Origin of the sequence: Rheinheimera sp. (assembly GCF_036782235.1) — a bacterium.
Lineage (GTDB): Bacteria > Pseudomonadota > Gammaproteobacteria > Enterobacterales > Alteromonadaceae > Pararheinheimera.
On sequence record NZ_DAIPZL010000010.1, the window covers coordinates 1 to 57,063 of the forward strand.

Consider the following 57,063-nt stretch of genomic DNA (forward strand, 5'->3'; position numbering starts at 1 on the left):
AGCGCTACCTTGCCAAGGTCGAGGTCACGAGTTCGAATCTCGTTGCCCGCTCCAATTTTCTGTCATCTCTGACAGCTACCCAGTCAAATTTAATTTAAAACCAAGCAATTCATGCTGTGGCTGGTTATTTCCTTTGTTTATGGTTTTAGCTGGGTAGCTTCGCTTGTTATTTCAAAGCGCAACTGCTAATTTCTACGCATGATCAAAACAGGTTAGACCAGTATGGAAGCCAATAACAAACTCAGCCGCCTTGTCACCAAAGTCAGCACTGCGCCGGCGTTTTTACAATCATTTTTATTATCCCAATTGTTCGGACGCGCCGTAAAATTTGCCGGTACCGCCGGTATTCAGATCCAGCAGCTGAATTTTCAGCAAGCGCGTTTAGTGCAGAAAAACCGCCGTAAAGTGCAAAACCATATAGGTTCAGTACATGCCGCTGCTATGGCGTTATTGGGTGAATCCGCCACTGGTTTTCTGGTGGGCATGCATGTGCCGGACGACAGACTGCCACTGTTAAAATCTATGCATCTGGATTATGTCAAAAGAGCCACGGGGCAACTGACGGCCATCGCCAGCCTGACTCCTGAGCAAATTGCGAACATTCGCAATCAGGAAAAAGGCGAAGTAAAAGTGCAGGTGCAGTTGTTGGATGAAGTTGGCGTTGAACCTGTGCTGGCTCAATTTGTCTGGGCCTGGGTTCCGAAAAAACGATCTGCATCAAACTAAGGCGGATTTTCCAAAACACAGAGGTAGCCAAGAACCCGAACCCCTGTTAGAGTTCTGCGGACGCTAAATTCCGGGCTACCGATTTGAATTCCGCACCAGTCTCAATATTACAAAATACTGCTGAACCATATCACAGCAACTTTTTTATCAGACACCCCAGAACTGTTACTGTGCTGGTGTTTTTGTTGCTGTCGGCGCTTGCTGTGGCCATGTTGTGGCAAGAGCGCGCCAAATATATTGAATCACAGCGTTATCAGCTGCTACAAACCCTGACCAATTATGCTTCTGAACTCGAAGGCGTAGTGAACAGTGGGGTTGTGGCGCTCGATTCAATCCGCAGTGAACTGGTATTAAACCCACAAATAGATTTAACCAGCCTGGACGCCCGGGTATCGTTACTGCTGCACAATTACCCGCATTTTCGCCATATTGCTGTGGCGCCTGATTTAGTGATCCGTTATGTCTATCCGTTGCCAGGCAATGAAGCCATTATCGGCGTGGATTATCGCAATATTCCCAATCAGCTTGCTGCTATTGAAAAAACACTGGCGCTGTCCAAGCCGGTAGTGGCGGGGCCGGTAAACTTATTACAGGGTGGTTCGGGTCTGGTGGTGCGGGTGCCGGTGCTACTTAATGATCAGGGGGTCTGGGGCGTCATAGCTGCCATTATGCCGCTGGAGCCGCTGCTGGAGCGGGTGCGGCTGCCCGGTTTACGACAAAATTATTATGTTGCGTTGTCAGGCCGGGACGGCGAAGACAATCCGGGTCAGTTGTTCTGGGGGGATCAGCAGCTGTTGAGCATCGACCAGGTCAAAGTGGATATCAAGTTACCTGTTGGCCGTTGGCAGTTGCATGCGGCTCCCAAAGAGTCTGCCGCCTGGCTGGTGGGTTCTTTGCAGTGGATGACGCCGCTGGCGCTGGCGCTGATAGTGATCCTCTGTTGTGCTTTATTGTTGCTGCTGCGAATGGCACGCGAGCGTGAACATGCCCTTTACACTATTGCCTTTCAGGCTACCTACGACCCGCTGACAAATCTGCCAAACCGTGCAGTTTTTACCGAGCAGTTGTCACGGATGATCAAACAGGCACAAAGCAGCCAAAGCAGTCTGAGTCTGATGTGTATTGACCTGGATGAATTTAAACAAGTCAACGAAAGTCTGGGCCATTTGGTGGGGGATAAATTGCTGCGAGCTGTGGCCGAGCGGTTAAAGCTGTTGGTCACTGAGCAGGATCTGTTGGCGCGCCTTGGCGGTGATGAATTTGTGATTGTCAGTCAGCTGAGCAGCGCACCCGAACAAACCGAGCTGATGGCAGAGCGGCTGGTGCAAGAGCTGGCAAAACCGGTGCAGGTCGGGGAAAAGTCGCTGGCGGTCAGTGCCAGTGTGGGTATTGCCATGTATCCGCATGACGGCATGAGCCACAGCGATCTGCTTAAACATGCCGACCGCGCTATGTATGCCGCCAAACAGCTGGGCCGTAATACCTACCATTTTTACGATGCCGCTATGCAAAAAGAAGCAGACCGTTTTGTGCATCTGCATAACGAAATTATGAACGGTATTGCGCAGCAGCAGTTTTTCCTGGTGTACCAGCCGATTTATTGCCTGAAAAGCCGCAGCTTTAATAAATGTGAAGCACTGGTGCGCTGGCAACATCCGGAGCGCGGGCTGATTTCGCCCCTGGAGTTTATCAGTGTGGCAGAGCGCACCGGCGCTATCCGGCCGTTGGGACAATGGATTCTGCAACAGGCGCTTCGGGATATGCAAAGCTTTAAACAGCAAGGCTTGTCGCTGCAAATGTCCATTAACCGCAGCAGTCAGGAGTTTAACGTGCATCATGTGGCCGATGAATGGCTGCAGATGATCAATGACGCCGGAGTCAACAGTTGCGATCTTATTTTTGAAATTACTGAATCCCTGTTTATGGACAGGATTTCAGTGCAGCAAAACAATATTCTGAAACTACATCAGCAAGGGCTGCAGCTGGCCATCGACGACTTTGGCACAGGGTATTCGGCGCTGAACTATCTGAGCCGTTACCCGGTCAACCTGATTAAGATTGATAAAAGTTTTGTAACTGATGTGGCAGTGGCCGACAAAGCAAGGTCGCTGGCGGCGGTGCTTATCAATATGGCAAAAGTGCTGGATGTGCAGGTGGTGGCGGAAGGGGTTGAAACCCGGGCTCAGCTGGCGGTGCTCAGTGAACTTGGTTGTGATTTTATTCAGGGTTATTTTTTCTCCAAACCACTGCGGGCAGAGGATTTGGTTCGTTTTATTAAAACGCCGTCGTTGCCAGGTTAAGCTGTGCACCCGGAAGGAGGGGGGATGATCCCCGCACCTTGTAAAAGAAACTGTTGCCTGAATGAAGCCGACGTTTGTATGGGCTGTGGCCGCACTTTAACTGAAATTACCGGCTGGCATCAGGCAAGTTCTGAGCAGAAACAACAAATTCTGCAAAAGGCGGCAGAACGCATGCTGGCACAGTCTGAGTTTCCTCTGTTTCAGGCGTCCCGTGGCAAGCCAAGCTGAATAATGCGGATCAGCCGCTGCTGCTGACGGTTTTCTTTTTGGAGTTGCTGCTGTTTTTGCTGTTGCTGGGTCAAAGCCCACTGCAGATGTTCCCGCACCAACGCATCTGGATGTTGTTGCTGTGCAATTAATAAATCCAGAATTTCGTCGCTAAAAGGTGCATTGCCCAGTGCCACCGCCAGATTACGTTGCCAGCGCTGATAGCCAATACGCCGGATGGCTGAACCTTCAGTCATCTTTAAAAAAGTGGTTTCATCCCATAAAAATAAACTGAGCAAACTCTGATCACGCCACTGCGGACGACGCTGAAAATCTGTTTCTTTGCCAAGCGGTGCCTGACGGTTTACCGGGCATACCAGCTGACAATCGTCACAACCGTAAATCCGGTTGCCAATCAATGGGCGTAGCTCTTGCGGGATAGCTTCTTTGAGTTCAATGGTGAGATAACTGATACAACGGCGGGCGTCCACCACATAAGGCGAAACAATAGCACCTGTCGGGCACATGGTGATACAGGCGACACATTGGCCACAGTCCTGTTTAATTGGTTCATCCACAGGTAAGGGTAAGGACACCAGCAGTTCGCCCAAAAAAAACCAGGAACCCGCTTGCGGGTTTAATAACAAACTGTGTTTGCCAATCCAGCCAAGGCCGGCTTTGGCCGCCAATGGCCGCTCCAGCACCGGGGCTGAATCAACAAAAGGCCGGTAGCCATAAGCACCAACGTGCTGCTCGATTTTTTCGCCAAGCTGCTTTAAACGCTGGCGGATTAGTTTGTGGTAATCACGCCCCAGCGCATAACGGCTGATATAGGCTTGGTACGGATCACTCAGATTGGTGGCAAAACCAGCCTCGGCTGGCAGATAGTCCAGCCGCACCGAAATGACCCTTAAAGTGCCGGGTTGCAGTTCAGCCGGCCGTGCTCTTTTCATGCCGTGCTCGGCCATGTAATACATTTCACCGTGCATGCCGGCGTCCAGCCACTGCTGTAACTTGGGCTCTTCCGAAGTTAAGTTGGTGTCACAGATCCCCACCTGCGAAAAACCAAGCTCCAGCGCCCAGCTTTTGATTTGGCTGGTCAGTCTGGCCCAGTCGGTTTGGGAGAACGAGTTGGGATTGGACATTTTATACTCCGCTGCTGCACTTTGCTGCTTTTCCTCGGGCTGCTTTTCCCTTGGGCTGGCTTTGCCTGCAGCAAGGTCGCAGATGTTAACACAAGGGCAGGACTTTGACGCTAATCAGGCAAATCTGTTGGTATTCAAGGTGGTTCTGATCTGATGAATTTGATAGCATAAGCAGCATAGTTTTAAGCGCAGCCTTTTGGGTTGGTTTAAGCACCATAAAAAAGTTTTTTTCATTTAGGGATTGGCATGGCCGACGCGCATTACCAACTGACATTGCACGATGAAACACAAACCGCATTATTAGCAACAAAACTGGCGCAAGCCTGTGCTGGTGGTGGTGTGATTTATTTGCAGGGCGGGTTAGGCGCCGGTAAAACCACCTTTAGCCGCAGTTTGTTACAGGCGCTTGGTCATCAGGGGAATGTTAAAAGTCCAACCTACACCCTGGTTGAACCCTATCAGCTGCCAGCCCTTGAAGCTTATCATTTTGATTTATACCGTTTGCACGACCCGGAAGAGCTGGAATTTATGGGGGTGCGTGATTATTTTGCTGCCGGCAATTTATGTCTGGTGGAGTGGCCTGAGCGTGGCGCTCCTTTATTGCCGGTGCCGGATTTAACCCTGATGCTGGAAGCCACAGACGCTCAGAGCCGTATTGCCCGCTTGACAGCAACTACGGCATTAGGGCAACAGATGCTCAGTGCATTACAAGGAACTACAACATGCTGAGATTGTTGTGGTGCTGCATTCTGAGTCTGATGTTAGTGCCGGCTTTTGCCACCGAAAGAATTGAAAGTGTGCGGATTTGGCCATCACCCGACAGTACCCGTGTGGTGTTTGATCTGACTGGCAAAGCACAATACCGGCTGTTAAGTCAGAATCGGCAAACGGTTGAGCTTGAAATCGCCAATATTCAAAGTCCTTCGTTAGGCAAAATGTCGGGCGAATCTGAGCTGGTTAAAGACATTAAAGTGAAAAGACTACCGGGCAATCGTGGTATTTTGCTGCAGGTGGAACTGAGTAGAGCGGCGCGCGAAAAGGCTTTTACGTTGCCACCTTCTGACCGTTATGGTCACAGACTGGTGCTGGATTTGGCTGATGTGCAGGCCGAACAGGCTGCCGCTGTACCACCCCCACCCAGAAGTCAAAGAGCCGGTGGCCGTGACATTGTGATTGCAATTGACGCAGGCCACGGTGGTCATGATCCAGGTGCTGTGGGCCCTAAAGGCACCTATGAAAAACATGTCACTATGGCAGTGTCAGAAAAACTGCAGGCGCTGATTAACAAAGAACCCGGTTTTAAAGCGGTATTAACCCGTACCTCAGACTATTACATTTACCCCAGCAAAAGGCCGGATCTGGCCCGAAATAAACAAGCCGATTTATTAGTTTCTGTGCATGCTGATGCTGTAACCAACCGAAACGCCCATGGTGCTTCGGTGTGGGTATTATCGCTGCGCCGTGCTACCACTGAAGTAGGCCGGATGCTGGAACAAACCGAACAACACTCCGAACTTCTGGGTGGGGTGGCTGAAGTGATTAAAGACTCGGCCAACGAACGTTATCTGGCGCAGACAGTGCTGGATTTGTCGATGAACCATTCGATGACCACTGGTTTCGAAGTTGCCAAAAGAGTGCTGGCTGAGATGGGCCAGGTGACTCATTTGCATAAAAAAGAGCCGCAGGCGGCCAGTCTAGGTGTGTTAAAAGCGCCGGACATTCCCTCTATTCTGGTGGAAACCGGTTATATCTCCAATCCAACCGAAGAGCAGAAATTAAAATCGGCATCACACCAGCAAAAATTAGCCAATGCAATTTTCCGGGCATTAAAACAACATTTTACTGACACCCCTCCGGCGGACTCCTGGCTGGCACAGCGTCAGGGCGCTGCCCCTGTCAACAGAGCGGCGACACAAAATACAACAAGCAGAGTGGCCAACACCGCTTCTACGCCAGGTACAGCCAGTCAGCAGCCTGTTATGCAGCCAAGGCCTGCACCTGTGATTGCAGGCCCAAGGGTCGCAACTTCTGCTGCCACTGGCCCTTCAGTGCATACGGTCAAACGTGGTGAAACTTTATCTGGCCTCGCCAAGCAATACGGCTTGCCGATGTCGGTGCTGCGTAGTCACAACAAGCTCAAAAGCGACAATATTCAGGTCGGTCAGGTTCTCAGGATCCCTAACTAATGCCCATTCAGGTGTTATCGCCGCAGTTGGCTAACCAAATTGCCGCTGGTGAAGTGGTGGAAAGACCCGCTTCGGTGGTCAAAGAACTGGTGGAAAACAGCCTAGATGCCAGTGCCAGCAGTATCAGCATCGACATTGAAAAAGGTGGCAGTAAGCTTATCCGTATCCGCGACAATGGTTGTGGTATTGCCAAAGACGAGCTGACGCTGGCGCTTTGTCGCCATGCCACCAGCAAAATCAGCGAGCTCTGTGATTTAGAGCAGATTGTCAGCCTCGGCTTTCGGGGGGAAGCGCTGGCCAGTATCAGCTCAGTGTCCCGTCTGACCCTCACTTCCAGACCTGAAACCCAGGACAGTGCCTGGCAAGCCATGGCCGAGGGCCGGGATATGCAGGTGCAATTAAGACCTGCCGCCCATCCTGTCGGGACTTCGATTGAAGTGCTGGATTTATTTTTTAATACACCGGCCAGACGGCGATTTTTACGCTCAGACAAAACTGAGTTCAGCCACATCGACGAGCTGGTAAAACGTCTGGCATTGAGCCGTTTTGATGTCAGCTGGCAGCTTAGCCACAATGGTCAATCGGTCCGTATGCTCAAAGCCGTGACTGATCAGCAGGGGAAAGAAAAACGGCTGGCACAGCTATGTGGCCGCAATTTTATTGAACAGAGTTTGTTTGTTGAAAGTCGCTACGAGCAGATGTATTTGTGGGGCTGGGTGCAACTTCCGCATGCCTGTCAGGCGCAGCCGGCCTGTCAGTACAGTTATGTAAACGGCCGTATGATGCGCGACAAATTGCTCAATCATGCCATCCGTCAGGCTTATGGCGATACGCTGGCGCCCGGTGTACAACCTGCTTTTGTATTGTATCTGGAGCTTGATCCTCTGCAGGTGGATGTCAACGTGCACCCCGCCAAACACGAAGTACGGTTTCATCAGGCGCGCTTGGTGCATGATTTTGTCGTCAGTGCTTTGGCGCAGGTTTGTGATCAGCCGGTGTTATGGCCTGAGATTGCTGAAAAGACTGAGCCTACTCAGGCTTCGCCTTTTCAAGCGGACGCTGAACATGCTTACCATCAGACTTCAGCAGCTGGGCACACGACACCCCGGCCAGCATCAGTTTACAGTGCGCAGCAACACAGGTCAGGCTCAGCCTCAGCCAATGGCCAATCAGGGTATAAAGCTGCAAACCGGTCTTCTGCCATGATGCCCGCAGGCGGCGGTTGGCCTGTCAAAGCTAGTATTTTTCCTCCGGCAGCTCAGGTGGCTGAACAGCCCCAGCCTCAGTCGTTCAGCACAGCTCAGTTTGAAGTGAAAAGGTCCGAGCAGAACCACAGTACATTGCAGAGCAGTACCGTATTGCCCTGGCTGGATGCAGGTCAGGGGTTTGCTGTAACCAACCTGGATGGCAGCTTGTTATTGGTGGATGTGGCGGCAACACTGGCACCGCTTTGGTGCCTGCAACCCCCGCCTTCAGCAGCTCTGTTATTGCCGCTTCGGCTGCAAGTGTCGGCGGCGGAAAAAACACTGTTAATGCAACAGGCGCAAGTGCTGGCGGCTTTAGGTTTTGATTTGTTGCTAAATAATCAGGTGCTGATAGTACGGGCCGTGCCTGGGCTGTTAAAAAGCAGTGATATCAGTCAGTGGTTACCGATATGGTGGCAATCCTGGCCCGTACAGGCTAGCAGCACTGATTTAATTCGGTTATTGCTTGAAATTGGACTAAAGCAGCATTGGTTTTTCTTGCCTGTGTTTTTAAACTATTTTGCAGCGCAGTTGTCTGACCCGACCTGCTGGCGCGCGACAGCGCTGGATATCACTGTCAGCGCAGCTCTATTGAGGTCAGACAAATGACAATGCCGGTAATTTTTTTAATGGGCCCGACAGCATCAGGTAAAACTGCGCTGGCTTTTGATTTAGTGCGAGAACTGAATGCCGAAATTATCAGTGTCGACAGTGCGCTGATTTACCGTGGTATGGATATAGGCACAGCAAAGCCAACTGCACAGGAGCTGGCCATAGCGCCGCACCGGTTGATTGATATACTCGACCCGGCACAGGCCTATTCGGCGGCAGATTTTCGTACCGATGCACTTGCGCATATTGCCGATATCCAGCAACAGGGCAAAGTACCGCTGCTGGTTGGCGGTACCATGTTGTATTTTAAGGCCTTATTGGAAGGTATTTCGCCTTTACCCGAGGCAGACCCCGAAATTCGGGCAGAACTGGAACAAAGAGCAGCTGTTGAAGGCTGGCAAGCTTTGCATCAGCAATTGGCGGAAGTTGATCCGGTGTCGGCAGCGCGTATTCATCCGAATGATCCACAACGGATTAACAGGGCGCTGGAGGTGTATCTGGTCAGTGGTCGCAGCCTGACGGACTGGACAACAGAAAAAGGTGACGCTTTTCCTTATCCGGTGCAACAGTTTGCTATAGCACCAACAGACAGAGCAGTGTTGCATCAGCGCATTGAAATGCGGTTTATGCAAATGCTGGCACAGGGTTTTGAGCAGGAAGTGCAAAAACTTAAACTACGCAATGATTTACATGCAGATTTACCATCAATGCGTTGTGTGGGTTACCGTCAGATGTGGGATTATCTGGACGGGCTAGTGAGTTATGACGAGATGGTGTATCGTGGTGTTGCCGCAACAAGGCAGCTGGCAAAACGGCAATTAACCTGGCTGCGTAGTTGGCAGGAATTAAACTGGCTGAAAAGCGAAGTTAGTCCTGAGGAAAACTTGCAAGCTGTTTTATCTTCGCTACGCTAGATAAGCGAAGAAAAAAATCGTTATTTAACGACTTGAAAATAATATAATAATCCATATATCAAGAATCAGAACTAAGAAAAAGGAAAGCGGCACATGGCAAAGGGCCAATCTTTACAAGACCCATTTTTAAACACCTTACGACGGGAACGTATTCCAGTTTCTATTTATCTGGTGAATGGGATCAAATTACAGGGACAAATTGAGTCTTTTGACCAGTTTGTCATTTTGTTAAAAAACACTGTTAGTCAGATGGTTTACAAACACGCAATTTCTACCGTAGTTCCGGCGCGCGCTGTGAACACCATGGCAAGCCATGGTGCCGGCAGCGGTGATATGGACGAAATAGAATAATACACAGGACTTTTACGCTTGTTTGACCCTGAATCTATGGCTGAGCAAGCGATCCTTGTGCATGTTTATTTTCCGCAAGAAAGCGCTTGTGAAGATCTGCACGAACTACAAATGTTGGTGTCCTCAGCTGGTGTCCACGAGTTGGCGGTGTTTAGTTGCAACCGTTCAACAGTGGACGCGCGTTTATTTGTAGGTACCGGCAAAGCGCAGGAAATTGCGGCTGCAGTTGCGGCTCATGAAGCTTCTGTGGTGATTTTTAATCACAGCTTGTCGCCGGCGCAAACCCGCAATCTGGAACGGCTGTTTCAATGCCGTGTCATCGACCGAACCACCCTTATTCTGGATATTTTTGCGCAGCGTGCCCGCAGTTACGAAGGTAAATTGCAGGTTGAACTGGCGCAGCTCAAACATCTGGCCTCCCGTCTTATCCGTGGTTTTGACAATGAAAGGCAAAAAGGCGGTATCGGCTTAAGGGGCCCGGGTGAAACTCAGCTTGAAACAGATCGGCGTTTGCTGCGCGACCGTATAAGCGCACTGCACCAGAAACTGGAAAAAGTGGGTAAGCAGCGTGAGCAGGGCCGAAAAGCCAGACAAAGAGCTGAAATACCGGTGATTTCGTTAGTGGGTTATACCAACGCTGGTAAATCCACCTTGTTTAACCGGCTGACCAGTGCAGATGTGTATGCAGCGGATCAATTATTTGCCACATTGGATCCAACACTGCGGCAAGTAAAGCTGGCCGATTTTGGGCAGTTGATTTTTGCCGACACAGTCGGGTTTATCCGGCATTTGCCGCACGATCTGGTGGCAGCATTTAAATCAACATTACAGGAAAGCCGCGAGGCCGATTTACAGTTGCATGTGGTGGATTTGGCAGACCCGAGAATGGCCGACAATATTCATCAGGTGCAGCAGGTATTACATGAAATTGAGGCTGATGGTCTGCCGCAATTACTGGTGTATAACAAAATTGATTTGGTCGGTCAGGGCCCGCGTATTGAATACAACGAACAGGGTGTGGCTGTGGCTGTGTATCTGTCGGCGCAGCATAACCTTGGCATCGACTTGTTATTTCAGGCCATTATCAGTTTGTTATCCGACAGTTATCTCAGATTGCAGCTGGCATTGCCGCCTGAAGCCAGTGCATGGCGCGCCCGCTTTCATGAGATGGGCGCTGTGCAGCAAGAACAATTTGATGAAAGCGGAGTTTGTCAGCTGAAGTTAGCACTGGCAAAACCGCAATGGACAAGATTACTTAAGCAAAGCGATGGTTTGTTGCAAAATTTTCTGGTCTGAACCGGACTTTTTGATACATTAACCTTAACTCTCAAAAAGCAGAACGGAGTGAAGTATGGCTTGGAATGAGCCGGGCAATAACGGCAAAAACAATGATCCCTGGAACCAGGGTGGTCGTAATCAGGGCCCGCCTGATATGGATGAAGTGTTCCGCAATCTGAGCAAAAAGCTCGGCGGTGTCTTCGGTGGTAATAAAGGCGGTTCAGCCGGTGATAACAGTGGTGGCTCAGCCGTACTGGTATTGTTACTGGTGGTGGCGCTGCTTGGCTGGTTATTCAGCGGTATTTACACCATTAAAGAATCTGAGCGGGGCGTTATTTTACGTTTTGGCCAATATCACGCCGAAGTGAATCCGGGTATTAACTGGAAACCCACTTTTATCGATAAAGTATTACCTGTTGATATCAGCACTGTACAGGCATTAAAAACTGATGGTTTTATGCTGACTCAGGATCAAAACCTGGTCCGGGTGACTTTTGAAGTGCAATACCGTGTTGCTGACCCACGTTTATACAAATTTGCGGTAGTCGACCCGGACGCCAGTCTGCGTCAGGCAACAGATGCAGCATTACGTTATGTGGTTGGTCATTCTATGATGGACGACGTGCTGACCAAAGGCCGTGAAGTGATCCGTCAGAACACCAGGGTTGAACTGGAATCTATTATCAAACCTTACAACTTGGGTTTGGAAATTGTTGATGTGAACTTCCGTGATGCTCGTCCGCCGGAGGAAGTAAAAGCGGCCTTTGATGACGCTATTGCTGCTCAGGAAGACGAACAACGTTTTATTCAGGAAGCCCAGGCTTATGCCCGAGCCATTGAACCTGAAGCCCGTGGTCGGGTAAACCGTGTGATGCAGGAAGCAGAAGCTTATAAACAACAGTCGCAGTTAAAAGCCCAGGGTGAAGTGGCCCGCTTTGAAAAACTGCTACCAGAATATATTGCATCCCCTCAGGTTACCCGTGAACGTCTGTACCTGGAAACTATGGAACAGGTCTACGGCAATACGTCAAAAGTTCTGGTTGACGTGAAAAACGGCAACAACATTATGTATTTACCATTGGATAAAATGTTAAACCAGAATGGTTCTGCTGCAAAAACGGCGGCGCCTGAACAACGTTTAACATTACCGGAGCCGCGCAGTACCGACAGCCGCATTGACACACCGCGTACTGACAGCAACCGTGCAGGAAGGGGTTAATCAATGAAAAACTTTATGTTAGCTCTGCTGGCGCTGATTGCCATCGTTGTTTACTCCTCTGTGTTTGTGGTGCAGGAAGGTGAACGCGGTATTGTGTTCCAGTTCAGTAAAATTCAGCGTGACGATGCAGGTGCTGTGGTGGTGTTTGAACCTGGCCTGCATTTTAAGCTGCCGCTGGTTGAAAAAGTTGTGACTCTGGATGCCAAAGTGCAAACGCTGGACGATCCGGCGGACCGTTTTGTTACCGCAGAGAAAAAAGATTTATTAGTCGATAGTTATGTCAAATGGCGTATCAAAGACTTTGGCCAATATTTTTTAAGAACCGGTGGTCGCACTGATAGAGCTGAAAATCTTTTAAAACAGTATGTTAACAACGGTTTGCGTACAGAATTCGGTTCCAGAACTATTCAGCAAATCGTCTCAGGTGAGCGCACTGAACTGATGACCAAAGCTCTGGCTCAGGCAGGTAAAGCTTCTGCTGAGTTGGGGATTGAGATTCTGGATGTGCGGGTGAAAAAAATTAACCTGCCGGATGAAATCAGCAGCAACATTTTCCAGCGGATGCGTGCTGAACGGACCGCAGTGGCCAAAGAGCACCGTGCCCGTGGTATGGAGCAGGCAGAAATTATCCGTGCAGATGTGGACGCCCGTGTGACTGTGATGGTGGCAGAAGCAGAGCGTAATTCACGCACCACCCGTGGTGAAGGTGACGCTCTGGCGGCAAAAGTTTATGCTGAAGCTTATAACAAAAACGCTGAATTTTTCAGTTTTGTCAGAAGCTTAGAAGCCTATAACCGTAGCTTTAACAGCAAATCTGATGTGCTGGTGGTTCAGCCAGACAGTGATTTCTTCCAGTATATGAAGTCACAACAGAAAAACTGAGACTGAGCTCAAAACAAAGGCGCCTGAGGGCGCCTTTTTTGTTATAAAAAGCAGAGGTTGCTAAAAAAGCCTTAGCGAAATACAGCCGGTGAGCGGAGCAGGACATGAGTTTTAAAAAATATTACCAGGGGTTTTTAACCGCCAATGCCAAAGTGCAGCACTTTGCCTGCCATTCCCATCATTATTGGCCAGATGTTACCCGGGCTGCCGCTTTGCAATATTGGGACGATAGTGCCCGGCTGGTTGATGACAAGTGGGACTATATCTTTGGCGAAAAAGTCCCCAAAGTGCAAAAGCAGATCGCTGGCATTTTACAGCTGCAAAAGCCTGGGCAGCTGGTGTTTGCCCCTAACACTCATGAATTGTTATTCCGGTTATTAAGTTGTTTTGACTGGAACAAACCGGTCAGAATTTTAACCACCGACAGCGAGTTTCATAGTTTCAGCCGGCAAATTAAACGTCTGGCAGAACTACCCCAGATTGAACTGGTGCAGGTGCAAACCCTGCCTTTTGCCGATTTTCCCACACGTTTTGCTGAAGCTGCAAAGAAGCTGCAACCAGATTTAGTATTTTGCAGTCAGGTATTTTTTAACTCAGGTTTGGCTATCGCTGATTTGACCGCTTTTGTGACGTCGATAGCTGCAGTTTGCCAGGCCACTATTGCCATTGATGGTTATCATGGTTTTATGGCCTTGCCAACCAATCTCAGCGAGCTCGAAGGGCGGATTTTTTATCTGGCGGGTTCGTACAAATATGCCCAGGGTGGTGAGGGCTGTTGTTTTATGCTGGTACCGCAAAACAATGGGTTGCGCCCGCTTTACACCGGCTGGTTTGCCGAGTTTGGCACTTTAGCCGCAGCTAAAACCAGTCAGGTGCAATACAGCAAAGACGGTTATCAGTTTGCCGGCGCCACGATGGATTTTTCGGCTTTGTACCGGCTCGAAGCTGTGCTGGATTTATATCAATCCGAAGGCATCAGCGTGGCAAAGGTGCATCAGCATGTGCAGCAGTTACAACAGGCTTTTTTAGCAGAGTTAAAAGCACAACAACATCCGTTATTAAACGAACAAAAGCTGCTTTGTGCTGAGTTGCAAAACCACGGACATTTTTTCACTTTTATGCTGGATGATGCGGCGAAAGTGGCTGAGTTATCGGCTTATTTAAAACAACATGGCATTCATACGGACTACCGGGGCGACAGACTGCGTTTTGGTTTTGCACTTTATCATGATGCCAGCGATTATGATTTATCTTGTCTGAGCCTGCGAAGAGGTGAGTGATGGACATTTTCTGGCAATCAATAGCGCTGGTGTTGTTGCTTGAAGGCATAGGCCCTTTGTTGTTCCCAAATAAATGGCGTTGGTATTTGCGTAAACTCAGTGAAGAGCCGGTGTCAGGTTTGCGTCAGGTAGGTGCCGTGCTCTGTGGTATGGCCGGGGTGATTTACCTGTTTTTAGTCTGAAAGCAAAGAAGTTTAGACGTCTTTTAGTAAAAATATCCTGTGAATCTTGAATGAATTCAACCAGCTGAAAAATCAGCTGGTTTTTTTTTGCCCTTGCGGCTGAACTTTGCGTTTTATTTTGGTAGAATCCCCGCCTAATTTTTTTCCATGATGTAGGAACCATGGCCAAAAACGTTGTAGTGCTCGGCACCCAATGGGGTGACGAAGGAAAAGGTAAAATCGTCGATTTATTAACCGACAAGGCTAGCTATGTAGTGCGTTATCAGGGCGGCCATAATGCCGGTCATACCCTGGTGATTGACGGTGAAAAAACTGTCTTGCACTTAATACCTTCAGGTATTTTACGTGCCAACGTAAAATGTGTGATTGGTAATGGCGTGGTGCTGTCTCCTGAAGCTTTTTTGAAAGAAATGACCATGCTGGAACAGCGTGGCGTTCCGGTGAAAGAGCGTCTGTTGATCAGCGAAGCTTGTCCCCTGATCCTGCCATTCCACGTGGCGCTGGATGTTGCCCGGGAAGCTGCCCGTGGTGATAAAAAAATCGGCACTACCGGTCGTGGTATAGGCCCGGCTTATGAAGACAAAGTTGCCCGTCGCGGTTTACGTGTCGGCGATTTGTTTAATCCGGAGCTGTTCGCGGAAAAACTGAAAGTTCTGATGGAGTTACATAACTTCACTCTGACGCAGTATTACAAACTGGATCCTATTGATTACCAGACAACTTTAGACAACGCGCTTTCTATGGCTGCAACGCTGAAGTCGATGGTGGTTGATGTGACTGATTTACTGGACAAAGCCCGTAAAGCTGGCCAGGAAATTATGTTTGAAGGTGCTCAGGGTACGCTGCTGGATATCGACCACGGTACTTACCCTTATGTCACTTCGTCTAATACCACTGCAGGTGGTGTTGCCACTGGTGCAGGTTTTGGCCCACGTTACATCGATTATGTACTGGGTATTGTCAAAGCTTATACCACCCGTGTTGGTTCTGGCCCGTTCCCGACTGAGCTTGATTGTGAAGTTGGCGAGCACTTAGGTGTGAAAGGTCATGAATTTGGCGCGACTACAGGCCGTAAACGCCGTTGTGGCTGGTTTGACGCTGTTGCCGTTCGTCGTGCTGTGCAGTTAAACAGTATTTCTGGTTTCTGTCTGACCAAGTTAGACGTACTGGACGGCCTGAAAGAAGTGAAAATCTGTGTGGGTTACCGTCAGCAAGATGGTTCTGTCACCGACGTGCCACCAATGGCTGCTGAAGGTTATGAGCTGGTAACACCGATTTTCGAAACTATGCCAGGCTGGTCTGAGTCCACCTTTGGTGTGCAGTCACTGGACGCTTTACCACAACAGGCGCGTGATTACATCAAACGTCTGGAAGCTGTGACCGGTGTACCTATTGATATAGTGTCAACAGGTCCGGATCGGGTGCAAACCATTGTATTGCAACATCCTTTTGCTTAAGCAATAGATGATGTGAAAAAACGCTGCCTGGTGCAGCGTTTTTTTATGCGTCGCGGTTTTCTGTGGCGCAATCTATAATTTCCCTACAGAAATAGACTGTCTGGCCGATATAACTGACAGTGCCTGTAGTACCTGCAGTGGGCATTTGATTTATCCGGGATCCGTATCTGAATTTGGGGTTGTAAATGCGCAGATTAGCCGCTTTAGCTGTTGTTTTGTTATGGTGCAGTCCTGTTGCACTGGCGCAGGTCAGCACTGCCGAACTGCAGGTTGTTCAGCTTTATACACAGGATGAACTACTGCAACTGATCCGGCAAAACCAACATTTAAAACGGGTCAAAGCCGACGACTGTCAGCTGGTCAAAGATATTGAAGCCCGCGCTGATATTATGAAGTTACCCTCTTACCAGTTTTTATTTGGCGACATGCTGGCCTACGGTGTCTGTGTGCCTGTTAATGTCGAGCGGGGTTGGGATTTGATGTTGTCCGCCGCCAATCAGGGCCTGCCCGAAGCGCTGGAACAAATTGGCCGTTATTATCAGCAGGGCAAATTTGTGCAAAAGGATTTAACCAAAGCCCAGCATTATTTATTTGAAGCCGGCAGTATGGGTAACCTGAATGCGCAAGTCAGGCTTGCCGAATTATTGCTCGCCGGTGTTGGCAGCCCGGTTGATTATGAAACCGTCTATCGCTGGCTGCACCATTCGGTCACTGCGGATAAGAATATGCACCAGCGTATCCAAAAAGCACTGGCCGCTCTGGCGCCTAAAATGCCGGGAGCTGTGCTTGCCAGAGCGAAGCGGCCGGTTTAAACACTGGTGTGATGCTGTTTTGTTGCTTAAATGAACAGCAACAGTGAAAAAACAGCAGGAGGCTGTTACACTTGCCGCAGTTTTAGTAATGAAGAGAATCCATGACGATCAAAGATCCGCATCTTGCGCGTGAGCAAGAAAAATATGAAAACCCCATTCCAAGCCGCGAATTTATCCTCGAGCACATCAAACAGCGTCAGCAGCCTGCCTACTTCGAAGAGTTAGTTTCTGAATTAAAACTGGAAGGTGAAGAGCATTTATTTGCGCTGAAAAAACGTTTGCGGGCTATGGAACGCGACGGCCAGTTGTTATTTACCAAGACCAAACGTTATGGCCTGGTCGATGATTTAGATTTGGTCAAAGGTACTGTGATTGGTCACCGTGATGGTTTTGGCTTTTTAAAGCTGGAACAAGGCGGGCCGGATTGGTACATCCAGAATTTTGATATGCAGCGCCTGTTACATGGTGATGTAGTGTTGGCCAGTGCTGGCGAGATCAAGGGCAAAGACAAAATTGAAGCACGGATAGTGCGGGTATTAAAGCCCCGTACTGAGCCTATTGTCGGCCGCTATTTTAAAGATTTTGCCCTTGCTGTAGTGGTGCCTGAAGATCCGCGTATTACCCAGGATATTGTCATTCCGGCCGGCGAAGAAGGCGCGGCGCGCCATGGCCAGATAGTGCTGGCAGAAGTCACTCAGCGTCCGTCCAAGCGGGTGAATGCGGTGGGTAAAGTAATTGAAGTGCTGGGTGATCATATGGCGCCTGGTATGGAGATTGAAGTCGCTATCCGCAACCATCAGTTACCCCATAAGTTTTCAGAAGCGGTAGAAAAACAAGTTGCAGCTTATGGCAAAGAAGTGCCGGAAGAGGCCAAAGCAGGTCGGGTTGATTTAACTGAATTAGGGTTATTAACCATAGACGGTGAAGACGCCCGCGACTTTGACGATGCCGTTTATTGTGAACGTAAAGAAGATGGCGGCTGGCATTTATGGGTGGCTATTGCCGACGTGACTGCTTATGTGTTGCCGGACACGCCACTGGACAGAGAAGCGCTGGATCGGGGGAACTCAGTGTATTTCCCGGATCATGTGCTGCCGATGTTGCCGGAAGTGCTGTCTAACGGTTTATGTTCACTGAATCCGCATACCGACCGCTTATGTTTTGTCGCCGAAATGCATATCAGCCCACAGGGCAAACTGGGCAGCTCAAAGTTTTATGAAGCTGTGATGCACTCCAAAGCACGGTTGACGTACAACAAAGTACACGCCATTTTGCAGGGGGATCCGGAGCTTCGGCAACAATACGAAAGTAATCTGACGAATCTGGACAACCTGTATTCGCTGTATAAACAAATGGCGAAGGTGCGGGCTTTACGTGGCGCCATTGAATTTGAAACTGTGGAAACCCGTTTTATTTTTAACAGTCACCGCAAGATTGAACAAATAGTGCCGGTGCATCGTAACGAAGCGCATAAAATCATTGAAGAATGTATGATTCTGGCCAACGTCGCTTCGGCAAAATTAGTGGAAAAAGCCGAAGCTGCCGCTTTGTACCGGGTGCATGAACAACCCGACTCAGACCGTTTTGCCAACTTTAAACGTTTCCTGGCCGAACTTGGTATCAGTGCCGATTTACCGCAAGAGCCAACACCACTGGAGCTGATGCATTTATTGCAAAAACTGCAGGACAGGCCGGATAAAGAACTGATTGAAACCACCATGTTGCGTTCAATGAAACAAGCGGTGTATCAACCGGACAATCTGGGGCACTTTGGTCTGGCGCTGGAAGCTTATGCCCATTTTACCTCGCCAATCCGCCGTTACCCGGACCTGTTATTGCACAGAGTGATTAAATCTGTGCTGAAAAAACAAGGTGAGCACACCACAGGCGCGCGTTCTTATACACCAGAGCAAATGGTGCCGCTGGGTGAACAATGTTCGATGACAGAGCGCCGTGCCGATGACGCCACCCGTGAAGTGTCGGACTGGCTCAAATGTGAATATATGCAGGACCATATTGGTGCTGAATTCCCGGGCGTTGTATCCACTGTCACCAACTTCGGCTTGTTTGTGCGCTTAAGTGACCTTTATATCGAAGGTTTGGTGCATGTTACTTCACTGCCCAATGACTATTACCACTTTGATGTGGAACGTCAGGTACTGCTGGGCGAGCACAGCAATCAGAGTTACCGCATGGGGGATTTGATCACAGTCAAAGTGCTGGCGGTCAATCTGGAAGCGCGCAAAATTGATTTGGGCGTGGCCGGTGCGCCCCGTCATGCCGGTAAACGTAAAGTGTCGGCGGCGGATATCAAAGGCAGTGAAAACAGCCAAAAAGGTTTTAGCCAGAAAAAGGGCCGTGCTGTGGCAGATCCAACGGCAAGACCAGGTAAAACCAAAGCAGGGCGCAGTGGCAGTAAAAGCAAAACCGGCAGTAAAAAAGTCGCGGGTTCTGCTGCCAAAGCCAGTAGTGGCAAGCCAAAGGCGCCGCGTAAACGCAAATAGTGGCTTGCGTAGCCGCTGAAAACCATTGCCGCTGATGTGAGTGGCAATGACGCTCGGCCGGCACTTTGCTACACTAGCCACACTTTATCTGAACGCCTGGTTTTGCCAGGCGTTCGTTTTTACTTTTGTTGCAGTCTGGGCTGCAACCATGCAGGAATTGTTTATGAGCACAGATTATGTTTTTGGGATCCACGCGGTCAGCGCTTTTATGGAAAGAGCCCCGGAAGATGTGCTGGAATTGTTTGTACTCAAAGACCGGGAAGATCAACGTATGCAGCCGGTGATCCAGCTGGCGCGTAAGTCTGGCGTGTCAGTGCAGTTTTGTAACCGTAAAACGCTGGATGAAAAAGTCAACGGCGCTCAGCACCAGGGGGTCGTGGCCAAAGCGCGTTTACATGATGCCGGAGATGAATCTGACTTAGCCCGTATTGTAGAGCGCGAAACTGCGCCGTTTTTGCTGATTTTAGATGGCATTACCGACCCGCATAACTTAGGCGCCATTTTACGTTCTGCTGACGCTGCCGGTGTACATGCGGTGATAGCACCCAAAGACCGTTCAGTGAAACTGACCGCTGTGGTGCGTAAAGTAGCCTGTGGAGCCGCTGAGTCTGTGCCTTTTATTAACGTGACCAACTTAGCCCGCACTATCCGCCAGTTACAGGACGCCGGTGTCTGGGTACTGGGCGCAGCTGGTGAAACCGAAACCACCATTTATCAGGCTGAGCTTACAGGCCCAATTGCACTGGCGATGGGCGCTGAAGGCGATGGTCTGCGCCGTTTAACTAAAGAATCTTGTGATTCTCTGGTAAAAATCCCGATGTTTGGTGCAGTTTCGAGCTTAAACGTCTCTGTTGCCACAGGTATTTGTTTATACGAAGCGGTGCGTCAGCGTCAGGCTAAATAATTTTTTGCTGGCAGCTTTTGTCAGCCTTAGTTGTGTTGCAACAACACTCTTTATAAAACAGGTCAAGAAAACTCCCCGATAAAACCACGGAAATCTGCTGATTTTCCGTGGTTTTATGGTTCAGAGATATCTTCAGTAAAACTCATTCTCTGCTTGTTTTTAGCGCATTGAATCCGTAGAATACGCACCCTTCGACCGTTCAACTAACGTTCCTTGCCTCTATGCGAGTCTGGTCGAGCTCACCCGAGGCTAACTAACCGTAAGGAGCTACCATGCGTCATTACGAAATCGTGTTTATGGTTCACCCGGATCAGAGTGAACAAGTACCAGGTATGATCGAACGTTATACAGGTGCGATTAAAGAAGCGGGTGGTTCTATCCACCGTCTGGAAGACTGGGGCCGTCGTCAACTGGCTTACCCAATCGAGAAACTGCACAAAGCGCACTATGTTCTGATGAACGTTGAAGCGCCACAGTCAGTGATCGATGAACTGGAAACTAACTTCCGTTTCAACGACGCAGTTCTGCGTAACCTGATCATGCGCACTAACGGTGCTGTGACTGAGCCATCACCAATGGCCAAGGTACGTGACGAACGTCGTGAACGTGCTCCGCGTGATGCTGACGAGCAGGTTGCAAACGACGAGTAATTGCTGATGGACAACTGCCTGGTCATCACTGGTGTCATTTGCCGCCAACCTGACCGAAGCGAAAGTCCAGCCGGTATCCCGCACATGCATTTGTCACTTGAACATAAGTCGATGCAGCAGGAAGCCGGATACAACAGAGCCAGTTACGTACGACTTCAGGTTGTGGTAGCAGGTGAGTTGTGCAGACAAACTCACAATTTGATGCAGGGTAGTGTGGTTCGGGTGACTGGCTTTTTAAACCGTCATCAGAATTCGAGTGGTCAAGCTAAGCTTGTGCTCCATGCCCAACGAATTGAAATTTTAAGTTAGGAGAAAGTTCATGGCTCGTTATTTCCGTCGCCGTAAATTCTGCCGTTTCTCTGCCGAAGGCGTGCAAGAGATCGACTACAAAGATACCGCTACTTTAAAAAATTATGTCACTGAAAGTGGCAAAATTGTTCCTAGCCGTATCACTGGTACCAGCGCTAAGTATCAGCGTCAATTAGCCCGCGCCATCAAACGCGCCCGCTACCTGGCTCTGCTGCCGTACAGCGATTCACACGCATAAGCCTGGTTCAACCGATACAGAGAGGATTAAACAATGGATATCATTCTGTTGGATAAAGTTGCTAACCTGGGTGGTTTAGGCGACAAAGTAGTTGTTAAATCTGGTTATGCCCGTAACTTCTTATTCCCACAAGGAAAAGCAGTTCCAGCAACCAAAGCTAACCTGGAAAAATTCGAAGCACGCCGTGCAGAGTTAGAAGCCAAACTGGCTGCTAACCTGGCTGCTGCTCAAGACCGTGCTGCTAAAGTAGCTGAACTGGCTGAAGTAACTATCGCTGCAAAAGCGGGTGACGAAGGCAAACTGTTCGGTTCTATCGGTACCCGTGATATCGCTGATGCTATCACTGAAGCCGGTGTAGCTGTATCTAAGGCCGAAGTTAAATTACCAAATGGCACTCTGCGTGACACTGGTACTTTCGACATCGCCCTGCAATTACACGCTGAAGTCACTGCAACCATCAAACTGGTTGTAGTAGCAGAAGCTTAATTGCTTATTCAGGCACAGTGTTCGCACTGTGCCTGGATCTCTCTCCTCGTGTTCACTGCGTTAGCAGCATTATTTTTCTTCATTTTCCGATCGTTTCTGCCTTAAAAAATATCTGCCAACTTTATTCTTTTTCCAACTGCTTCGGTTTCGGAAAAATGCTAGGCTATGGCGCAACTGAACCTCATTCTGGTGTTGGCCGTTTTGGTCAACCTTTAGCAATAAACTCCGGTGTTATGGCAAATCCAAAAGAAAAATTTTCAAAAGATAAATATCAAAAAGATAAATATCCGCAGGACAGCCAGCTGGCCGCCGTAAAAATGCCGCCACACTCTATTGAAGCTGAGCAGTCGGTATTGGGCGGCTTGATGCTGGACAATAACGCCTGGGACAGAGTGGCTGAAAAAGTGGTGGAGCACGATTTTTATCTGCGTGCGCATAAGTATATTTTTCAGGCCATGACCAGCATAGCCGAAGCCAACCAGCCGATTGACTTAATTACCGTTTCCGAATGGCTGGAGCGCAATCAACTGCTGGACGATGTGGGTGGTTTTGCCTATTTAGGTGAAATTGCCAAAAACACCCCCAGTGCAGCCAATATTCTGGCTTATGCCGATATCGTCCGCGAGCGTGCTGTGGTGCGCGATATGATAGCGGTGGCGCATGATATTGCCGATGCAGGTTACGACCCGCAAGGCCGCGACAGCGCTCAGCTGCTGGACTTTGCTGAAACCAAAGTATTTAAAATTGCCGAGCAGCGTGCCAACGCCAATGAAGGCCCTGAAGCTATCCACAGTATTCTGGCCAAAACCATTGATAAAATTGATGAATTATTCCGTAACCCAAGTTCAGGTGGCATCACGGGGGTGTCTACCGGTTATACCGATTTGGACAAAATGACCAACGGTATGCAGCCGTCAGATTTGATTATTGTTGCTGCCCGTCCTTCGATGGGTAAAACCACTTTTGCGATGAACCTGTGTGAACATGCAGCCATGAGCAGCGATAAGCCGGTGCTTATTTTTAGTTTAGAGATGCCGTCCGAACAAATTATGATGAGGATGCTGGCGTCTTTAGGCCGCATTGATCAAACCAAAGTACGGACAGGCCAGCTTGATGATGAAGATTGGGCGCGATTATCCTCAGCCATCGAACTGTTAAACAGCAAAGGCAAGATGTATATCGACGACGCATCCGGCCTGACTCCCACCGAGGTGCGCTCGCGTGCGCGGCGTATTGCCCGTGAGCATGGCGGCCTTTCGATGATTATGGTGGACTATCTGCAGCTGATGACAGTGCCTGGTCTTTCCGAAAACCGGACTCTGGAGATTGCCGAAATTTCCCGTTCACTCAAAGCGCTGGCTAAAGAGTTAAAAGTGCCGGTGATTGCGTTGTCGCAGTTAAACCGTTCATTGGAGCAAAGGGCGGATAAAAGGCCGGTGAACTCAGATTTGCGTGAGTCTGGTTCTATCGAACAGGACGCCGACCTTATTATGTTTATCTACCGTGACGAAGTGTATAACGAAGACAGCCCGGACAAAGGCACGGCTGAAGTCATTATCGGTAAACAGCGGAATGGCCCTATTGGCCGGGTGCGGCTTACTTTCCATGGCCGTTATTCCCGGTTTGATAATTACGCTGGCTCTGCCCGTTTTGAGGATGAGTATTAATGAGCCGACGTCCGATAGCGCAAATTAATGTGGATGCGCTGCAGCAAAATTTTCAGCATATTCAGAGTATTGCGCCTAGGAGTAAAATTCTGGCCGTGCTCAAGGCCAATGCCTATGGCCATGGTTTATTGGCCGTGGCCGAACAACTCAAAGCCGCCGGCGCTTTTGGTGTGGCGCGTATTGACGAAGCATTAATGCTGCGCGCCGGTGGTATTGTCAAACCTATAGTGCTGTTGGAAGGTTTTTTTCATCCTGATGAACTGCCACAAATTGTTGCTTCCAACTTACAGGTGGTGGTGCACCACAGCTCGCAGGTTGAGGCTTTGTTAACAGCTGAGCTTGAAGCGCCTGTGCATGTCTGGTTAAAAATTGACAGTGGTATGCACAGGCTGGGGATTTACCCTGCGGAGTTTCAGCAGGTGTATCAGCAGCTCATGGCAAGCCCGAATGTGTTAAAACCCCTGCGGCTAATGACCCACTTTGCCTGTGCTGATGAGCCGGATAATCCGGCCACAGAACGTCAGCTGGCGCTGTTTTCAGAGCTGATAAAAGGTTATGAAGGGGAGTTGTCTATTGCCAACTCGGCCGGTGTACTCGCCTGGCCACAAAGCCATGGTGACTGGATCCGCCCTGGTCTGGCGTTATACGGTGTGTCGCCGATGTTGGCAGGCCGTTCTGCGCAGCATGGGTTAAGGCCGGTGATGACATTCAGCAGTTCAGTGATTGCGGTACGCGACGTGAAAAAAGGCGAGGCCGTGGGTTATGGCGCAGCCTGGACCGCGCCGCAGGATACCCGACTTGCCGTAGTGGCTATTGGTTATGGTGATGGATACCCACGTAATGCCCCCAGCGGCACGCCAGTGCTGATTAACGGGCAGCGTCTGCCTATTGTGGGGCGGGTGTCGATGGATATGACCATGGTGGATATAGGCCAGCAGCAGGTCAATATTGGTGATCAGGTGATTTTATGGGGCGAGCAGCTGGCGGTCGAAGAAATTGCTGAGCTGGTACAAACCATTCCTTATGAATTATTGTGTAACATTACCAGCAGAGTGCAGCTGCGATATATCGGTGACAACACCGGCTAAAATGGCCCAATAGCCAGCAGAGGCATTATTGCAATACAAACAAAAAGCCGGCATCAAGCCGGCTTTTTGTTCTCTGAAACTCGGGTCAGGCTCTGTGTGCTATTTCGGGTTATCAAAACTGACTTCAATATGCACTTTGCCAAAATCAGAATCAAAAGGCATCAGAATTTTCGGACCATCACATTTGTGAGTGATGGTGTGACCTTTGCCGGAAACCACCACAGGTGTGGCCATGCTGAATTCATAGCCTTTTTCACCCAGAATACGTTTAGCGCCGCCAGTCACCATATTGGTGATTTCACCAACCATGTCGGTCACTTCTTCGTTAATGGATTTAGGTCTTTCTCCCAGCATCCGGAACATAATTTCCAGCGCCAGTGACTCTTCAAAACTCACTGAAAAAGAACCTTTGGTTTGTGGGCCTATCATGCCAATCAAACCTGAAACATCACCACGGGCAACTTCATCTTTTTTAATGCGGGGCTGACCAGGCACAATAGTCGTATTTGCCATAGTGCTTAATACATTGACCAAAGACGACAGAAATGGATTTACATACTCAACATTCATTTAATGGACCCATCGAATAAATTTGCGTTGTGGTTACTGGCGCTGGCCATGACGGTAAGGTTAGGCAGATTTTAAAGAATAAACAAGTCTAGCTCTTTGTTTTTGAGATAGTTTCCACCTTTATTCCTGTTATTTCTCCGTCAATCCAGCTTAATCACACTGATTTAGCTTGTGCAGACTTTCTGCCGGTTTTGCCCCGACACAACGACGGCAAAGGCCACGGGCTTCAATGGTTTGTTGTTGGATCACAAATCCTTCAGCATGAGCCAGGCTGGCAAACTCCTGTTGCAATAATTTGGAATGCAATTCTTCAACATGACCACATTGCTGACAAATCAGCAATTGCGCCGGGTGGTGATGCTCAAAGTGGTGACACAATAAAAAGGCGTTACTGGACTCAATTTTATGAATAAAACCTTGTTCGGTCAGAAAATCCAGAGCGCGGTAAATAGTGGCAGGTTTAGCCGCTGGTTCGGTTTGTTTCAGCTGCTCCAGCAACTCATAAGCGCCAACACCAGACTGAGTTTGCGCCAGCAAGCGGAATACCTTTTCACGGATAGAGGTAAAACGTGCACCGTTATGCTCACAAATATGACGGGCCCGCTGGACCAGGGATTCAATCGACATAAATCAGATTTACCTTTTTTGGCAGTAGCTTAGGAAGTGTACCATACAAAAGCCGGGCTTAAAGAGCGTAAAAACGCAGAAAGTTTGTCTGCTTAGAGGTAAAATAGCCGGCCTTTTTTTGGAGAACGCTGTGGATCACAAATTTTCAATTGCCCCAATGCTGGATTGGACCGATCGTCATTGCCGCTATTTTCACCGGAAGCTGACCCGTCATGCTGTGCTTTATACCGAAATGGTCACCACAGGCGCACTGATATTTGGCCAGGGGGATTATTTGGCATTTAATGAAGAAGAACATCCGGTGGTGGTGCAATTGGGTGGGTCTGATCCAGAGGCCATGGTGAAAAGCGCCATCATGTGTGAGCAGCGTGGTTATGACGCTATTAATATTAACGTGGGATGCCCGTCGGATCGGGTGCAAAACGGTATGTTTGGCGCTTGTTTAATGGAAAAACCTGCACTGGTGGCCGAATGTGTCAGTCGGATGCGTGAGGTGGTTGATATTCCGGTGACGGTAAAAAGTCGTATTGGTATTGATGAACTCGATAGTTACCAGTTTTTAGTCGACTTTGTTGGCACTATTGCGCAGGCCGGTTGCAGTGATTTTATAGTGCACGCCCGTAAAGCCTGGTTAAAAGGGTTAAGTCCAAAAGAAAACCGCGAAATTCCGCCGCTGGATTACCCCAGGGTGTATCAGTTAAAAAAAGATTTCCCACATCTGCAGATCAGCATTAATGGCGGTATTAAAACGGTCGAAGAATGTCTGGCGCACTTGCAGCATGTTGATGGTGTGATGGTGGGGCGCGAAGCTTATACCAATCCGTTGTTTTTAAATCAGATTGATGCTGCTATTTACGGTGATGAACGCACATTGCTGACGCCGCATCAGGTGGTCCGGGAGATGTTGCCTTATATCGAACAACAAATGACGGAAGGAGCCAGATTCTGGCATATAGCACGGCATATGTTAGGTATTTTCCAGGGGGTGACAGGTGCAAGACAGTGGCGGCGACACCTCAGCGAGCTCGGCCATTTGCCCTCCAGTGGCCCTGAAGTACTGTTGGCAGCTCTGGCAAAAGTACCTGAATAATATTTAAACTAAAAAGTGGCTAAAAATGCCACTTTTTAGTTTTGATGAATTTTTCCACTTTTTTCAAATGAACGCTGAGCTTGTTAAATTTGTTTAAAATCAATAAGATAAAATAGTTTTTTGGGTTGGCACAGCAATTGTAATAACAGATTGTCGTTCGTTAATTAAATTGCCAACAAGGAAACTATCATGAAAACTTTAAACACTGCTTTACTGGTTACTACACTGATGTTTGGTTCTGTAAATGCTTTTGCTGCTGAACCAGCCACCGAGTTATCCTCACAGTTGACTCAGATTGTTACCAGTCAGGTGATGGAAGTAAGCCAAAATATTCAAAAACAAATTGCGGCCTCTATCGAAGCCACTGTCGCTGAAATGGTTGTTGGTGTCGAAGACACACTGAGCCAGGCACAGACTTCAGGCAATACAAAAAAGCAATCTGTTGCCGCAGTGGAGTAACGCATGTTGATTACTCCTGTTGAATTGCTGGCGCTGTTTTTAATGCCAGTACTCAGTGTATTTGTTATCTGGTTATGTTCGCTCTGGTTGTTGCCAAACACTGATATTCCCCCTCAAACCCGGTCTTTGTAGTACCGGGTTTTCTTTTTTTGAGATCCGATTTTTCCTGTTTGAGCGCTATTGTTGTTCTTCATTTAGTCATTTTCATCACTTTTTAGTCAAATTACTTTAAAAACGATACCATCTGCTTTTGCACTCAAGAATACTCTTTTAAAAACAATGTTTTACGTTCGTTTGTGGTTGGCATGGCTTTTGTACCTTGTTATTTGAATCAATCATTTAACTGATAACAAGCTGAGGTTAACTATGAACAGAAGCAATCATCACAACTGGTACTGTAATAAAGCCCATAAAAAAATTTCCGGAGTTTGTGCAGGTTTAGCCGCTTATTATCAACAGCCCAGATGGTTAGTGCGGGTGCTGGCGATTTTGTTGTTACTGACGTTCCCTGTTGCCGCAGTTGTTGCTTATTTGCTGGCTGCTTGTCTGCTTCCTGATCGTTATGTGATCTGAATGCGGATGAGATAAGATGAAGGCATTTCAGATACTGGAGACTGTTATGCCTTTGTTGTTTGCCCTTATGGTGTTCTTTATTAGTTTTATTGTACAAGCCGCACCACTGGAGTTTCAGAATGCCACTGTGCGCCAGCCGCTGCCGGGAAAGAACCTGAGTGCCGGTTATTTTTCTGTGCTGAATTCCTCCGATAATGCCATTACACTGGTTGCAGCGAGCAGCCCCTGGTTTGAGCGGGTCGAATTGCATCAGCACAGCATGCATAACGGTATGATGCGAATGGAAAAAGTAGACAGTTTTGAGATCCAGGCCGGCGAACAGCTGCATTTACAGCCGGGCGGTTTGCATCTGATGTTGTTTGCGCCTAAAAATGAGTTAACCTTAGGTGCCATTGTGCCTATCCAATTCAGCACGGCCGACGGCCAGCAATGGCAGATTTCGGCGGTTGTCACCAAAATTCCAACCCAATAACCGGAGTGACAAATGCAAAAAGTGAAACTGGCAGTCCTGCTCAGTAGCCTGGTATTGATATTGTTTTATGCCATGGCGGTCTGGTCCAGCAATGAACCCGATACTTTTGACGTGGTGGCTGAAGCAAATCAGGCTGCGCAGGGCGTTCAACCGGCCGTTGGCTTTACCACCACCCATACCCTGGTGCATGTTTCAGAAGTCTTGCTGCATAAGTCAGGGGGTTACATTTCAAATGACCTGCTGCCGCCTTTTAGTATGCTGGACAATATGCCGGCCTGGGAGTTTGGGGTGCTGGAAATGGTGCGGGATTTAGCATTATCGATGCGCACAGATATCAGCCGCTCCCAGTCGCAGTCAGTGGAAAACGCCTTCCTGAAACTGGCGCAGCCAAAACTGAATATCGACCATCGTAGTTGGGCTGTACCGGCGGCTGAGGATGAGTATGCCGAAGCTTTGCGTTTGTTACGCTCTTACCGCCAGGCATTAAATGATCCAAACAACAGAGACCATCAGTTTTATGCCCGGGCCGACAATTTGCGGGACTGGCTAAAAGCGGTGGAAAAACGCCTTGGCAGTTATAGTCAGCGGTTAAGTGCCAGCGTCGGGCAAGACAGATTAAATACAGATCTGGCGGGGGATGCGCAGGCGCGTCAGTCCACCAGCACGCCAACTGAGCAAATGATTAAAACCAGCTGGTGGCGGATAGACGATGAATTTTACGAAGCCAGGGGCGCTTCCTGGGCGCTGTTGCATTTTTTAAAGGCGATTGAAGTCGACTTCGCCGATGTGCTGGCCAAAAAAAATGCCACTGTCAGTTTGCAGCAAATTATCCGCGAGCTTGAAGCAACCCAACAAACTGTCTGGAGCCCTATGGTGTTAAACGGCAGTGGTTTTGGCCTGCTCGCCAATCACTCGCTGGTCATGGCAAACTATATCTCCAGGGCAAACGCCGCCCTGATTGAATTGACCGAATTATTGTCGCAAGGATAACGCATGAAAATTTTATTACCGCTGCTTGGTGCCTCTTTGTTGTTCAGTAGTCCGCTGGTGATGGCCGATGTGCTCGGTGTGACTGTTGGCGCTGAATGGTGGCAGGCGAATCCGGATGCCCGGGCAGGCGATACCGGCTTTAGTCAGCCGTTACATTTTGATGATGACAGCCACAGCGCTTTTTATGCTGCATTTGAACATCCGATCCCCTTGCTGCCCAATGTGATGCTGCGGCGTCAGACCCTGAGTTTTCAGGGGGATACCCGGTTAGCGGGCACATTACAGCTGCACGATGTGGTCTATGCGGCGCAAAGTCAGGTTCATAATGGACTTGGCCTCGAATATACCGATGCCAGCTTTTATTATGAGCTGCTTGATAACGACATCCTGAGTCTGGATCTGGGCCTGAGTGCCAGATTCCTGCAAACGGATGTCAGCATTACACAGGGCGCTACAGTGACCCGTGGTGTGTCAACACCAATGCCGATGTTATACGCCAATGCGGTGGTGGGGGTGTTTGGCACCAATTCCAGTCTGTTTTTTAACGGCAACTATGGCCGTTATGATGGTCATCAGATGTCTGATCTGCGTGCTGGTTTTGCTTATGAATGGATCGATCTGGCGGCATTTTCAATGTCGGTGAAGCTTGGGGTGCAGCGGTTGGATCTGAAGCTGAATGCCGAAGACCGGATGGATGTTGATCTGGTGGCGGATGGGGTTTTTCTCGGTCTTGAAGCTGATTTTTAACACAAGCCCGTACCAAGCCAGCGTGTTGTAGGTTGTTGTTCGTACAGACAATACGCTGGCGCAGCTAAAACCTTGTAGTTCAATCTGTGCACCATTATAGTGAGGTATCAGATTGGATCGGTTTTTCTCAGCATGAAGCAGCTTTTTACTCGGCCTCTGTGGCCCCTGGTGTTGTTGGCCATCGTTGTTGTTCTTTCTCTGGTGGCTTCCTGGTTTTCGTTAAAGCTGTGGCAGCAACAGCAGCATACTGCGTATTTACATCAACTAAGTCGTCATGCCGCTTTATTGGCAATGCATCCGCTGCGTGAGCAAAATTCTCAGGCTTTGCGTCAGACTTTACAAGCCTTGCAACAACATAGTGCTTTGCCATTACAGGCCATAGCTGTTTATGACAAAAACCAGCAGCTGTTTGCCGCCACCCAGGGCGCAGAAGCGGTATTAAATAACTATTCTCCGCTGCCTTCGGCAACGCAGCCTGTGGTCGTTGCCGACGGTATGTTAGTGTTCAGTGTGCCTGTCTGGGCTGATGTGGTGCAGCAGGGGCGTCATGATTTACCTGTGCCTGCCATCAGCTCTGAGCAGCTGGGGCATTTGTTGTTGGTTGCCGGGTCTTCTTCATCGGTGCCTTTATGGTTGATGTTGCCGATGTTGTTACTGATATTGCTGTCGGCCTTGTCGCTTTATGGCTGGCAGCTAAAAAAACAACAGAAAAGAGTGCGCCAGCAGTTGTTATTAAGTCAGCAACTACAGCAGGGCTGTGTTGCCGATGTGCAGGGGAACGAATTTTCGCTTTTGATCGACGCCTGGCAACAGCAGCAACAACGCCATCAACAACAATTGCGGTCTGTCGCCCGTGATGCCGAGTTGCGGTTGCAGCAGCAAGAACAACTGCATGCTCATACCGCCGAAAGCTTATTACAACTGCAGCAAAGCCACCAGCAGCTGAAACTGCACAGTCAATCCTGCGATTTGCAATTGAAGTTCTGGCTGGAGTTATGCCATAGATCCGACTCGCTCAGTGCTGAGGACCTTCGCAGTAAGATCCAGGCGTTACAGTTGTTGTCCGAGTTGCATGCAGCAGATTTTGCCCTGCAGCCTGATCATCTCTGGCTACCCGATTGGCTGGCGCAGCAGGCGCCACAATGGTTTAGCGACAATCAAATTCCGGAACAGTTTGTTTTTGACGAAGATCCACAGGCCTACCAGTTCAAAATTAATATTGATACCAGACTGCTCAGTGTGTTGTGTCATATTTTCAGCAATTATTGCCAGCAGGCTGCGGCCGATCAGGATATTTTGTTTAGCTATCGCTTACGCGAAGTGCCACAAAAACAACTGAAACTCACTTTTAAATATGCCGGTGCCGGTTTTTCGGCACGCTGGCGCCAGTTGTTGCTGGAACAGCCTGACAGTGAGCTGACACTGGATGATGTAGAGGCTGAGGTCGCCCGCAGGTTACTCCATGAGCTGCATGGCAGTATTTCATTAAATTCGCTGGAAGATTTGGGCACCCAGCTCGATATTCTGCTGCCGGTTTCCTGGCAAAAAACCAGTCAGTCCAAATTATGCCAGTCCATTTTGGTATTGGATGAGCGCGCCTGCCGTTTACCTCTGGTGAAACAGTCGCTGGCGGCTATTGGTGAGCAGGTCCACAGTGTGGCAACACTTGCTGCCCTGCCTGAAGCGGTGCAATTACGTCTGGTGGATTTAGTGATAGTGCTGTTGCCGGAAAGCTCTGTGTCACTGCATCAGGATGCGGCAAAGCTGACTGTACTTGCCGAGCGTTATCAGCTGCTGTTTTTTGCCTCAGCTAAAGCCAGACAGTTGTGGCAACCGCTGCTTGGCAGCAGATTATTGGCAGTGCCTATGTTACTCAGCCACGTCAGCCATGCGTTGCAGCACCCCGATGAGCTTGGTAATCAGCAGCTGCTGGTGGTGGATGACAATCTGACGAACCTTAAATATGTGCAGGCGATGTTGTCAGGCGGTGGGCTACGCATTGATATTGCCATGACAGGGCAGGATGCCATCAAAATGGCCAGCAGCAACAGGTACCAGCTGATCCTGATGGATATTCAGTTGCCGGATTTGGCCGGTACAGAAGTGACCAAAAGGATCCGGCAACTGCGGCATCATCAGCACACCACTATTCTGGCTTTTACCGCCCACGCCTTACCGGATGAGATTGCTGGTTTCCGGCTGGCAGGCATGGATGATGTGCTGATTAAACCACTGGATACCCACAAAATTGCCCATATTCTGGCTAAACTCAACCCGGCTGATGAAATACGATAACATCAGACAGTAGTTGTTGTAAGACCTGCCAGTATTGTGGGTTGGGCTGGCTGCTTAACAGGGGTAACAACTCAGCGCCAATGCTGGTGAATTTATAATATTGCAGCACCAGGCCCTGATGTTTGGTGCGCCCTTGCAGCAGCTGTTGATGGTAATACCATTGCAACTGCTGGTTTTTGCCAAGCTCACCACTTTCAATTTCAGACTGGTGTAACAAGCCAAGGTCAATCAGGCTTAAAATCTGCGGGTAAGTGAGGCCAAACTGACTCAGATTCAGCATGCCGCGGCTTTTGCCGGCCAACCAGCGCCATAAAGAACCCTGCTGCACATAACCAAAATAAATATGTGCCGGCTCCTGGCTTTTAATACGGCAACTCAGACTGGCTGCCAGTTGCAACGCTATCGCATCTTTGTGGTTCATCTGTTTAAGCAACAGCAGGGTTTTTAACGAAAAACTGCCGGGGCTACTGATTTCGCCGGCCAGAATTTTTGCCCAGAGTTTTTGCATGCTGTGGCTTGAAATATCCAGCACCAGCTCACAATACGCCTGAAACCAATCCGGATCGACATCCTGGCTGGTCTGAATTTCGGTGCAATAATCCAGCGCCAGTGCCATCACCTTCTCCAGATTCTGCTGTTGTTGCTCCTGACGCATTTGGATCCGGCGGTTGGCGCGTTCGGCCAGAGTTAAACCGGCAAACAGCTCCTGTTCCTTCAGTACCACGCCGGCTCTATTGCTCAGTTGTTGATGTTTGTCGATAAAGCTGGCGCTGCCGGGCATTTCATCAAGTGGCAGTGCAGCCGTATTGTTGCGGACAACACTGGCAGATTGTAAGTCACCACCCAATTGTTTTTTGGCCAGTTGCCGTAACTTTTGTTGCCCGGACAGGCTCTGTACCTTGGTCATAAAGCTCCATGCTTTTGCGAAAATTACCGCAGTTTGTTGCCGACTCAGTTACAGCATATCGGCCAGAACCGCCGATGCATAAAAAACTTTGCTTAAGCCGATAAATTTATTGTTATTTAAATGAATTTAAAAGGTAATTGCTCGTTATACCTTGCTGCTGATACCGACAAAATGATTGCATTTTTTAACTAAGCGTATAGTGTAATAAGTCAGACAACAAGCTGGCTGCCGGCTTCACTGACAAGGTGTGCAGGTGTGGAGTCGGTGCATATCCCCCCTTTGCTCAAGTGAGGAATTTGTGCCAGACATTCGGACTCAATGGATAAGGTCGTAACATGGTGTCAAAAGTAACAGAAGATGATTTTCTGTTTCTAGCAGAAGATGAAGTGCCGGAGTCAGAAATCCCGCAAATTACCGGGGAATGGCATCTGCTGATTGTTGATGACGATGAAGAAATCCATACCGTCACCCGCCTTGCTTTAAGTGATTTGTTGGTTCTCGGGCGTAAACTCGTTTTCCATCATGCGTACTCTGGCAAAGAGGCAATTGATTTTCTTAAGAAAAACCAGAATGTAGCCGTTATTTTGCTTGATGTGGTGATGGAGTCTGATGACGCTGGTTTGCTGGTGGTACAACAAATCCGCGAGCAGCTGGGTATGGACGAAGTGCGGATAGTGCTCAGAACAGGCCAACCCGGTTACGCGCCAGAAGAAAGTGTTATTAAAGAATATGATATCAACGACTACAAAACCAAAACCGAACTGACCCGCAGTAAACTGGTTACCTCTATTATTTCGTCGATCCGCTCTTATCAGCAAATCCGCACCATTAATCAAAACCGCTTGGGTTTACAGAAAATTATTAATGCTGGCGCAAATTTGCTGGAACAACACTCATTGCATGAGTTTTCTGAAGGGGTGGTGACACAAATTTCATCGCTGATCGGTCTGCATGCGGAAGGTGTGTTATGCGCACAAATTGAGGATGATGGCTCAGCCAGTGACAATGTGTATGTGCTGGGCGCTGCGGGCCATTATGCGCCCTTTATTAAATGCAAACTGGAACGGTTAAATAACCCGCGCATTATTCAGCAGATTTTGCAGTGCCTGCAGCAAAAACGGCATATTTTTACCGGTTTTGACACTGTGTTGTATCTTGGCAACGCCGAGCATAGCGCCGCTGTATATATCGAAACCAACAGGCCGATTGAGGATTTTGACCGTCAGCTAATTGAGGTATTTTTAAGCAATATTTCAATTGGTTATGAAAACGTCACATTGTTCCAACAGCTCAAACATGCCGCTTATATCGACCCATTAACCAAAACACCAAACCGCAATGAATTTACCCAGTTGCTGGAAGAAACCAAAAGACTGGATCCCGGCCATAATGTGGCAGTGCTGATTGATATTGACCACTTCTCCGATGTTAATGACGGCCTGGGGCAGGAAGTGGGCAATGAGTTATTAATTGCGGTGACCCGCCGTCTGGTAGAGCACTTTGGTGACCTGGCACAAATTGGCCGTATTGGCGCCGATGTTTTTGGTTTGATTGGCCCTGAAGATATGTTAACGCCATCGGCCATTAACGCAGTCTTTGCCCAGCCATTTCAGGCGTCGGAACATGCTTTACAAATTAATGCCACCCTTGGTTTTTGCCGCTTAGTGGACACAGTCAAACAAGGTCTTGGCATTCTGAAGCATGTGTATATAGCGCTCAACCGGGCCAAAAAGAACCTGTCGCAGAACTTTGAATATTACAGCAGTGAAATGGAAGAGCAGATGGCCGAACGTTTGGCTTTGCTGCGCACACTCAGACAGGATTTTAGTCAGGATAAACTGCAGCTCTGGTATCAACCGCAAATATCTTTGCATACCAATCAGGTGATAGGTATGGAAGCTTTGTTGCGCTGGCCTACAGGGCAGGGGGGGTATATTTCCCCGGCTGTGTTTATTCCGCTGGCAGAATATTCAGGTTTAATTGTTGAAATCGGCGCCTGGGTGATCCAGCAGGCTTGCCAGCAAATCAAATATTTGCAATCACAGGGTCTTGCCGATATGCGCATTGCGGTGAACGTGTCGATGCCACAGTTTCGTAATCCGTTATTTGTTGAGTCTGTGATTGACTGTGTGCAGCGTTATCAGGTGGCGCCTGAATTGCTGGAGCTGGAAATTACTGAATCTGTGGTGATGGACGAACCCAAGATAGTGATTGATGCGCTGAACAGGTTAAAAGATCACGGTATTAAAGTGGCAATTGATGACTTTGGTATTGGTTTTTCCAGCCTGAGTTATCTGCAACAACTGCCGCTGGATCGGATCAAAGTGGATCGGGCTTTTATCCGCGATTTTGCTGCGCCAAATGGTGCTGTGATTGCCGAAACCATTATTCATTTGGGCAAAAAACTCGGTTTAGCCACTATTGCCGAAGGCATTGAAACTCTGGAGCAGGCTGACGCTGTGCGCGCCATGGGCTGTGATGAAGTGCAGGGTTTTATGTATGCCAAGCCAATGCCAACCCAGGAATTACTGGCTTTTTTGCAGCAGAGTGTCAATCCGGCCGGTAAAAAAACCGATTAATGCTGTCAGCGGGATCCTCGTAAAAACCACCTTCAGGGTGGTTTTTTTATTGCTGCAGACAGGGGAGGATGGTCTGAAGTGAAAAACAGTTGCCGATACTACAGCTGCAACTTTCTGACTGAGCACAAATTCTAAGATGTCTTCAGCCAGAGCCTGTGACCAGGCAAGAATAAAAAAGGCGCCAGCGGCGCCTTTTGCATGTGGAACAAAAAACTGAATTAAACGCGGAATAAACGGGCGATGCTTTCCAGATTTTGTGCCAGATTAGCCAGTTCACGGGCAGCTTTGGCAATATGGCCGGCGCTTTGTGAGCTGTGTTCTGTATGTTTCACTATTTCCACTACATGACCAACAATAGTGCCGGCCATACTTTGTTGTTCTTCGGTTGCAGCAGCAATATGCTGGTTCATCTCGCGGATGCGGCGAATACTGGTGGTGATCACTTGTAATGACTCACCGGCCTGGTTGGCTGAAGTCACACTCTGATCGGCCTGTACTGTACTTTGCTGCATTTTTTGCACAGCGGAGCGGGCGGCCGATTGCAGCTGTTCAATGGTTTTCTGAATTTCTTCAGTCGATTTCTGGGTGCGGGACGCCAGAGTACGAACTTCGTCCGCCACCACCGCAAAACCCCGGCCCTGTTCACCGGCTCGTGCCGCTTCAATAGCTGCGTTTAATGCCAGCAGGTTGGTTTGTTCAGCAATACCTTTGATCACATCAAGCACAGCGCCGACCTGGTTGGCGTCAGTTTCCAGTTTCAGAATAACTTCTGAAGCCTCCTGCACATTACTGGCAAGCTGACGGATGTTGTTGACCGTTACGCCTACCGTTTGCTGACCACGGTCTGCTGCAACGTTAGAGTCATTGGCTGCGCTGGAGGCTTCGTTGGCGCTGCTGGCTTCGGCAATCACACTGTTGCTCATATCATCAACGGCGTATTTGGCTTGCTCGGCGGCCTGACGTTGTACAGCGATGGTTTTATTGGTGTCGTCGGTTAATTGATGTAAATCTTTGGCAAGTGACGACAAAGGCAGTGCAGTGTTGACAATTTCTTTCACCACACCCTGCAGTTTTTCCATAAAAGAGTTAAACCAGAAGGCTAAATCACCCAGCTCATCCTTGGATTTGGTTTCAATTCTTACTGTTAAATCGCCATCTTCTTTGGCCAGATCTTTTAATGAATGAATAATATTGCCAAGGCTGTTATTGATACCACTGACCACAGGCACTGCGGTACCAAATAACACCAGAGTGGTGATCACACCCATGATAATACCTACAGTGATCAAGGTACTGGCCTGTGCATTGGCGTCGTCAATTGCACCTTTAAAGTGGTTCAGCTGAATATCGCGGAACTCGGTCAGCTTTTTCACTGTATTGTCGTAATCGGCATTCATCTTTTGTGAACGCTCACCAATGGTGGCCATGTCGGCGGTGTTATTCACCATCTCCTGTGACACTTTAAAGGCCACCGCATAATAATTGTCGAATGAAGACAGAATAGGGCCAATTTCTTTGCTCAGTGCCGCATCCAGACTGCTGACCTGACCCAGTTGTTTTTTCAGTTGGTCGGCAAAAGCATTGGACGTATTCAGAGCTTCCTCGTCGCCTGTGGTGACTGCACTGGCCAGCGATTCCTTCACCCGCTCCAATGCAACCAGGCTACTCTCGGCGGCCTGTAACACCGGGAACTGGATATCCCTGGTATTGTCCAGTGTTTTGACGTTGTTCAGTGCTGTGACTGTGGCCAACACCAGATAGATGATAAAACTGATAGTCCCGATGAAGGGTATTAAATAAATTTTTTTCGCAATCGAAAGGCGTTGCAAAAACTCCATACACGCTTACCCCTGTAGATAACAAACCGGAAGGAATTGTTTGTAATGAATATTTTAAAAAAGCGGTTTTAGTATAGTCAGCAAAAAGCCTAAATGCTGCAACAAATCAAGTTATGCGACGAAAATCTTAATATAAATAAAGAATTATAACGATTTGCTTATTTTTGTTTCTGTTCTGGTTTCAAAGGCTGGGCAAGCTGTACAGCGAAAAGGGGGCAAAAAAAAGCCCGCATCATGCGGGCTTTATCAATTATTTTTGCTGGGCACGTTCAAAAGAAGTGCTGATTTCAGCTTTGGCTTCGGCTTTGTCGCCCCAGCCAATGACTTTTACCCACTTGCCTGGCTCTAACTCTTTGTAACGCTCAAAGAAATGCTGGATTTGTTGTTTCAGCAGTTCAGGCACGTCATTGATGTCCTGGATATGGTCATAAATTTTGGTCAGTTTGCTGATTGGCACTGCCAGTACCTTGGCATCTTCACCTGACTCGTCAGCCATTTTTAATACTGCAACAGGGCGGCATTTGATCACAGCACCTGGTACCAGTGGGTAGGGGGTTGGTACCAGCACGTCGACCGGATCTCCATCCAGGCTCAGTGTATGGTTTACAAAACCGTAGTTACATGGGTAGAACATTGGCGTGGCCATAAAACGGTCAACCCAGACAGTACCGCTGTCTTTGTCCACTTCGTATTTGATTGGATCGGCATTGGCCGGAATTTCAATAATGACGTTAATTTCGTCAGGCAGGTTTTTACCTGCTGGTACCAGACTCAGGCTCATGTTAGTTCCTTAAGATAAATGAAGTGTAAAAAATGCCGCCTATTATACCGGCGGCATCAAAAATGGCTATGGTTTTGACCTATTCCCTTCATCCTTGACGTTGTGGGGGGGTTGGCCGCCTTCACTCATTCCAGTCACATAGATGACTATGCTCCTGGGACTGCTCTCAGTTGCCGCCTACCCACATCTTCAATGATTTTGGGTAAACGCCTGCTACGCCTGATGATACTTCAGGCAGGTTTCCACTTCGTGTTTAGAACCCAGGATCACAGCCACCCGCTGGTGAATATCGGTTGGCTGGATTTCCATAATGCGCTGGTAACCTGTGGAACTGACGCCACCGGCCTGTTCTACTAAAAAGCTCATTGGATTGGCTTCGTACATCAGGCGTAATTTATAAGGTTTATTGGCATCTTTGGTGTCGGTGGGGTACATAAACACACCGCCACGGCACAACACCCGGTGTACATCACCCACCATGGCGGCTATCCAGCGCATATTAAAGTTTTTACCACGAGGGCCGGTTTTACCCAGCAGTAAATCAGCGATATACGCCTGCATGGCCGGTTCCCAATGGCGCTGGTTTGACATATTAATGGCAAATTCGGCCGTCATACCTGGCACCGCCACTTCTTCCTGAGTTAACAAAAAGCCGCCGTAGGTTTTATCCAGCGTATAAAGTTTGGTGCCTTTGCCTGTGGTCAGCGCCAGCATAGTGGAAGGGCCGTACAACACATAACCTGCAGCCAGTTGGGCTGTGCCAGGTTGTAAAAACTGCGCAGCATCTGCAGCGTCCAGATCAGCACGCGCTGGCAGAATAGAAAAAATAGTGCCAATCAGACTGTTGATATCGGTATTGGATGAGCCATCCAACGGGTCAAAAGTCACCAGATATTTGCCGTCCGGATTGCCAGCCACAGTGTGGTCTTCTTCTTCTGACGAAATTGCTTTGACCAGACCGGTTTCCAGAATCATGTCTTTGAGCAGTTCGTTAGCCAGCACATCGAGTTTTTTCTGTGTTTCACCCTGAATGTTTTCATCCAGGGTCGAGCCCAGCACGCCAGCCAGTGCGCCCTGGCCAACACGAAAAGAGATCTCTTTACAGGCAGCCAGAATTGTTTTGGTCAATGAAATCAGGTCGGTATCAACTCCGTCCTGCCGTAATACGGGAGCCAGTCGGCGCATGGTGAATTCCTTGTTGAAAATGCTGTAGGGTGGGTGTCTGCCCTTATTCTACTGGCCTCTGGGCGCTTGGCAGTACACCGGCGCACAGTGTAAAGAATTTAACGAAAAAATGCAGTTTTTGGCCTTATTTTATTTGCTTTTGTTGTGAAGCGCTTTTGTTACAATGCCTTATCTTGGCCACGCTTGGCGCTTGTGGTCGCCGTACAAGGGAAAGGTTATGCATATTCATATTTTGGGCATTTGTGGCACTTTTATGGGCGGTATTGCCGCTATTGCCAAAGCCATGGGACACAAAGTAACGGGCTCCGATGCCAATGTGTATCCGCCGATGAGCACTCAGCTGGAAGCTTTGGGCATTACCCTGACCCAGGGCTATGACGCCAGTCAGTTTGAACCAGCACCGGATTTAGTCATTATTGGCAACGCCATGTCACGTGGTAATACCGCCGTGGAATATGTGCTGAACAGTAACCTGCCTTATACCTCAGGGCCTGAATGGCTGGCGACAAATGTGCTGCAAAGTCGTTGGGTACTTGCGGTGTCGGGCACTCATGGTAAAACCACCACCACCTCGATGCTGGCCTGGATTTTAGAATATGCTGGTTTGAACCCTGGTTTTTTAATTGGGGGTATTCCGCAGAATTTTGACGTATCAGCAAGATTGGGTGATGCGCCGTTTTTTGTGATTGAAGCTGATGAATACGACACGGCCTTTTTTGATAAACGCAGCAAGTTTGTGCATTACCGGCCACGCACGCTGATTATCAATAACCTCGAATTTGACCATGCCGATATTTTCCCGGATTTAGCCGCTATCCAGCGCCAGTTCCACCATTTATTACGCATGGTGCCAGGCAATGGCCTGGTGTTATCTCCGGCAAATGTGCCCGCCATTGATGAAACGCTGCAGATGGGCTGCTGGAGTGAACAACAACGTTCCGGCACCGACTGGCAGGCAACTTTGCTGCAAAAAGACGGCAGCAAGTTTTCAGTGAGTTTTAACGGCCAGCAGCTGGGTGAAGTGCAATGGGATTTAACCGGCCAGCACAGTGTGGATAATGGCCTGATGGCCATTGCAGCGGCGCGCCACGCCGGAGTGCCGGCAGCTGTTGCTATTGAAGCCTTGTCGAAGTTTATTGCGCCCAAAAGACGGATGGAGCTTAAAGGCACAGTGGCCGACATTGCGGTGTACGACGACTTTGCCCATCACCCCACTGCCATCGACACCACTTTGACCGGTCTTCGCAATAAAGTGGGCGAAAAGCGTATTCTGGCCGTATTAGAGCCGCGCTCCAATACCATGAGGTTGGGCGTACACAAAGAAGCCTTGCCCGCCTCGTTAAAACAAGCCGATCTGGTGTTTTTATTTGAGCCGGCCAATTCCGGTTGGTCACTTGGTGATGTGGCCAAAGCCATTGGACCACAGGCTGAAGTGGGCACCGACATTGACGCTTTGGTGGCAAGGGTAACAGAGCAGGCACAAAGTGGTGATTCGGTGGTGATTATGAGTAACGGCGGTTTTGGTGGTATTCATGACAAACTGCTTGATGCACTGCGGAAAAAATGGGAACACTAATGCATAACAATCCTGATGTTGCCAAAACCAAAGGCAAAGAAGTGACGCTGGCTTTTACCGGCGCTTCCGGTGCTTTATATGGCTGGCGTTTGCTGCAGTCGCTGCTGGCACTTAACGTGAAAGTGCATCTGCTGATTTCAAGTGCAGCCCGGGTGGTGTTTGCCACCGAACACAATTTAAAGCTCAACGGCAATCCGCAAAGCTGTCAGCAGCAGCTGGTGGAGCTGTTTGGTTGTGATCCAGCCTTATTGGCGGTTTATGGCAAAGACGACTGGTTTTCGCCCGTAGCTTCAGGCTCGGCTGCGCCCAAAACCATGGTGGTGTGCCCTTGTTCTACCGGCACAGTGGCTGCTATTGCCCATGGCATGAGTGACAATCTGATAGAGCGGGCCGCCGATGTGGTGATCAAAGAGCAGGGCCAGCTGATTTTAGTGCCACGCGAAACGCCATTAAGCGCTTTGCATCTGGAAAACCTGTTAAAACTTGCCAAGCTGGGCGTGACCATTATGCCGGCCGCCCCTGGTTTTTATCATCAGCCACAATCTATTGAAGATTTGATTGATTTTATGGTCGCCCGCATTCTGGATCATTTACAGCTGCCACAGCAGCTGATGCCACGCTGGGGTTATGCCACTGCGGTTTCTGCTGTCACAGGTTCGGCTGCAACCTGATAAGGAGTTTTACTTGACGCTCGCGCTTGATATTCAACAACTGAAAAAAACCTATAAAAGTGGCACTGTGGCACTGAGTGGCATCGATTTGCAGGTGCAACAAGGGGACTTTTTTGCTTTGCTTGGCCCCAATGGCGCCGGCAAAAGTACCTGTATTGGTATTATTGCCTCTTTGGTCAATAAAAGTTCGGGGAAAGTCAAAGTCTTTGATTTTGACATAGATACCGCGCTGGAAGATGCCAAAAGCCAGCTGGGCTTAGTGCCGCAGGAATTTAACTTTAATCAGTTTGAAACTGTGCTGCAAATTGTGGTGAATCAGGCCGGTTATTATGGCGTGAATAAAACTGTGGCTTTGGCGCGCGCGGAAAAATATTTAGGCCAACTTGGATTGTGGGATAAACGCCACGCCCGCTCGCGTGAGCTTTCAGGTGGGATGAAACGCCGGCTGATGATAGCCCGTGCTTTAATGCACGAACCTAAGTTGTTGATTTTAGACGAGCCTACCGCTGGGGTTGATATAGAATTACGCCGCTCTATGTGGGAATTTTTAAAAGACATTAACCAGCAGGGTGTCACTATTATTCTGACCACCCATTATCTGGAAGAAGCGGAAAACCTGTGCCGTAATATCGCCATTATTAACCAGGGCCGTATTGTCGAAAACACCAGTATGAAGGCGCTGCTCAGCAAGCTGACCAAAGAAACCTTTGTGCTGGATTTAGCCAGTAGCGCCAAAGTGGAGCAACTGGACGGATTTACCGTGCGTCAGCTTGACGACCATACACTGGAAATTGACGTGGAAAAAGGCCAGGGCGTCAACGCGGTATTTGCGGCTTTATCAGCCAAAGGGGTGGAAGTGTTGTCAATGCGCAATAAAGCCAACCGGCTGGAGGAATTGTTTGTCAGTCTGGTGGAAAACGCGCAAGGAGTAAAAGCCTGATGTCTGGTCGTTATTGGATTGCCTTTCAGAGTATTCTGAACAAAGAAACCAACAGATTTATGCGCATCTGGGTGCAAACCCTGGTGCCGCCTGCCATTACCATGACGCTGTATTTTATTATTTTTGGCAGTTTAATCGGCTCCCGTATCGGGGATATGGGCGGTTTTAGCTACATGGAATTTATTGTGCCTGGCCTGATTATGATGTCGGTGATCACCAACTCTTATTCCAATGTGGCGTCCAGTTTTTTTAGTGCCAAGTTCCAGCGTAATGTAGAAGAGCTGTTGGTTGCGCCAGTGCCAAACTACATCATAGTGCTGGGTTATGTCGGCGGTGGCGTGGCCCGTGGGGTGCTGGTGGGGTTAATTGTCACTTTGCTGAGTCTGTTTTTTGTTGATATCCGTATTCACCATTTGGCCGTGATTATTGCCACAGTGGTATTAAGCTCCACCTTATTTTCACTGGGTGGGCTTATTAACGCTGTGTATGCCAAAACCTTTGACGATATCAGCATAGTGCCCACTTTTGTGTTAACACCACTGACTTACTTAGGTGGGGTGTTTTATTCGTTAACCTTATTGCCGGGTTTCTGGCAACAGGTGGCGGCGGCGAACCCTATTGTGTATATGGTCAACGCCTTTCGTTATGGTTTTTTAGGGGTGTCCGATGTCAGTATCACAGTGGCTTTTGCCGTGATGCTGAGTTTTATCGGTTTGTTGTTTGGTATTGCTATGCATCTGATCAACAAGGGCACTGGCCTTCGCAGCTGAACGTGCTGCGGGAGTTGCCACCAGGACAGCAACAGACTGATGCTGTTCCGACCAGTTTGGCCGGCAACACCAGTTTTTTGCAGACATTTAATGACACTTTTAGTACAGTGAATCCCTTTTTGACTGACCTTTTTGTGCCTGTGCCATTGTCAGATGCACAGGCGTAAAGACATCCAGTGAGAGCTTATGACCGATTTGAAACGCCAGGCTGAGGCCTCGGAAGAAGCTTTATGGCGCATTTTCACGGTGCCGGAAGCGCCAGACTCCACGCTCAGTATTATTGAGCAGAATATTTCGCAAAACCTGGCGGGTTTTTTGCGCGAAAGCATAGTGGCAGTGGAAAAACCACTGTGGCAAATCGAACGTGATTTTCAGGCGTATCAAATTCCGGCTGAACCAAAATTTGTGTCGGATTATGCCGAAAACATGATGGAAAAGCTGGTGGCGCACTCGGTGCATACAGCGGCCCCTAGTTTTATTGGCCATATGACCTCGGCTTTGCCTTATTTTGTGTTGCCCCTGTCCAAAATGATGGTGGGACTCAATCAAAACCTGGTAAAAATTGAAACCTCCAAGGCCTTTACGCCGCTGGAACGTCAGGTGCTCGGCATGATGCACCACCTGGTGTACGGCGAAAGTGAAGGTTTTTATAAAAAGTGGCTACACAGTGCCAATCATTCCTTAGGCGCTTTTTGCTCGGGTGGCACAGTGGCCAATATGACGGCGCTGTGGATTGCCCGTAACCGATTATTGCGCCCGGACGGCGACTTTAAAGGCGTGGCCAAAGAAGGTTTATTCCGCGCTATGCGCCACTACGGGTATCAGGATTTAGCCATTCTGGTGTCGGAGCGTGGCCATTATTCGCTGCGTAAAGCTGCCGATATTCTGGGTATTGGCCGCGATATGCTGATCCCGGTGAAAACCGACGAACACAATAAAGTCGACAGCAATGAAATGCGCCGCGTTGCCGCTGATTTAGCGGCACGTTCTATCCGCGTGATGGCGATAGTAGGCGTGGCTGGGACTACAGAAACCGGCAATATCGATCCGCTGGACGAACTGGCCGATTTAGCTGCCGACTTAAACTGCCATTTCCATGTGGATGCCGCCTGGGGTGGTGCAACTTTACTCTCTGATAAATATCGTTATTTACTCAAAGGTATTGAACGCGCTGATTCAGTGACCATAGACGCGCATAAACAAATGTATGTGCCTATGGGCGCCGGTATGGTGGTGTTTAAGCACCCGTCAGCAGCGCATGCCATTGAACATCACGCCGAATATATCCTCAGGAAAGGCTCCAAAGACTTAGGCAGCCAGACGCTGGAAGGCTCACGCCCCGGCATGGCAATGTTGGTGCACGCCTGTTTGCAGGTGATAGGCCGCAAAGGCTATGAAATTCTGATCAACCGAAGCTTAGAAAAAGCCCGTTATTTTGCCGGTTTAATCGACCTGCATCCGGAGTTTGAGCTGATCACCGCCCCTGAGCTTTGTTTATTAACCTACCGTTATGTGCCAGCCAAGGTGCAACAGGCGATGCAAAAAGCCAAAGTAGCAGGTGATACGGAGCGGCTGCAGAAGTTTAATGAGCTATTAAGTGGGCTCACCAAATTTATTCAAAAACGCCAGCGTGAAGAGGGTAAATCTTTTGTCTCCCGCACCCGGTTAAAACCACAAAGATACCAACGCCAGGACACAGTGGTGTTTCGCGTGGTACTGGCCAACCCACTAACCACAGACAATATTTTGCACGAAGTGTTGGCAGAGCAAGTGGAGCTGGCGGCCATGGATAAAGAGTTTTTGCCAAAGCTTTTAAGTATGGCCAAAGAGGCTTAGCTTTTTTGCGGAAAAGCGTTAACCGCTTCTTGCTGAAAACGGCTGCTTTTGCAGCCGTTTTTGTTGTCATGTTTGGCAACATGGGGCTGGTGTTGGCTTTCATGTAAGCCAAAGGCGTTGCTGGTTGAGTTGATGCCAGCGGCATGGGCTGGTTTTTAGCTTGCAGCTGATGGGGTTATAGAAGCGGGCTTTGCACGGGTGGTTTTAAGTGCAGCCACATAGGTGACAGTGTGCCTTAACAGCTAAGTGTTTGTTTTATTTAATGCCCGCGCCATGCCGCAGGCATCACAAAATCAGAGTATTGGCCAACAAAAAACGACGCTAAAAAGCGTCGTTTTTAAAATCAAAGCGTCATGCCCGGCGCTCCGGGCAGCAACAGCCTACTCACAGGCCATCACTACTGCATCAGCACCAAGTTTGGTAACCGGCTGAATTTGCAGCTGGTGGAAACTTACCGTTAAAGCGCCCTGGGATTCTAATGTCAGCACATTGCCAATTTGAGCAAAATCAACACCTTGGTTAGCAAAACATGCCAGGTTCAGGTGCAGCTGTTGCCAGCTGCCTTCTGGCATCGCAGCTAAGGCTTTGCTGATATTCTGCGTTGCACTGCACTTTTCATTGCAGGCCATGGCAAGCAGTACTTTGTCTGGTACTGTACCGTCGCGTTTGAGTGTCAGGCTCAACACCGACGGCTGTTCGCGGTAGGCGCGTAAGTCGCGCGGGAAGCTGCTGATAATGGCAATACCGGCGTTGCTGCTGGCGGCTGCTTCACTAAACACCAGTTCGCGGGCGTCTTCCTGCACCTGATAATCAAAACTGCGGATGCTGACAGCGCCCAGATTTTGCTGGCTGCTGCTGACAGCGGCTTTTTGTGGGCCACTTTGTAATATCAGCTGCCAGGGCGCTTTCAGGTCGCGGTTAAACAGCACCAGTGGCTCCAGGCTGGCAGCGGTATTGTTGTTGTCTTCAGGCAACAGAGCATTTGCCAAAGCTTCTGCGTTTTGTTGATAGCTCAGGCCATAACCATAAGGGAACAGCGGCTGATAGTTTTTATCACCACGATTGACGCTGGTTTGATTGGGGTGTTGCGGCCAGGAAAAACTCAGCTTGCCGTGAAAATCCTGTTGTATTTTGCCGTCGGCACTTTGGAATAACACAGGGGCAATGGCCGCACCTTCGCTGCCTGGCAACCAAATGGCAACAAAAGCATCAGACTGATTGATTTCCGGGTTTACCCAAAGCGGCCGGCCGCTGATAAAAAGCGACACCACTTTGATGCCATCGGCTTTGAGTTTTTTCAGCATCGCCAAATCGGTTTTATTGCCACGCTGATATTCCAGATTGTCGATATCACCATTGCCTTCGGCGTAAGGCTGTTCACCGTAAACGACGATGGCCACATCAGGTTTTTGCTGATAACTGCCGTCGCTGCTCAGTTCAACCGAACCACCAGCGGCTTCCACCTGTTGTTTTACACCCATATAAATGGAGCTGCCGCCCGGGAAATCGCTGTTCTGATTGCCGGTGCCTTGCCAGGTAATGGTCCAGCCGCCACTTTGCATACCAATATTGTCGGCGCCAGGGCCTGTTACCAGCACTTTTTGTTTTGGGCTTAGCGGCAACATCTTGTTGTTTTTTAAAAGCACCAGTGACTTTTGCACTGCTTCTCTGGCAATAGCTCTGTGCTCTTGTGACCCTATCAGTTCGGTTTTACCCGACAAAGGCCGGTTGGCCGGACTTGGTTTATCAAAAAGGCCGGCGCGCAGTTTCACCCGCAAAATACGCCGCACCGCATCGTCAATCCGGCTTTGTGGAATTTCACCGGCTTTGGTCTGGGCTATCAGGTTTTCGTATAAAGGTTTCCAGGCGGTGGTGGGTACCATATACACATCTAAACCCGCTTTGGCGGCCGCTGCACAATTTTCATTGCTGCAGCCCGGAATTTGACCATGACCGTTCCAGTCACCCACCACTAAACCATCAAAACCCATTCTGGTTTTTAACACATCGGTTAACAGATAAGGGTTGCCATGGTTTTTAACGCCATGCCAGCTGTTAAAAGATGCCATCACGGTTTGAGCGCCAGCAGCAAGACCACCGACGTAACCCTGGGCGTGCAGGCGCACTAAATCAGCTTCACTGGCGGTGTTGTTGCCTTGATCAACACCCCCTTCAGTGCCGCCATCCCCAATAAAGTGTTTGACAGTACTGACCACTCGCTCAGCACCAAGAAAATCTTTGTCGGTCGTCGCGCCCTGTAAACCGCGCACTATGGCGCCGGCGTACGAGCGCACAATCTCCGGATCTTCAGAATAACCTTCGTAGCTTCTGCCCCAGCGATCGTCCCTTACCACGGCCACAGTAGGTGCAAACACCCAGTCAATGCCGGTTACCATCACTTCGCGCGCAGTGGCGCGGGCAATTTTTTCAATCAGTTGTTCGTCACGGGCGGCACCAAGGCCAATATTGTGCGGGAACAAAGTAGCGCCGATGACATTGTTGTGGCCGTGCACAGCGTCTGTGCCCCAGAAAGTGGGGATGGTGGAGCCGTCCTCTGAATCGTCAATGGAGGCCTGATACATGGCTTCGGCCAGTTTGATCCAGTCTTGTGGTGTGGCCTGTTTATTGCCATCCGGGAAAGAGCCGCCGCCATTCAGGTAAGAGCCAAAGCCGTATTTGCGCATATCTGCGACGGTAATATCGCGGATCTCCGGCTGGATCATCTGGGCAATTTTTTGCTCCAGTGTCATGGTTTTTAAAATTTTCTCCAGCCGCTCTTCCAGCTCAGGGTTGCTTGCAACTGCCGCAGTTAACTCAGGCCACAGGGCCAGATCGGTCGCCGGGTTCTGCGGGGCGCTTGGTTGCAACGCTGGCTTGGCCGTGCTGCTCTGGGCTGTTGTTGGCTCCGCATCAGGATGCAATTGGTTATTGCCTGTTGTTTCTGGTGCAGGCTGACAGGCCGCCAGAGCGACTAACAGCAGGCTGCCAAATGCAAAAAGCGGGCGCCTGGTGGCAGGGAATTTGGGCGTCATCAGGTTAAATCCTTGTTTAAACTGGTTTATTTTAAATATGAGCCACATGGTAGCGCATTGATCACAACTGAAGTGGTGTCTTACCTGGCTTGTTGTGTTGAGTTGTCGTATTTTTATTGCCTGAAAGCGCTTTCATTTATAGCATAAATTTTCAGCGAGGCAATGATTATTGTTGTCAGCGCAACAAGGTACAGGCTTGAACCTGGCTGCACGCGGGAGCGGTGCGCTTTTATGACACAAAGCGTTTTTTTGACTTACACTGAAGTTAAGTTACGGTTTTACTGCAACTTTGGTCGTAATAAGCAGAAAACCTTTTGCCATGGCCGACACATTGTCGGCATACTAAGTCAGCGCCCGCGGCGCTGTTGCATCCTTCAGGCAGTGGCAAAAACGGCAGTGGCAGAGGTTGGTATAAAGTGAAATCAAAAAAGCGCAAATCTGGCAACAACTCCTGCTGGCTCAAGCTGTTGCTGTTGTGCTGTTGCCTGCCGCTCTGGACAGCCATGGCGGGTCATGGCAACGAAACCAATAACAATGTGCAACGTCAGGCGCGGTTGGTGTTTACTTCTGAAATTCCCCGTATTGCTGAAACTGAACACGGCGATTATGCCGAGCTCGCCACTTTACTCAAACAATACCGCCGTGAGCCGGTGCCGCTATTTTTTCTGTTTGGTGGCGACAGTTTAGGTCCCAGCACTTTGTCATCCTTCGATCGGGGTGCGCACATTATCGATTTGCTGAATTTACTTGAGCCCGATGCGATGGGCGTGGCCAAAAGAGAATTTAGTTTTTACGAAGATGAATTGTCGCAGCGCAGTTACGAAGCGTCTTTCCCGTTGGTGGCCAGTAATTTATATGACCCTATTACAGGCGCCAATCTGGACGGGCTGGAAAGCGGTGTGCTGGTGCAGCAGGGCGATATCAAAATTGGCGTCATTTCGGTATTGTCGCCGGCGGCACAGGAGCAATACCCGCTCAAAAGAGTAATGATTTTTGATGCTAAAACTGCAGTGCGCGAGCAGGCGGTATTATTACGTCAGGCCGGAGCCGAGCTGATAGTGTTGTTATACAGCGCCAGTTTTGATTTTATCGAACCTTTATTGTCGCAGCAGGTGATTGATATTGCGCTGCGCAAAAACGAGTTGTTCCGTTTTACCTCCCAGGTTAAAGCGCCGGATTCGCCAAGACATATTAATCTGATGGCTTCTTCTGAAGTGGCTGTGCTGGATTTAAGCTGGCAAAAATCTGAGCCGGCATCTTTGCAGGTAAAACCCGATATTGTGCTGCTGAAAAATTTTGCGCCTGAACCTAAGGTGCTGAGTGTGGTGAAAAACCACAGCGCCAGGCTGGAGCAGTTGCTGGGTGAAAAAATTGGCATAACTCTGGTTGCGCTCGACACCGCCAGGCGCTCTGTGCGCAGTGAAGAGAATGCTTTTGGTAATCTGATGGCCGATGCCGTGCGGCAACATGCCGGCGCCGATATAGCCATGTTAAATTCCGGCAACATCAGGGGCGAAAAACAATATAAAGCCGGTGCCACTTTAACCCGTAAGGATATTGCGATGGAGCTGCCTTACCGTAATCAGGTGGTGTTATTGCAAATCAGCGGTCAGCAGCTGTTGGCAGCCCTGGAAAACTCCTTTAGTGAACTGGAATTATTACGTGGCCGTTTTGCACATTTGTCGGGCATGCAGGTGCGGTACGACAGTCGCAAGCCGGTTGGTGAGCGGGTTCTTGATGTGACAATACAAGGCAAGGTATTGGATTTAAATAAAAAATATACACTGGCCACTTTTGATTATATGGCCGGAGGTGGCGACGGTTATAAAATGCTGACCGAGCTGTCACAACAGAATTATCCGAATCAGATGAATAAGCTGGTGTCAGAGGTGGTCGTGGATTACATCAAACAGCAGCAGCAGGTGGCGCCTATGATTGAAGGGCGGCTGGTTGATCTGGGGCGGACCACACCATGAACAATATCAGGCCAACACAGGTTCGCCGTCGTTATTCCATTACCATGATGCTGACCCTGACTTCGCTTCTGGTGTTGTTGTTGTTTATTGCCATGGCCGTGCTGGTGCAAAACCGGCTGGGTAGTTTTCAGCATTTATTGCAAAACATCACAGGCTCGGCCATTCCGGCAGTTGTGCAGTCGAGCCGGGTGTACAGTCAGATCAATCAGTTACTTTTTTTAACTGAAGCTTTAAGCCGTGCGCCCAGTCAGGCGGTGCGGCATAACCTGTATCAGGATATTCAGCTGAATCTGCAGGGGTTGCAAAGCCTGACCAAAGAGTGGCAAACCGGTTTTTATCAGAATGCCCAACTGGTGGCGCTGATCGAAGAAATTGATAATCTGAATCAGCTGATGTCGGAGCGGCTGGAGTTGCAAAGCAAGGTACGGCTTAGTCAGCAACAGATATACCAGCTGTACGAACAGGTGCAGGCTTATACCAGTAAACTGGCATTGGCGGATGAAGAACGCCATAGTTTGTGGTTGCTGGAGTTTGCTGCTGTGGTGACTTTGTCGGGCAAGGCCAGTGATTTAAACCGCATGATGCAGCTGCGTCAGCTGAAACAGCAGGTTGAACAGCAAATGTTACGGCTGCGTCAGGCCAGAGCAGCACTGCCGGCCAATCAGGTGGAGCTGGCGGAAAAATCCGATCTGCAATTACGCTCTTTATTGCTGGAAACTGAAGGTTTGTTGCCACTGCGCGAGCAGCAGCTTGCCATCGGCGGTCGTGCCACAGGGCGTGGCAATTTTGTGCGTAATCTGGTGTTGGATTATGCCCGCCTTGCCGAAAACAGCGCTTATGACATCAGCGGTACCGTGCTTGGCGACGCTGCACAAATTCAGCAACAGCTGCAGCAGGACAACAGGCAGATTTTATCCGGCGCTTTATTGGTGATTTTGTTTTTACTGGTCGCCATAGCGTTGATCCACCGCAGGGTGGTGCGCCGGCTGGAGCAACTGAACCATAACGTATTGCTGCAGGTGCAGGGTAAAGCCGCGGCTTATCAGATTGAAGGCCATGACGAAATTGCCGCTATTGCCCGTTCTTTTGCTTATTTTGCCAGTACAGTGGCCACACAGCAGCAGGAATTACAGCAACTGTCTTACACCGACAGCTTAACCGGTCTTGCCAACCGCCGTGCTTTTGAGCAACAGTTCCATCAGGCACTGGTACAGGCACAGCGACAGCAGTGGCCGCTGACCTTGCTGATGATTGATGTGGACTGTTTTAAAGCCTACAACGACCACTATGGTCATCAGGCTGGTGACGACACTCTGGTACACATAGCGCAGCTATTGCAGCAGGGCATCAATCGTGGCAGCGACTTAGTGGCCCGTTATGGTGGTGAAGAGTTTATTGCCATTTTACCTGACACCAATGTCGCAGGGGCCAGTGCTATTGCTAGCCAGTTGCTGCACCTGTTCCGCCAGGCCGCTTTGCCACATCAATACAACCAGGCTGCTGATTTTGTCAGTATCAGTATTGGCATCTGTTGTGTGGATGATGTCCGCAAAGCCGACTACGATAGCATGCTGCGCCGTGCCGACAATGCGTTGTATCAAGCCAAAGCCAATGGCCGTAATGGTTTTGCTTTTAGCGACCAATAAGAGGTTTAGTGTTTTTCCGCCAGATAAAAACGCTCTCGATAAGCTTTAGGTGTCAGGCTGGTGTATTGCTGAAATAACTTGCGAAACGACGACACGTCCTCATAACCCACCACCGGCAACAGCTGTTCCACCGGCAATAAACTACTTTCCAGCAGCAGTTTGGCTTTTTCAATGCGCAATTTTTGTAAATAAGCCATAGGTGTGTCACCTGTGCTTTGTTTAAAGCGTCTTAATAAGGTCCTTGGCGTCAGCGCAAAATGGTCGGCAAGGGCTGAAAGTTCAATATTTTCAGAAAGATGGCTGCGCAGATATTGTTGCACCTGGGCAATTTTATCGTCCTGATGCGGCAGCAGCTGTTGCAGTGTTAAATAAGGTGCCTGGGATGCGCATTGCGGGTCGGTTAGCATAATTTTTGCCATTTGCTGACTAAAACGGGCGCCTTGCTGAATTTGGGTCAGGTATAAACACAATTCCAGATAAGCACTGGTGGCGCCGGCGGTATAAAGCCCGTCAGCCTGCTGAATTTTAGCATCCACTGTTAAGGTCACTTCGGGGTAAAGCTCGCGGAAAAAATCGGCCAGAAACCAGCAGGTGGTGGCACTTTTGTCATTCAGAAGTCCGGTGGCGGCCAGCGCAAAACTGCCATTGCAGCTGGCGGCAATGGGCACAGCGCGATCGTGAGCGGCCTGAAGCAGTGCTTTTTGCTGGGCAAAAAGTTGGGCGATGCTGTGTAAAGCCTGGGCGCTATGGGCATAACTGCCCGGGATCAGCACCAGATCGGCGTTATCCAGCGACAAAGTTTGACAATGCAGGCTCAGCACTCCATCACGGTACTCAGTAGCGCCAGTGATGTGCATTAGTCGCACCTGATATAAAGCGGCGGCGTCCGGGTTCTGATGTTTTGCCAGATCGTTACAAAACCGGAAATAATCCTGCATGCCACACACCTGGCCCAGACAAACTCCCGGATAGATCAAAATCACCACCTGTTGCATTTTGTCTTTATTCGCCTTTTTAATGTCATTAATGCCACTTTAGGCCTTGTTAAGCCGGTTGTAAAGTAGCTGGCGATAAATGCAGCAATAAGGAGTTTGGTATGAAACTGACATTCTGGCATGGACTGGCGCTGCTGCTGCAGTGGAGTGCTGTGCTTTGGCTGAATCTGCGTATAGAAGCGGATGTATTTAATCAGCTGGTGCTGGTGCCGCTGTTGTTATTGTTAAGCTTGGTGTTGTTATTGCCGGGGAAAAACCGGCAATAACTACTGCAGCCCAATCAAGCGGCAGCAGGGATTGAACATCGCATGCTGATATTGCCTGCACTGTTAACTTCAGCAGCTGCTCCTGATGATTTGCGGTTTTTTTGCCGGGCTGGCGGTTTTTTTATGCGCCGGATCAAAAACTTCCGCTTTCGAACTATGGATAATCATCCATACTGAAGCGGCAGACGTAGAACTGCTGGCAAGATCAAAAACAACAGGAGCAACACCATGAGTCAACTCGACCGTCGCAATTTTCTGAAACTTTCCACTGCCACTTTGATTGGCGTCACTATGGGCGGCACCAGCCTGCGGGTATTTGCAGAAGAGCAGGTGAAGCTGGATGATCCGCTGGCAGTGGCGATGAAATACGTGCACAAATCTACTGTGGAAGGTGCAACTTGTGGCAACTGTATGCAAATTAAAGGCGATGCCAAAGCTGAATGGCGGCCATGTAATATATTCCCGGGCAAACTGGTGAATAACAACGGCTGGTGTGCGGCCTGGGCAAAAATGCCTGGTTAAAGTCTGTACCACCAGGATAAAGCAGGGAGCTGTTGTACAGGCATCAGCTCCCAGCCTGACGCTGAGTTCCCGCCCTGTTGTCTGCCTCTTGCTGATCCGCCCTTGTGCCAAAGCCGTAACTGTCAATTGTTCCGCCAAAGATAAATTTTGCGCCAGAGACAAAGCCGATGTGCCACCCCGAAGATTTTTCCGCTGCTGATCTGAGCCGTATTATTGAAATGGCCTGGGAAGATCGCACCCCATTTGAAGCCATAGAGACCTTGTATGGCCTGAATGAACCCAGGCTTCGTCAGCTGATGCGTCGTACCCTGCCAAAAAGCGCTTTTAAACGCTGGCGCGCCCGGGTGCAGGGCAGGCTGACCAAACACCTGCAGCTGCGCCATCCGGACATTAACCGCGCTTATTGCCCCAGCCAATACAAAGGCTAAAGCAGTTTGCCGCCTGCTTATGGCACAATAACCCCAGCAACAAGCTTTCGGAGTAACGGATGAAAGAGGTGATTTTTTTAACAGGCGGCGCCCAGCGTGTTGGCCTGTATTGTACTGAACAGCTGCAGCAGCAGGGTTATCAGCTGGTCATCAGCTACCGCACCAGACACTCAAGTATTGATGCACTGGAACAAGCCGGTGTGATTTGTCTGCAGGCCGATTTAACCCAGCTGGAAAGCCTGCAGCAGCTGGTGACTACAGTCCGGCAACATACGCCGAGGCTTCGCGCCATTATTCACAATGCGTCTGACTGGAATAAAGATCAGCAGTTACAGCCTGATAACCTCAGCCAGCAACTGCTGCAGGATGCGCAGGTGTTTGATGCCATGATGGCCATCCATGCCAGAGCGCCTTATTTACTGAACCGGGCCTTATTGCCGTTATTGCAGGCGCAGCTTGCCGGCGGTGGTGCGGCTGATATTATTCAGATCAGTGATTTTGTTGCCACTGTTGGCAGCGAAAAACATCAGGCTTATGCCGCTTCCAAAGCAGCGCTCGAGAATCTGACGTTCTCAGAGGCACGCTTGCTGGCTCCCCACATAAAAGTAAATGCCATAGCACCGGCGCTATTGATGTTTAATCAGGGCGATGATGACGAGTACAAACAAAAAGCGCTGGCAAAATCGCTGCTGGGAATAGAACCAGGGCCTGGTGAGGTGTTGGCAACCATTCAGTATCTGCTGCAAAGCCGCTATATTACCGGCCGGGTACTGGCGCTGGATGGTGGCCGCCAGTTGAAATTGCCTTAACGGATGCTGTGATGAGCGGCAAAAGTTCTGCAATTACAAGGACAGAACAGAGTGCAGGGCACAGCAGGCTGTCGCGGCCCTATTTTCGTAATGGCCCACCTCATCGCAGTGGGGCAGACGTCAGCTTTGGCGATATAGTAAAAATTTTTGGTTTTCAGAGTATCCGTATTGGCCGTTGGGTCACGGCAGCTGAGCAGCAAATTGCCGCCAATCTGTTTTTTGATGCCCTTTGTGATCTGCAATTGTTACTGGCGGTGCCAGCTCAGGTGATATCGCTGAATGAAAGTCTGTCGCTCACTTTTGGTATTGGCGGCCGGCCGGGCAGCTGTGCTTATTATCAGCCGCAGGGCCGTATTCTGGCGCTGGCGAAAAATGCCGGTGGTGGCAGTCTGGCGCATGAGTGGTTTCACGCTTTTGACCATTATATTGCAGGGAAAATGTTTGCTAATGCCAAAGCGCAGAGTTTTGCCAGCGCCTTGTGGTTAAAGCACGACAGTTATGTGCCGCACCGGCTGAATGACTATTTAGCCAGGGCATTCCAGTTGTTATATCTGGATGAAACCGGCCTTGATGAAAGTGAGTTTTTCCGCCATTGCCGCCGTTATGACCAGATGCAGCAACAATATTATTACGCTATGCCCGAAGAAATGGCCGCGCGCGCTTTTGAACAGATGCTGGAGCGGCAGCAGCTGAAAAACAGTTTTTTGGTATCGGGTTGTTTAAAAGGGCCGGCGGCCAAAGCGGGTTTATATCCGGCCACAGTGTTAAGTGAACAACTGCAGCGCTGCTGGCTGGATTATTTTGCCTTGCTGGGTCAGGCGCTGCAGCATCAAAGCAGCGCCGGACTCAGTAAATGAGCAGACTTTGTTTATACCGTCTTTGATCTGATGGTCTGGCCAATGGGGCTTAACGTCAGCATTGCCAGTTTGAGATGTTGCAGCCCAAACGGGATGCCAATTATCGTCACAAAACAAGCCACTGCATGCAGCAGGTGACCCAAGGCCAGCCAGAATCCGGCAAAGATAAACCAGAGAATATTGCCTAACAGGCCAAAACCACCGGTGCCAATATCATCGTATTTTTGCAAATAACGTCTGTTGATACTTTCCTGACCAAAAGGCCAGAACGCCAATTGGCCAATGACAAAACAGCTGCGGCCAAACGGAATGCCAATAATGCTGATAAAACACAGAATGCCGGCTAACCACCAGGCCAGCCCCATCAACAGACCCCCCATCACAAACCAGCAAATATTAAAGATAAGTCTGAGTAACTCCATGGTAAGCCCCTTATATTGATGAAACACTGATGCAGATTGTTGTTTGATAACCAGTGTTTGCAACATCAATACCAGATTTATTTTTGTTTTAAATCAGTTGCTTAATATGTATTACAGGGAGTGGGGATCAACTATTTCACCAATAAATGGTGATTTTGCCCGCAAGCAGGCGGTTTCTGATAAAACCGCCATCATTACAGGAGGAGTTTGTTAACTCACTTGCTTCACGCGGATATTGCGCCCTTTAATGCCTTTGTTAAACATGCCAAGTGCAATTTTGACAATGTCACTGCGCACTGCCACATAAGCCCAGTCGTCAAATAAACTGATTTTGCCAATATGGTCACGGCCTAATTGTTGATCGGCGGTCAAGGCTCCCAGAATATCGCCGGCGCGCAGTTTTTGTCTTTTGCCGGCGTCAATCCACAGGCTGACCATCGGCGGTCTGGCTGGCGCTTGTGTTAATACACTTTCATCCGGCAGCGTTTCGGCCTTGATAGGGCCGAGTAAATCTTCCAGCAGCGCTATTTTAAAACCGTCTTGCTCGCTGAATAAACTACAGG

At 49.2% G+C, this 57,063-nt stretch carries 55 protein-coding genes (1 of these 55 only partly in view); 44 read left to right on the forward strand and 11 right to left on the reverse strand.

What is annotated here, in order from left to right:
* Positions 1 to 222 precede the first annotated feature (222 nt).
* The 3 genes from V7P87_RS11655 (at position 223) to V7P87_RS11665 (ending at position 3,254) form a co-directional block, all read left to right on the forward strand.
* Positions 223 to 726 carry a DUF4442 domain-containing protein gene (locus V7P87_RS11655; protein ID WP_333797586.1) on the forward strand — a complete coding sequence of 168 codons (504 nt, stop codon included), beginning with the start codon at positions 223 to 225 and terminating at the stop codon, positions 724 to 726.
* A gap of 170 nt (positions 727 to 896) precedes the next feature.
* Entirely contained in the window at positions 897 to 3,026 is a 2,130-nt protein-coding gene (locus V7P87_RS11660; protein WP_333797587.1) for a putative bifunctional diguanylate cyclase/phosphodiesterase, read from the forward strand.
* Between the two features lie 24 nt (positions 3,027 to 3,050).
* On the forward strand, positions 3,051 to 3,254 hold the full coding sequence (locus tag V7P87_RS11665; RefSeq protein WP_333797588.1) for a DUF1289 domain-containing protein: 204 nt from the start codon (positions 3,051 to 3,053) through the stop codon (positions 3,252 to 3,254).
* Here the strand turns inward: V7P87_RS11665 and queG are convergent.
* Positions 3,227 to 4,378: a tRNA epoxyqueuosine(34) reductase QueG gene (queG, locus tag V7P87_RS11670; RefSeq protein ID WP_333797589.1), complete on the reverse strand. Its 1,152-nt coding sequence runs from the start codon at positions 4,376 to 4,378 to the stop codon at positions 3,227 to 3,229. The genes V7P87_RS11665 and queG overlap by 28 nt on opposite strands.
* A gap of 246 nt (positions 4,379 to 4,624) precedes the next feature.
* Between queG and tsaE the strand changes: the two genes are divergently transcribed.
* From tsaE to alr, 20 genes are all read left to right on the forward strand, one after another.
* Complete coding sequence (gene tsaE, locus V7P87_RS11675; RefSeq protein WP_333797590.1) at positions 4,625 to 5,107, forward strand: tRNA (adenosine(37)-N6)-threonylcarbamoyltransferase complex ATPase subunit type 1 TsaE; 483 nt, start codon at positions 4,625 to 4,627, stop codon at positions 5,105 to 5,107.
* Complete coding sequence (locus V7P87_RS11680; protein WP_333797591.1) at positions 5,101 to 6,564, forward strand: N-acetylmuramoyl-L-alanine amidase; 1,464 nt, start codon at positions 5,101 to 5,103, stop codon at positions 6,562 to 6,564. Before tsaE ends, V7P87_RS11680 begins: the two co-directional genes overlap by 7 nt.
* A complete protein-coding gene (mutL, locus tag V7P87_RS11685; protein ID WP_333797592.1) occupies positions 6,564 to 8,417 on the forward strand; it encodes a DNA mismatch repair endonuclease MutL in 1,854 nt (617 codons plus the stop codon). Before V7P87_RS11680 ends, mutL begins: the two co-directional genes overlap by 1 nt.
* Positions 8,414 to 9,334 carry a tRNA (adenosine(37)-N6)-dimethylallyltransferase MiaA gene (gene miaA, locus V7P87_RS11690; RefSeq protein ID WP_333797593.1) on the forward strand — a complete coding sequence of 307 codons (921 nt, stop codon included), beginning with the start codon at positions 8,414 to 8,416 and terminating at the stop codon, positions 9,332 to 9,334. The genes mutL and miaA overlap by 4 nt, the downstream gene beginning before the upstream one ends.
* Positions 9,335 to 9,427: 93 nt before the next feature.
* Positions 9,428 to 9,685, forward strand: coding sequence for an RNA chaperone Hfq (gene hfq / locus V7P87_RS11695; protein WP_260658239.1), 258 nt, complete (start codon positions 9,428 to 9,430; stop codon positions 9,683 to 9,685).
* Positions 9,686 to 9,703: 18 nt separating this feature from the next.
* The gene (gene hflX, locus V7P87_RS11700) at positions 9,704 to 10,981 is read left to right on the forward strand and encodes a ribosome rescue GTPase HflX (RefSeq protein ID WP_333797594.1); all 1,278 of its coding nucleotides are present in this window, start codon (positions 9,704 to 9,706) and stop codon (positions 10,979 to 10,981) included.
* 55 nt (positions 10,982 to 11,036) lie between these two features.
* On the forward strand, positions 11,037 to 12,182 hold the full coding sequence (gene hflK / locus V7P87_RS11705) for an FtsH protease activity modulator HflK (protein ID WP_333797595.1): 1,146 nt from the start codon (positions 11,037 to 11,039) through the stop codon (positions 12,180 to 12,182).
* Positions 12,183 to 12,185: 3 nt separating this feature from the next.
* Positions 12,186 to 13,064: a protease modulator HflC gene (gene hflC / locus V7P87_RS11710; protein WP_333797596.1), complete on the forward strand. Its 879-nt coding sequence runs from the start codon at positions 12,186 to 12,188 to the stop codon at positions 13,062 to 13,064.
* A gap of 104 nt (positions 13,065 to 13,168) precedes the next feature.
* Complete coding sequence (locus tag V7P87_RS11715; RefSeq protein ID WP_333797597.1) at positions 13,169 to 14,344, forward strand: aminotransferase class V-fold PLP-dependent enzyme; 1,176 nt, start codon at positions 13,169 to 13,171, stop codon at positions 14,342 to 14,344.
* The gene (locus V7P87_RS11720) at positions 14,344 to 14,526 is read left to right on the forward strand and encodes a DUF2065 domain-containing protein (protein WP_296296139.1); all 183 of its coding nucleotides are present in this window, start codon (positions 14,344 to 14,346) and stop codon (positions 14,524 to 14,526) included. Before V7P87_RS11715 ends, V7P87_RS11720 begins: the two co-directional genes overlap by 1 nt.
* A 161-nt stretch (positions 14,527 to 14,687) precedes the next feature.
* Positions 14,688 to 15,983: an adenylosuccinate synthase gene (locus V7P87_RS11725; protein ID WP_260658245.1), complete on the forward strand. Its 1,296-nt coding sequence runs from the start codon at positions 14,688 to 14,690 to the stop codon at positions 15,981 to 15,983.
* Positions 15,984 to 16,168: 185 nt separating this feature from the next.
* Entirely contained in the window at positions 16,169 to 16,795 is a 627-nt protein-coding gene (locus V7P87_RS11730; protein WP_333797598.1) for a tetratricopeptide repeat protein, read from the forward strand.
* Positions 16,796 to 16,896: 101 nt separating this feature from the next.
* Positions 16,897 to 19,299, forward strand: coding sequence for a ribonuclease R (rnr, locus tag V7P87_RS11735; protein WP_333797599.1), 2,403 nt, complete (start codon positions 16,897 to 16,899; stop codon positions 19,297 to 19,299).
* A gap of 163 nt (positions 19,300 to 19,462) precedes the next feature.
* Positions 19,463 to 20,203 (forward strand): 23S rRNA (guanosine(2251)-2'-O)-methyltransferase RlmB, encoded by a 741-nt coding sequence (rlmB, locus tag V7P87_RS11740; protein WP_296296144.1) that lies wholly within the window; start codon positions 19,463 to 19,465, stop codon positions 20,201 to 20,203.
* Between the two features lie 272 nt (positions 20,204 to 20,475).
* Positions 20,476 to 20,853: a 30S ribosomal protein S6 gene (gene rpsF / locus V7P87_RS11745; RefSeq protein ID WP_260658249.1), complete on the forward strand. Its 378-nt coding sequence runs from the start codon at positions 20,476 to 20,478 to the stop codon at positions 20,851 to 20,853.
* A gap of 6 nt (positions 20,854 to 20,859) precedes the next feature.
* Positions 20,860 to 21,162: a primosomal replication protein N gene (priB, locus tag V7P87_RS11750; RefSeq protein ID WP_333797600.1), complete on the forward strand. Its 303-nt coding sequence runs from the start codon at positions 20,860 to 20,862 to the stop codon at positions 21,160 to 21,162.
* A 10-nt stretch (positions 21,163 to 21,172) separates the two neighbouring features.
* A complete protein-coding gene (gene rpsR / locus V7P87_RS11755; protein WP_031568572.1) occupies positions 21,173 to 21,400 on the forward strand; it encodes a 30S ribosomal protein S18 in 228 nt (75 codons plus the stop codon).
* A 33-nt stretch (positions 21,401 to 21,433) separates the two neighbouring features.
* Positions 21,434 to 21,886, forward strand: a complete 453-nt coding sequence (gene rplI, locus V7P87_RS11760; RefSeq protein ID WP_260658251.1) for a 50S ribosomal protein L9 — start codon at positions 21,434 to 21,436, stop codon at positions 21,884 to 21,886.
* A 233-nt stretch (positions 21,887 to 22,119) separates the two neighbouring features.
* On the forward strand, positions 22,120 to 23,553 hold the full coding sequence (gene dnaB / locus V7P87_RS11765; protein WP_296296152.1) for a replicative DNA helicase: 1,434 nt from the start codon (positions 22,120 to 22,122) through the stop codon (positions 23,551 to 23,553).
* Positions 23,553 to 24,641, forward strand: coding sequence for an alanine racemase (gene alr / locus V7P87_RS11770; protein WP_333797601.1), 1,089 nt, complete (start codon positions 23,553 to 23,555; stop codon positions 24,639 to 24,641). Before dnaB ends, alr begins: the two co-directional genes overlap by 1 nt.
* A gap of 99 nt (positions 24,642 to 24,740) precedes the next feature.
* Here the strand turns inward: alr and V7P87_RS11775 are convergent, their stop codons facing one another.
* Positions 24,741 to 25,211 (reverse strand): chemotaxis protein CheX, encoded by a 471-nt coding sequence (locus V7P87_RS11775; protein ID WP_260658254.1) that lies wholly within the window; start codon positions 25,209 to 25,211, stop codon positions 24,741 to 24,743.
* 150 nt (positions 25,212 to 25,361) lie between these two features.
* The gene (locus V7P87_RS11780) at positions 25,362 to 25,838 is read right to left on the reverse strand and encodes a transcriptional repressor (RefSeq protein WP_333797602.1); all 477 of its coding nucleotides are present in this window, start codon (positions 25,836 to 25,838) and stop codon (positions 25,362 to 25,364) included.
* Positions 25,839 to 25,968: 130 nt separating this feature from the next.
* Between V7P87_RS11780 and dusA the strand changes: the two genes are divergently transcribed.
* From dusA to V7P87_RS11820, 8 genes are all read left to right on the forward strand, one after another.
* Positions 25,969 to 26,928, forward strand: a complete 960-nt coding sequence (gene dusA, locus V7P87_RS11785; protein WP_333797603.1) for a tRNA dihydrouridine(20/20a) synthase DusA — start codon at positions 25,969 to 25,971, stop codon at positions 26,926 to 26,928.
* Positions 26,929 to 27,117: 189 nt separating this feature from the next.
* The gene (locus V7P87_RS11790; protein WP_333797604.1) at positions 27,118 to 27,387 is read left to right on the forward strand and encodes a hypothetical protein; all 270 of its coding nucleotides are present in this window, start codon (positions 27,118 to 27,120) and stop codon (positions 27,385 to 27,387) included.
* A gap of 3 nt (positions 27,388 to 27,390) precedes the next feature.
* Entirely contained in the window at positions 27,391 to 27,519 is a 129-nt protein-coding gene (locus V7P87_RS11795; RefSeq protein ID WP_333797605.1) for a hypothetical protein, read from the forward strand.
* Positions 27,520 to 27,753: 234 nt separating this feature from the next.
* Positions 27,754 to 27,960, forward strand: a complete 207-nt coding sequence (locus tag V7P87_RS11800; protein WP_296296162.1) for a PspC domain-containing protein — start codon at positions 27,754 to 27,756, stop codon at positions 27,958 to 27,960.
* A gap of 46 nt (positions 27,961 to 28,006) precedes the next feature.
* Complete coding sequence (locus tag V7P87_RS11805) at positions 28,007 to 28,432, forward strand: copper chaperone PCu(A)C (protein ID WP_333797606.1); 426 nt, start codon at positions 28,007 to 28,009, stop codon at positions 28,430 to 28,432.
* A 12-nt stretch (positions 28,433 to 28,444) separates the two neighbouring features.
* On the forward strand, positions 28,445 to 29,422 hold the full coding sequence (locus V7P87_RS11810) for a DUF2333 family protein (RefSeq protein ID WP_333797607.1): 978 nt from the start codon (positions 28,445 to 28,447) through the stop codon (positions 29,420 to 29,422).
* Between the two features lie 3 nt (positions 29,423 to 29,425).
* Positions 29,426 to 30,169, forward strand: coding sequence for a TIGR04219 family outer membrane beta-barrel protein (locus V7P87_RS11815; protein ID WP_333797608.1), 744 nt, complete (start codon positions 29,426 to 29,428; stop codon positions 30,167 to 30,169).
* Positions 30,170 to 30,301: 132 nt separating this feature from the next.
* Positions 30,302 to 32,464: a response regulator gene (locus V7P87_RS11820; protein ID WP_333797609.1), complete on the forward strand. Its 2,163-nt coding sequence runs from the start codon at positions 30,302 to 30,304 to the stop codon at positions 32,462 to 32,464.
* Here the strand turns inward: V7P87_RS11820 and V7P87_RS11825 are convergent.
* Positions 32,439 to 33,371: a TIGR03899 family protein gene (locus tag V7P87_RS11825; protein WP_333797610.1), complete on the reverse strand. Its 933-nt coding sequence runs from the start codon at positions 33,369 to 33,371 to the stop codon at positions 32,439 to 32,441. The genes V7P87_RS11820 and V7P87_RS11825 overlap by 26 nt on opposite strands.
* Before the next feature lie 335 nt (positions 33,372 to 33,706).
* On the opposite strand from V7P87_RS11825, the gene V7P87_RS11830 reads away from it, so the two are divergent.
* Positions 33,707 to 35,950, forward strand: coding sequence for a two-component system response regulator (locus V7P87_RS11830; RefSeq protein ID WP_333797611.1), 2,244 nt, complete (start codon positions 33,707 to 33,709; stop codon positions 35,948 to 35,950).
* A 218-nt stretch (positions 35,951 to 36,168) separates the two neighbouring features.
* On the opposite strand, the gene V7P87_RS11835 is transcribed toward V7P87_RS11830, so the two are convergent.
* The 3 genes from V7P87_RS11835 to V7P87_RS11845 all read right to left on the reverse strand — a co-directional run bounded on the left by V7P87_RS11835 (position 36,169) and on the right by V7P87_RS11845 (position 39,754).
* Positions 36,169 to 37,788 carry a methyl-accepting chemotaxis protein gene (locus V7P87_RS11835; protein WP_333797612.1) on the reverse strand — a complete coding sequence of 540 codons (1,620 nt, stop codon included), beginning with the start codon at positions 37,786 to 37,788 and terminating at the stop codon, positions 36,169 to 36,171.
* Positions 37,789 to 38,038: 250 nt separating this feature from the next.
* On the reverse strand, positions 38,039 to 38,569 hold the full coding sequence (gene ppa / locus V7P87_RS11840) for an inorganic diphosphatase (protein WP_260658267.1): 531 nt from the start codon (positions 38,567 to 38,569) through the stop codon (positions 38,039 to 38,041).
* Positions 38,570 to 38,782: 213 nt separating this feature from the next.
* Entirely contained in the window at positions 38,783 to 39,754 is a 972-nt protein-coding gene (locus tag V7P87_RS11845) for a class 1 fructose-bisphosphatase (protein ID WP_333797613.1), read from the reverse strand.
* Between the two features lie 217 nt (positions 39,755 to 39,971).
* On the opposite strand from V7P87_RS11845, the gene mpl reads away from it, so the two are divergent.
* The 5 genes from mpl (at position 39,972) to panP (ending at position 45,547) form a co-directional block, all read left to right on the forward strand.
* On the forward strand, positions 39,972 to 41,330 hold the full coding sequence (gene mpl, locus V7P87_RS11850; RefSeq protein WP_333797614.1) for a UDP-N-acetylmuramate:L-alanyl-gamma-D-glutamyl-meso-diaminopimelate ligase: 1,359 nt from the start codon (positions 39,972 to 39,974) through the stop codon (positions 41,328 to 41,330).
* Complete coding sequence (locus V7P87_RS11855; RefSeq protein ID WP_296296181.1) at positions 41,330 to 42,001, forward strand: flavin prenyltransferase UbiX; 672 nt, start codon at positions 41,330 to 41,332, stop codon at positions 41,999 to 42,001. Before mpl ends, V7P87_RS11855 begins: the two co-directional genes overlap by 1 nt.
* Positions 42,002 to 42,014: 13 nt before the next feature.
* On the forward strand, positions 42,015 to 42,941 hold the full coding sequence (locus tag V7P87_RS11860; protein WP_333797615.1) for an ABC transporter ATP-binding protein: 927 nt from the start codon (positions 42,015 to 42,017) through the stop codon (positions 42,939 to 42,941).
* The gene (locus V7P87_RS11865) at positions 42,941 to 43,711 is read left to right on the forward strand and encodes an ABC transporter permease (RefSeq protein ID WP_296296185.1); all 771 of its coding nucleotides are present in this window, start codon (positions 42,941 to 42,943) and stop codon (positions 43,709 to 43,711) included. The genes V7P87_RS11860 and V7P87_RS11865 overlap by 1 nt, the downstream gene beginning before the upstream one ends.
* Positions 43,712 to 43,897: 186 nt before the next feature.
* Positions 43,898 to 45,547, forward strand: coding sequence for a pyridoxal-dependent aspartate 1-decarboxylase PanP (panP, locus tag V7P87_RS11870; RefSeq protein ID WP_333797616.1), 1,650 nt, complete (start codon positions 43,898 to 43,900; stop codon positions 45,545 to 45,547).
* A gap of 380 nt (positions 45,548 to 45,927) precedes the next feature.
* Here the strand turns inward: panP and V7P87_RS11875 are convergent, their stop codons facing one another.
* Positions 45,928 to 48,579, reverse strand: a complete 2,652-nt coding sequence (locus tag V7P87_RS11875) for a glycoside hydrolase family 3 protein (RefSeq protein WP_333797617.1) — start codon at positions 48,577 to 48,579, stop codon at positions 45,928 to 45,930.
* A gap of 416 nt (positions 48,580 to 48,995) precedes the next feature.
* Between V7P87_RS11875 and V7P87_RS11880 the strand changes: the two genes are divergently transcribed.
* Together V7P87_RS11880 and V7P87_RS11885 are read left to right on the forward strand one after the other, a co-directional pair.
* Positions 48,996 to 50,555: a bifunctional metallophosphatase/5'-nucleotidase gene (locus V7P87_RS11880; RefSeq protein ID WP_333797618.1), complete on the forward strand. Its 1,560-nt coding sequence runs from the start codon at positions 48,996 to 48,998 to the stop codon at positions 50,553 to 50,555.
* A complete protein-coding gene (locus V7P87_RS11885; protein ID WP_333797619.1) occupies positions 50,552 to 52,201 on the forward strand; it encodes a GGDEF domain-containing protein in 1,650 nt (549 codons plus the stop codon). Before V7P87_RS11880 ends, V7P87_RS11885 begins: the two co-directional genes overlap by 4 nt.
* 5 nt (positions 52,202 to 52,206) lie before the next feature.
* Here V7P87_RS11885 and V7P87_RS11890 read toward each other — a convergent pair whose 3' ends face one another.
* Positions 52,207 to 53,139 (reverse strand): GlxA family transcriptional regulator, encoded by a 933-nt coding sequence (locus V7P87_RS11890; RefSeq protein WP_333797620.1) that lies wholly within the window; start codon positions 53,137 to 53,139, stop codon positions 52,207 to 52,209.
* Positions 53,140 to 53,297: 158 nt separating this feature from the next.
* Between V7P87_RS11890 and V7P87_RS11895 the strand changes: the two genes are divergently transcribed.
* The 5 genes from V7P87_RS11895 (at position 53,298) to V7P87_RS11915 (ending at position 56,078) form a co-directional block, all read left to right on the forward strand.
* On the forward strand, positions 53,298 to 53,462 hold the full coding sequence (locus V7P87_RS11895; protein WP_333797621.1) for a hypothetical protein: 165 nt from the start codon (positions 53,298 to 53,300) through the stop codon (positions 53,460 to 53,462).
* 228 nt (positions 53,463 to 53,690) lie between these two features.
* Positions 53,691 to 53,984: a high-potential iron-sulfur protein gene (locus V7P87_RS11900; RefSeq protein ID WP_333797622.1), complete on the forward strand. Its 294-nt coding sequence runs from the start codon at positions 53,691 to 53,693 to the stop codon at positions 53,982 to 53,984.
* A gap of 167 nt (positions 53,985 to 54,151) precedes the next feature.
* Positions 54,152 to 54,412 carry a TIGR03643 family protein gene (locus tag V7P87_RS11905; RefSeq protein ID WP_333797623.1) on the forward strand — a complete coding sequence of 87 codons (261 nt, stop codon included), beginning with the start codon at positions 54,152 to 54,154 and terminating at the stop codon, positions 54,410 to 54,412.
* A 59-nt stretch (positions 54,413 to 54,471) separates the two neighbouring features.
* Positions 54,472 to 55,221, forward strand: a complete 750-nt coding sequence (gene folM / locus V7P87_RS11910; RefSeq protein WP_333797624.1) for a dihydromonapterin reductase — start codon at positions 54,472 to 54,474, stop codon at positions 55,219 to 55,221.
* Positions 55,222 to 55,232: 11 nt separating this feature from the next.
* Positions 55,233 to 56,078 carry a CLCA_X family protein gene (locus V7P87_RS11915; protein WP_333797625.1) on the forward strand — a complete coding sequence of 282 codons (846 nt, stop codon included), beginning with the start codon at positions 55,233 to 55,235 and terminating at the stop codon, positions 56,076 to 56,078.
* An 11-nt stretch (positions 56,079 to 56,089) separates the two neighbouring features.
* On the opposite strand, the gene V7P87_RS11920 is transcribed toward V7P87_RS11915, so the two are convergent.
* Together V7P87_RS11920 and dbpA are read right to left on the reverse strand one after the other, a co-directional pair.
* Positions 56,090 to 56,500, reverse strand: coding sequence for a YccF domain-containing protein (locus V7P87_RS11920; protein ID WP_333797626.1), 411 nt, complete (start codon positions 56,498 to 56,500; stop codon positions 56,090 to 56,092).
* A 210-nt stretch (positions 56,501 to 56,710) separates the two neighbouring features.
* Positions 56,711 to 57,063 carry the end of an ATP-dependent RNA helicase DbpA gene (dbpA, locus tag V7P87_RS11925; RefSeq protein WP_333797627.1) on the reverse strand. It continues 1,027 nt past the right edge of the window, so only the last 353 of its 1,380 coding nucleotides appear in the window; its start codon lies beyond the right edge, outside the window — the gene reads right to left on this strand; its stop codon occupies positions 56,711 to 56,713.

What these genes read in the sequence shown, in the direction of transcription:
- V7P87_RS11655 (WP_333797586.1), top strand. Translation starts at nt 223, where the DNA reads ATGGAAGCCAATAACAAACTCAGCCGCCTTGTCACCAAAGTCAGCACT.
- V7P87_RS11665 (WP_333797588.1), top strand. Translation starts at nt 3,051, where the DNA reads ATGATCCCCGCACCTTGTAAAAGAAACTGTTGCCTGAATGAAGCCGAC.
- queG (WP_333797589.1), bottom strand. Translation starts at nt 4,378, where the DNA reads ATGTCCAATCCCAACTCGTTCTCCCAAACCGACTGGGCCAGACTGACC.
- tsaE (WP_333797590.1), top strand. Translation starts at nt 4,625, where the DNA reads ATGGCCGACGCGCATTACCAACTGACATTGCACGATGAAACACAAACC.
- V7P87_RS11680 (WP_333797591.1), top strand. Translation starts at nt 5,101, where the DNA reads ATGCTGAGATTGTTGTGGTGCTGCATTCTGAGTCTGATGTTAGTGCCG.
- mutL (WP_333797592.1), top strand. Translation starts at nt 6,564, where the DNA reads ATGCCCATTCAGGTGTTATCGCCGCAGTTGGCTAACCAAATTGCCGCT.
- miaA (WP_333797593.1), top strand. Translation starts at nt 8,414, where the DNA reads ATGACAATGCCGGTAATTTTTTTAATGGGCCCGACAGCATCAGGTAAA.
- hfq (WP_260658239.1), top strand. Translation starts at nt 9,428, where the DNA reads ATGGCAAAGGGCCAATCTTTACAAGACCCATTTTTAAACACCTTACGA.
- hflK (WP_333797595.1), top strand. Translation starts at nt 11,037, where the DNA reads ATGGCTTGGAATGAGCCGGGCAATAACGGCAAAAACAATGATCCCTGG.
- hflC (WP_333797596.1), top strand. Translation starts at nt 12,186, where the DNA reads ATGAAAAACTTTATGTTAGCTCTGCTGGCGCTGATTGCCATCGTTGTT.
- V7P87_RS11715 (WP_333797597.1), top strand. Translation starts at nt 13,169, where the DNA reads ATGAGTTTTAAAAAATATTACCAGGGGTTTTTAACCGCCAATGCCAAA.
- V7P87_RS11720 (WP_296296139.1), top strand. Translation starts at nt 14,344, where the DNA reads ATGGACATTTTCTGGCAATCAATAGCGCTGGTGTTGTTGCTTGAAGGC.
- V7P87_RS11725 (WP_260658245.1), top strand. Translation starts at nt 14,688, where the DNA reads ATGGCCAAAAACGTTGTAGTGCTCGGCACCCAATGGGGTGACGAAGGA.
- V7P87_RS11730 (WP_333797598.1), top strand. Translation starts at nt 16,169, where the DNA reads ATGCGCAGATTAGCCGCTTTAGCTGTTGTTTTGTTATGGTGCAGTCCT.
- rnr (WP_333797599.1), top strand. Translation starts at nt 16,897, where the DNA reads ATGACGATCAAAGATCCGCATCTTGCGCGTGAGCAAGAAAAATATGAA.
- rlmB (WP_296296144.1), top strand. Translation starts at nt 19,463, where the DNA reads ATGAGCACAGATTATGTTTTTGGGATCCACGCGGTCAGCGCTTTTATG.
- rpsF (WP_260658249.1), top strand. Translation starts at nt 20,476, where the DNA reads ATGCGTCATTACGAAATCGTGTTTATGGTTCACCCGGATCAGAGTGAA.
- priB (WP_333797600.1), top strand. Translation starts at nt 20,860, where the DNA reads ATGGACAACTGCCTGGTCATCACTGGTGTCATTTGCCGCCAACCTGAC.
- rpsR (WP_031568572.1), top strand. Translation starts at nt 21,173, where the DNA reads ATGGCTCGTTATTTCCGTCGCCGTAAATTCTGCCGTTTCTCTGCCGAA.
- rplI (WP_260658251.1), top strand. Translation starts at nt 21,434, where the DNA reads ATGGATATCATTCTGTTGGATAAAGTTGCTAACCTGGGTGGTTTAGGC.
- dnaB (WP_296296152.1), top strand. Translation starts at nt 22,120, where the DNA reads ATGGCAAATCCAAAAGAAAAATTTTCAAAAGATAAATATCAAAAAGAT.
- alr (WP_333797601.1), top strand. Translation starts at nt 23,553, where the DNA reads ATGAGCCGACGTCCGATAGCGCAAATTAATGTGGATGCGCTGCAGCAA.
- V7P87_RS11775 (WP_260658254.1), bottom strand. Translation starts at nt 25,211, where the DNA reads ATGAATGTTGAGTATGTAAATCCATTTCTGTCGTCTTTGGTCAATGTA.
- V7P87_RS11780 (WP_333797602.1), bottom strand. Translation starts at nt 25,838, where the DNA reads ATGTCGATTGAATCCCTGGTCCAGCGGGCCCGTCATATTTGTGAGCAT.
- V7P87_RS11790 (WP_333797604.1), top strand. Translation starts at nt 27,118, where the DNA reads ATGAAAACTTTAAACACTGCTTTACTGGTTACTACACTGATGTTTGGT.
- V7P87_RS11795 (WP_333797605.1), top strand. Translation starts at nt 27,391, where the DNA reads ATGTTGATTACTCCTGTTGAATTGCTGGCGCTGTTTTTAATGCCAGTA.
- V7P87_RS11800 (WP_296296162.1), top strand. Translation starts at nt 27,754, where the DNA reads ATGAACAGAAGCAATCATCACAACTGGTACTGTAATAAAGCCCATAAA.
- V7P87_RS11805 (WP_333797606.1), top strand. Translation starts at nt 28,007, where the DNA reads ATGCCTTTGTTGTTTGCCCTTATGGTGTTCTTTATTAGTTTTATTGTA.
- V7P87_RS11810 (WP_333797607.1), top strand. Translation starts at nt 28,445, where the DNA reads ATGCAAAAAGTGAAACTGGCAGTCCTGCTCAGTAGCCTGGTATTGATA.
- V7P87_RS11815 (WP_333797608.1), top strand. Translation starts at nt 29,426, where the DNA reads ATGAAAATTTTATTACCGCTGCTTGGTGCCTCTTTGTTGTTCAGTAGT.
- V7P87_RS11820 (WP_333797609.1), top strand. Translation starts at nt 30,302, where the DNA reads ATGAAGCAGCTTTTTACTCGGCCTCTGTGGCCCCTGGTGTTGTTGGCC.
- V7P87_RS11825 (WP_333797610.1), bottom strand. Translation starts at nt 33,371, where the DNA reads ATGACCAAGGTACAGAGCCTGTCCGGGCAACAAAAGTTACGGCAACTG.
- V7P87_RS11830 (WP_333797611.1), top strand. Translation starts at nt 33,707, where the DNA reads ATGGTGTCAAAAGTAACAGAAGATGATTTTCTGTTTCTAGCAGAAGAT.
- V7P87_RS11835 (WP_333797612.1), bottom strand. Translation starts at nt 37,788, where the DNA reads ATGGAGTTTTTGCAACGCCTTTCGATTGCGAAAAAAATTTATTTAATA.
- ppa (WP_260658267.1), bottom strand. Translation starts at nt 38,569, where the DNA reads ATGAGCCTGAGTCTGGTACCAGCAGGTAAAAACCTGCCTGACGAAATT.
- V7P87_RS11845 (WP_333797613.1), bottom strand. Translation starts at nt 39,754, where the DNA reads ATGCGCCGACTGGCTCCCGTATTACGGCAGGACGGAGTTGATACCGAC.
- mpl (WP_333797614.1), top strand. Translation starts at nt 39,972, where the DNA reads ATGCATATTCATATTTTGGGCATTTGTGGCACTTTTATGGGCGGTATT.
- V7P87_RS11855 (WP_296296181.1), top strand. Translation starts at nt 41,330, where the DNA reads ATGCATAACAATCCTGATGTTGCCAAAACCAAAGGCAAAGAAGTGACG.
- V7P87_RS11865 (WP_296296185.1), top strand. Translation starts at nt 42,941, where the DNA reads ATGTCTGGTCGTTATTGGATTGCCTTTCAGAGTATTCTGAACAAAGAA.
- panP (WP_333797616.1), top strand. Translation starts at nt 43,898, where the DNA reads ATGACCGATTTGAAACGCCAGGCTGAGGCCTCGGAAGAAGCTTTATGG.
- V7P87_RS11875 (WP_333797617.1), bottom strand. Translation starts at nt 48,579, where the DNA reads ATGACGCCCAAATTCCCTGCCACCAGGCGCCCGCTTTTTGCATTTGGC.
- V7P87_RS11885 (WP_333797619.1), top strand. Translation starts at nt 50,552, where the DNA reads ATGAACAATATCAGGCCAACACAGGTTCGCCGTCGTTATTCCATTACC.
- V7P87_RS11890 (WP_333797620.1), bottom strand. Translation starts at nt 53,139, where the DNA reads ATGCAGGATTATTTCCGGTTTTGTAACGATCTGGCAAAACATCAGAAC.
- V7P87_RS11895 (WP_333797621.1), top strand. Translation starts at nt 53,298, where the DNA reads ATGAAACTGACATTCTGGCATGGACTGGCGCTGCTGCTGCAGTGGAGT.
- V7P87_RS11900 (WP_333797622.1), top strand. Translation starts at nt 53,691, where the DNA reads ATGAGTCAACTCGACCGTCGCAATTTTCTGAAACTTTCCACTGCCACT.
- V7P87_RS11905 (WP_333797623.1), top strand. Translation starts at nt 54,152, where the DNA reads ATGTGCCACCCCGAAGATTTTTCCGCTGCTGATCTGAGCCGTATTATT.
- folM (WP_333797624.1), top strand. Translation starts at nt 54,472, where the DNA reads ATGAAAGAGGTGATTTTTTTAACAGGCGGCGCCCAGCGTGTTGGCCTG.
- V7P87_RS11915 (WP_333797625.1), top strand. Translation starts at nt 55,233, where the DNA reads ATGAGCGGCAAAAGTTCTGCAATTACAAGGACAGAACAGAGTGCAGGG.
- V7P87_RS11920 (WP_333797626.1), bottom strand. Translation starts at nt 56,500, where the DNA reads ATGGAGTTACTCAGACTTATCTTTAATATTTGCTGGTTTGTGATGGGG.